The 57,671-nt window shown below is 40.8% G+C and carries 54 protein-coding genes and 1 pseudogene (1 of these 55 running past the window's edge); 34 read left to right on the forward strand and 21 right to left on the reverse strand.

Annotated features, from left to right (window positions below):
- The first annotated feature begins 430 nt into the window (after window positions 1-430).
- The 6 genes and pseudogenes from L0B17_RS05480 to nqrF all read left to right on the forward strand — a co-directional run bounded on the left by L0B17_RS05480 (window position 431) and on the right by nqrF (window position 6,297).
- Complete coding sequence (locus L0B17_RS05480; RefSeq protein ID WP_235088198.1) at window positions 431-1,807, forward strand: Na(+)-translocating NADH-quinone reductase subunit A; 1,377 nt, start codon at window positions 431-433, stop codon at window positions 1,805-1,807.
- Complete coding sequence (locus L0B17_RS05485; protein ID WP_235088200.1) at window positions 1,807-3,021, forward strand: NADH:ubiquinone reductase (Na(+)-transporting) subunit B; 1,215 nt, start codon at window positions 1,807-1,809, stop codon at window positions 3,019-3,021. The genes L0B17_RS05480 and L0B17_RS05485 overlap by 1 nt, the downstream gene beginning before the upstream one ends.
- Window positions 3,011-3,781 carry a Na(+)-translocating NADH-quinone reductase subunit C gene (locus L0B17_RS05490; RefSeq protein WP_235088202.1) on the forward strand — a complete coding sequence of 257 codons (771 nt, stop codon included), beginning with the start codon at window positions 3,011-3,013 and terminating at the stop codon, window positions 3,779-3,781. The genes L0B17_RS05485 and L0B17_RS05490 overlap by 11 nt, the downstream gene beginning before the upstream one ends.
- A complete protein-coding gene (locus L0B17_RS05495; protein WP_235088204.1) occupies window positions 3,782-4,402 on the forward strand; it encodes an NADH:ubiquinone reductase (Na(+)-transporting) subunit D in 621 nt (206 codons plus the stop codon). It abuts the gene before it with no gap.
- A 2-nt stretch (window positions 4,403-4,404) separates the two neighbouring features.
- Window positions 4,405-5,014, forward strand: a pseudogene (gene nqrE / locus L0B17_RS05500) (NADH:ubiquinone reductase (Na(+)-transporting) subunit E).
- A 65-nt stretch (window positions 5,015-5,079) separates the two neighbouring features.
- Window positions 5,080-6,297 carry an NADH:ubiquinone reductase (Na(+)-transporting) subunit F gene (nqrF, locus tag L0B17_RS05505; RefSeq protein ID WP_235088206.1) on the forward strand — a complete coding sequence of 406 codons (1,218 nt, stop codon included), beginning with the start codon at window positions 5,080-5,082 and terminating at the stop codon, window positions 6,295-6,297.
- 105 nt (window positions 6,298-6,402) lie between these two features.
- Here the strand turns inward: nqrF and L0B17_RS05510 are convergent, their stop codons facing one another.
- On the reverse strand, window positions 6,403-6,579 hold the full coding sequence (locus L0B17_RS05510; protein ID WP_235088208.1) for a helix-turn-helix domain-containing protein: 177 nt from the start codon (window positions 6,577-6,579) through the stop codon (window positions 6,403-6,405).
- 113 nt (window positions 6,580-6,692) lie between these two features.
- On the reverse strand, window positions 6,693-7,364 hold the full coding sequence (locus tag L0B17_RS05515) for a nucleoside-diphosphate sugar epimerase (RefSeq protein ID WP_235088209.1): 672 nt from the start codon (window positions 7,362-7,364) through the stop codon (window positions 6,693-6,695).
- A 151-nt stretch (window positions 7,365-7,515) separates the two neighbouring features.
- Between L0B17_RS05515 and L0B17_RS05520 the strand changes: the two genes are divergently transcribed.
- Complete coding sequence (locus tag L0B17_RS05520) at window positions 7,516-8,187, forward strand: nitroreductase family protein (RefSeq protein WP_235088211.1); 672 nt, start codon at window positions 7,516-7,518, stop codon at window positions 8,185-8,187.
- 35 nt (window positions 8,188-8,222) lie between these two features.
- Here the strand turns inward: L0B17_RS05520 and L0B17_RS05525 are convergent, their stop codons facing one another.
- Window positions 8,223-8,819, reverse strand: a complete 597-nt coding sequence (locus tag L0B17_RS05525) for an HAD family hydrolase (protein WP_235088213.1) — start codon at window positions 8,817-8,819, stop codon at window positions 8,223-8,225.
- A gap of 18 nt (window positions 8,820-8,837) precedes the next feature.
- A complete protein-coding gene (locus L0B17_RS05530; protein WP_235088215.1) occupies window positions 8,838-9,404 on the reverse strand; it encodes a CIA30 family protein in 567 nt (188 codons plus the stop codon).
- A 253-nt stretch (window positions 9,405-9,657) separates the two neighbouring features.
- Between L0B17_RS05530 and L0B17_RS05535 the strand changes: the two genes are divergently transcribed.
- On the forward strand, window positions 9,658-10,773 hold the full coding sequence (locus tag L0B17_RS05535; protein WP_235088216.1) for an endonuclease/exonuclease/phosphatase family protein: 1,116 nt from the start codon (window positions 9,658-9,660) through the stop codon (window positions 10,771-10,773).
- A gap of 77 nt (window positions 10,774-10,850) precedes the next feature.
- On the opposite strand, the gene pepN is transcribed toward L0B17_RS05535, so the two are convergent.
- The 6 genes from pepN to L0B17_RS05565 all read right to left on the reverse strand — a co-directional run bounded on the left by pepN (window position 10,851) and on the right by L0B17_RS05565 (window position 17,450).
- Entirely contained in the window at window positions 10,851-13,433 is a 2,583-nt protein-coding gene (gene pepN, locus L0B17_RS05540) for an aminopeptidase N (RefSeq protein ID WP_235088218.1), read from the reverse strand.
- 164 nt (window positions 13,434-13,597) lie between these two features.
- The gene (gene lpoB / locus L0B17_RS05545) at window positions 13,598-14,191 is read right to left on the reverse strand and encodes a penicillin-binding protein activator LpoB (RefSeq protein WP_235088220.1); all 594 of its coding nucleotides are present in this window, start codon (window positions 14,189-14,191) and stop codon (window positions 13,598-13,600) included.
- 27 nt (window positions 14,192-14,218) lie between these two features.
- Window positions 14,219-15,610 carry a COG3014 family protein gene (locus L0B17_RS05550; protein WP_235088222.1) on the reverse strand — a complete coding sequence of 464 codons (1,392 nt, stop codon included), beginning with the start codon at window positions 15,608-15,610 and terminating at the stop codon, window positions 14,219-14,221.
- A 54-nt stretch (window positions 15,611-15,664) separates the two neighbouring features.
- The gene (gene def / locus L0B17_RS05555; RefSeq protein ID WP_235088223.1) at window positions 15,665-16,177 is read right to left on the reverse strand and encodes a peptide deformylase; all 513 of its coding nucleotides are present in this window, start codon (window positions 16,175-16,177) and stop codon (window positions 15,665-15,667) included.
- 86 nt (window positions 16,178-16,263) lie between these two features.
- Window positions 16,264-16,476 carry a SlyX family protein gene (locus L0B17_RS05560; protein ID WP_235088225.1) on the reverse strand — a complete coding sequence of 71 codons (213 nt, stop codon included), beginning with the start codon at window positions 16,474-16,476 and terminating at the stop codon, window positions 16,264-16,266.
- 20 nt (window positions 16,477-16,496) lie between these two features.
- Window positions 16,497-17,450, reverse strand: a complete 954-nt coding sequence (locus L0B17_RS05565; protein ID WP_235088227.1) for a WD40 repeat domain-containing protein — start codon at window positions 17,448-17,450, stop codon at window positions 16,497-16,499.
- 154 nt (window positions 17,451-17,604) lie between these two features.
- Between L0B17_RS05565 and fkpA the strand changes: the two genes are divergently transcribed.
- Complete coding sequence (fkpA, locus tag L0B17_RS05570) at window positions 17,605-18,354, forward strand: FKBP-type peptidyl-prolyl cis-trans isomerase (RefSeq protein ID WP_235088228.1); 750 nt, start codon at window positions 17,605-17,607, stop codon at window positions 18,352-18,354.
- 102 nt (window positions 18,355-18,456) lie between these two features.
- On the opposite strand, the gene L0B17_RS05575 is transcribed toward fkpA, so the two are convergent.
- Entirely contained in the window at window positions 18,457-19,422 is a 966-nt protein-coding gene (locus L0B17_RS05575; RefSeq protein WP_235088230.1) for a zinc transporter ZntB, read from the reverse strand.
- 197 nt (window positions 19,423-19,619) lie between these two features.
- Between L0B17_RS05575 and L0B17_RS05580 the strand changes: the two genes are divergently transcribed.
- Entirely contained in the window at window positions 19,620-19,988 is a 369-nt protein-coding gene (locus L0B17_RS05580; RefSeq protein ID WP_235088232.1) for a YacL family protein, read from the forward strand.
- Window positions 19,989-20,153: 165 nt separating this feature from the next.
- Here L0B17_RS05580 and L0B17_RS05585 read toward each other — a convergent pair whose 3' ends face one another.
- Together L0B17_RS05585 and narQ are read right to left on the reverse strand one after the other, a co-directional pair.
- The gene (locus tag L0B17_RS05585) at window positions 20,154-20,783 is read right to left on the reverse strand and encodes a response regulator (RefSeq protein WP_235088233.1); all 630 of its coding nucleotides are present in this window, start codon (window positions 20,781-20,783) and stop codon (window positions 20,154-20,156) included.
- Window positions 20,776-22,488 carry a nitrate/nitrite two-component system sensor histidine kinase NarQ gene (gene narQ, locus L0B17_RS05590; RefSeq protein ID WP_235088235.1) on the reverse strand — a complete coding sequence of 571 codons (1,713 nt, stop codon included), beginning with the start codon at window positions 22,486-22,488 and terminating at the stop codon, window positions 20,776-20,778. Before narQ ends, L0B17_RS05585 begins: the two co-directional genes overlap by 8 nt.
- Before the next feature lie 290 nt (window positions 22,489-22,778).
- Between narQ and nrfA the strand changes: the two genes are divergently transcribed.
- The 5 genes from nrfA (at window position 22,779) to L0B17_RS05615 (ending at window position 27,915) form a co-directional block, all read left to right on the forward strand.
- Window positions 22,779-24,173, forward strand: a complete 1,395-nt coding sequence (nrfA, locus tag L0B17_RS05595) for an ammonia-forming nitrite reductase cytochrome c552 subunit (RefSeq protein WP_235089602.1) — start codon at window positions 22,779-22,781, stop codon at window positions 24,171-24,173.
- A gap of 328 nt (window positions 24,174-24,501) precedes the next feature.
- Window positions 24,502-24,840 carry a P-II family nitrogen regulator gene (locus tag L0B17_RS05600; protein WP_226410960.1) on the forward strand — a complete coding sequence of 113 codons (339 nt, stop codon included), beginning with the start codon at window positions 24,502-24,504 and terminating at the stop codon, window positions 24,838-24,840.
- Window positions 24,841-24,852: 12 nt separating this feature from the next.
- Window positions 24,853-26,103, forward strand: coding sequence for an ammonium transporter (locus L0B17_RS05605; protein ID WP_235088237.1), 1,251 nt, complete (start codon window positions 24,853-24,855; stop codon window positions 26,101-26,103).
- 125 nt (window positions 26,104-26,228) lie between these two features.
- Window positions 26,229-26,552: a hypothetical protein gene (locus tag L0B17_RS05610; RefSeq protein WP_235088239.1), complete on the forward strand. Its 324-nt coding sequence runs from the start codon at window positions 26,229-26,231 to the stop codon at window positions 26,550-26,552.
- A gap of 139 nt (window positions 26,553-26,691) precedes the next feature.
- Window positions 26,692-27,915, forward strand: coding sequence for a tetratricopeptide repeat protein (locus L0B17_RS05615; RefSeq protein WP_336246488.1), 1,224 nt, complete (start codon window positions 26,692-26,694; stop codon window positions 27,913-27,915).
- Window positions 27,916-28,018: 103 nt separating this feature from the next.
- Here the strand turns inward: L0B17_RS05615 and L0B17_RS05620 are convergent, their stop codons facing one another.
- Window positions 28,019-28,885, reverse strand: coding sequence for an amino acid ABC transporter (locus L0B17_RS05620; RefSeq protein WP_235088240.1), 867 nt, complete (start codon window positions 28,883-28,885; stop codon window positions 28,019-28,021).
- 338 nt (window positions 28,886-29,223) lie between these two features.
- On the opposite strand from L0B17_RS05620, the gene aroG reads away from it, so the two are divergent.
- The gene (gene aroG / locus L0B17_RS05625; protein WP_235088242.1) at window positions 29,224-30,276 is read left to right on the forward strand and encodes a 3-deoxy-7-phosphoheptulonate synthase AroG; all 1,053 of its coding nucleotides are present in this window, start codon (window positions 29,224-29,226) and stop codon (window positions 30,274-30,276) included.
- A gap of 39 nt (window positions 30,277-30,315) precedes the next feature.
- Here the strand turns inward: aroG and L0B17_RS05630 are convergent, their stop codons facing one another.
- Window positions 30,316-30,492, reverse strand: a complete 177-nt coding sequence (locus L0B17_RS05630; protein ID WP_235088244.1) for a hypothetical protein — start codon at window positions 30,490-30,492, stop codon at window positions 30,316-30,318.
- 408 nt (window positions 30,493-30,900) lie between these two features.
- Here L0B17_RS05630 and L0B17_RS05635 point away from each other — a divergent pair, with 408 nt between their 5' ends.
- Entirely contained in the window at window positions 30,901-32,685 is a 1,785-nt protein-coding gene (locus L0B17_RS05635) for an ABCB family ABC transporter ATP-binding protein/permease (protein ID WP_235088246.1), read from the forward strand.
- A 366-nt stretch (window positions 32,686-33,051) separates the two neighbouring features.
- Window positions 33,052-33,297 (forward strand): hypothetical protein, encoded by a 246-nt coding sequence (locus L0B17_RS05640; RefSeq protein ID WP_235088248.1) that lies wholly within the window; start codon window positions 33,052-33,054, stop codon window positions 33,295-33,297.
- Between the two features lie 76 nt (window positions 33,298-33,373).
- On the opposite strand, the gene L0B17_RS05645 is transcribed toward L0B17_RS05640, so the two are convergent.
- Together L0B17_RS05645 and L0B17_RS05650 are read right to left on the reverse strand one after the other, a co-directional pair.
- Window positions 33,374-33,565, reverse strand: a complete 192-nt coding sequence (locus L0B17_RS05645) for a hypothetical protein (protein WP_235088249.1) — start codon at window positions 33,563-33,565, stop codon at window positions 33,374-33,376.
- Window positions 33,566-33,746: 181 nt separating this feature from the next.
- Window positions 33,747-35,237: an FMN-binding glutamate synthase family protein gene (locus tag L0B17_RS05650; RefSeq protein ID WP_235088251.1), complete on the reverse strand. Its 1,491-nt coding sequence runs from the start codon at window positions 35,235-35,237 to the stop codon at window positions 33,747-33,749.
- A gap of 340 nt (window positions 35,238-35,577) precedes the next feature.
- On the opposite strand from L0B17_RS05650, the gene L0B17_RS05655 reads away from it, so the two are divergent.
- The 6 genes from L0B17_RS05655 (at window position 35,578) to L0B17_RS05680 (ending at window position 41,938) form a co-directional block, all read left to right on the forward strand.
- A complete protein-coding gene (locus L0B17_RS05655) occupies window positions 35,578-36,186 on the forward strand; it encodes a DUF5610 domain-containing protein (protein ID WP_235088253.1) in 609 nt (202 codons plus the stop codon).
- Window positions 36,187-36,197: 11 nt separating this feature from the next.
- Window positions 36,198-36,947 (forward strand): ferredoxin--NADP reductase, encoded by a 750-nt coding sequence (locus L0B17_RS05660; RefSeq protein ID WP_235088255.1) that lies wholly within the window; start codon window positions 36,198-36,200, stop codon window positions 36,945-36,947.
- A 175-nt stretch (window positions 36,948-37,122) separates the two neighbouring features.
- Window positions 37,123-38,130 (forward strand): extracellular solute-binding protein, encoded by a 1,008-nt coding sequence (locus L0B17_RS05665; RefSeq protein WP_235088256.1) that lies wholly within the window; start codon window positions 37,123-37,125, stop codon window positions 38,128-38,130.
- An 87-nt stretch (window positions 38,131-38,217) separates the two neighbouring features.
- Window positions 38,218-39,849 (forward strand): ABC transporter permease, encoded by a 1,632-nt coding sequence (locus tag L0B17_RS05670; RefSeq protein WP_235088258.1) that lies wholly within the window; start codon window positions 38,218-38,220, stop codon window positions 39,847-39,849.
- A gap of 1 nt (window position 39,850) precedes the next feature.
- Window positions 39,851-40,879: an ABC transporter ATP-binding protein gene (locus tag L0B17_RS05675; RefSeq protein ID WP_235088259.1), complete on the forward strand. Its 1,029-nt coding sequence runs from the start codon at window positions 39,851-39,853 to the stop codon at window positions 40,877-40,879.
- 120 nt (window positions 40,880-40,999) lie between these two features.
- Window positions 41,000-41,938, forward strand: a complete 939-nt coding sequence (locus tag L0B17_RS05680; protein WP_235088261.1) for a Dyp-type peroxidase — start codon at window positions 41,000-41,002, stop codon at window positions 41,936-41,938.
- Between the two features lie 180 nt (window positions 41,939-42,118).
- Here L0B17_RS05680 and argR read toward each other — a convergent pair whose 3' ends face one another.
- Window positions 42,119-42,589 (reverse strand): transcriptional regulator ArgR, encoded by a 471-nt coding sequence (argR, locus tag L0B17_RS05685; protein WP_235088262.1) that lies wholly within the window; start codon window positions 42,587-42,589, stop codon window positions 42,119-42,121.
- Between the two features lie 165 nt (window positions 42,590-42,754).
- Window positions 42,755-43,171 carry an META domain-containing protein gene (locus tag L0B17_RS05690; protein WP_235088264.1) on the reverse strand — a complete coding sequence of 139 codons (417 nt, stop codon included), beginning with the start codon at window positions 43,169-43,171 and terminating at the stop codon, window positions 42,755-42,757.
- Between the two features lie 98 nt (window positions 43,172-43,269).
- On the opposite strand from L0B17_RS05690, the gene L0B17_RS05695 reads away from it, so the two are divergent.
- Genes L0B17_RS05695 through L0B17_RS05705 form a run of 3 tightly spaced genes read left to right on the forward strand, consistent with a single transcriptional unit; the run spans window position 43,270 to window position 44,601 of the window.
- Window positions 43,270-43,569 (forward strand): hypothetical protein, encoded by a 300-nt coding sequence (locus L0B17_RS05695; protein ID WP_336246489.1) that lies wholly within the window; start codon window positions 43,270-43,272, stop codon window positions 43,567-43,569.
- Window positions 43,566-44,120: a GNAT family N-acetyltransferase gene (locus L0B17_RS05700; protein WP_235088266.1), complete on the forward strand. Its 555-nt coding sequence runs from the start codon at window positions 43,566-43,568 to the stop codon at window positions 44,118-44,120. Before L0B17_RS05695 ends, L0B17_RS05700 begins: the two co-directional genes overlap by 4 nt.
- 7 nt (window positions 44,121-44,127) lie before the next feature.
- Window positions 44,128-44,601 carry a hypothetical protein gene (locus tag L0B17_RS05705; protein ID WP_235088267.1) on the forward strand — a complete coding sequence of 158 codons (474 nt, stop codon included), beginning with the start codon at window positions 44,128-44,130 and terminating at the stop codon, window positions 44,599-44,601.
- Between the two features lie 114 nt (window positions 44,602-44,715).
- Here L0B17_RS05705 and metK read toward each other — a convergent pair whose 3' ends face one another.
- Entirely contained in the window at window positions 44,716-45,867 is a 1,152-nt protein-coding gene (metK, locus tag L0B17_RS05710) for a methionine adenosyltransferase (RefSeq protein ID WP_235088269.1), read from the reverse strand.
- A 510-nt stretch (window positions 45,868-46,377) separates the two neighbouring features.
- Here metK and tkt point away from each other — a divergent pair.
- The 7 genes from tkt (at window position 46,378) to L0B17_RS05745 (ending at window position 56,067) form a co-directional block, all read left to right on the forward strand.
- Window positions 46,378-48,372: a transketolase gene (gene tkt, locus L0B17_RS05715; RefSeq protein WP_235088270.1), complete on the forward strand. Its 1,995-nt coding sequence runs from the start codon at window positions 46,378-46,380 to the stop codon at window positions 48,370-48,372.
- Between the two features lie 140 nt (window positions 48,373-48,512).
- Window positions 48,513-49,532 (forward strand): erythrose-4-phosphate dehydrogenase, encoded by a 1,020-nt coding sequence (epd, locus tag L0B17_RS05720; protein ID WP_235088272.1) that lies wholly within the window; start codon window positions 48,513-48,515, stop codon window positions 49,530-49,532.
- Window positions 49,533-49,671: 139 nt separating this feature from the next.
- Window positions 49,672-50,850: a phosphoglycerate kinase gene (locus tag L0B17_RS05725; RefSeq protein WP_235088274.1), complete on the forward strand. Its 1,179-nt coding sequence runs from the start codon at window positions 49,672-49,674 to the stop codon at window positions 50,848-50,850.
- Between the two features lie 143 nt (window positions 50,851-50,993).
- Entirely contained in the window at window positions 50,994-52,058 is a 1,065-nt protein-coding gene (fba, locus tag L0B17_RS05730) for a class II fructose-bisphosphate aldolase (RefSeq protein ID WP_226410935.1), read from the forward strand.
- Window positions 52,059-52,246: 188 nt separating this feature from the next.
- Window positions 52,247-53,596, forward strand: a complete 1,350-nt coding sequence (locus tag L0B17_RS05735) for an MATE family efflux transporter (RefSeq protein ID WP_235088276.1) — start codon at window positions 52,247-52,249, stop codon at window positions 53,594-53,596.
- A 109-nt stretch (window positions 53,597-53,705) separates the two neighbouring features.
- A complete protein-coding gene (locus L0B17_RS05740) occupies window positions 53,706-54,446 on the forward strand; it encodes a DUF481 domain-containing protein (RefSeq protein WP_235088277.1) in 741 nt (246 codons plus the stop codon).
- Between the two features lie 220 nt (window positions 54,447-54,666).
- Window positions 54,667-56,067, forward strand: a complete 1,401-nt coding sequence (locus L0B17_RS05745) for a hypothetical protein (RefSeq protein WP_235088279.1) — start codon at window positions 54,667-54,669, stop codon at window positions 56,065-56,067.
- Window positions 56,068-56,084: 17 nt separating this feature from the next.
- Here L0B17_RS05745 and L0B17_RS05750 read toward each other — a convergent pair whose 3' ends face one another.
- Window positions 56,085-57,671: the 3' portion of a PAS domain-containing protein gene (locus L0B17_RS05750; RefSeq protein ID WP_235088280.1), read on the reverse strand. Its footprint extends 651 nt past the window's final position; 1,587 of the gene's 2,238 nt are visible here — the last part of the coding sequence; the start codon falls outside the window, past its right edge; the stop codon is at window positions 56,085-56,087.

Here is a 57,671-nt window from a genome sequence, read left to right on the forward strand (position 1 = left end):
TTGATATTTTTAGTTGCTCTACCACAATGATGGCAAGCCATTGGATTCTAAAGTGCCATTTGAAACATGATTTTATATACACTTATTTATATATGCAATTTTTTACATGTATTATTCATGACATATTCTATTTGAATATGTGTTTTATTTATCACAGAGGTAAGCCAACTTGCATAAAGACTTATAATGCAGCATTAACGACTTTTCAGTCTTTAAGTGCTGATGCTAGCACTAACATCAAATATTATTTTTTGTCGTAAAAATGACATTTAACGATGCTTAAAAGCCTCTGCAGTGATCTGCTTCACAATTGCTAGCGGATATCCTGTTTTAAAATTACCGAATACCTCATTAGTGTGATCTGCATTCATACATTAGCATTAGCAAAGATCTAAAATTACTCATCGAGTTTTTATTGATGGTGATGATAATGGCAGGGGTTTCAAACCAGATAACAACTATTAAACGCGGCTTGGATATACCTATTATGGGTAAGCCTATTCAGCAAGTGTTTGAGGGTGAAAAAGCCACAACAGTGGCGTTACTAGGTGAAGAATATGTTGGCTTAAAACCGACTATGTTGGTCGAGGAAGGTGATTTTGTCATCAAAGGGCAAGCGCTTTTTGAAGACAAGAAAACCCCAGGGCTAAAATTTACCGCACCTGCTAGTGGCAAGGTTAGTGCAATCCATCGTGGCGAAAAACGCGTTTTACAGGCGGTAGTGATTGAGTGTGATGAGCAGCAACACGCTAAAAGCTTTGCGCGCTATGATGACTTTAGTCAGCTAAGTCGCCAGTTTGTGGTTGATAATCTTGTCGATAGCGGCCTGTGGACGGCATTACGTACACGACCATTTTCACGCGTGCCGCAATTAGATAGCCAGCCTGCAGGTATATTTGTTACGGCAATGGACAGTAATCCACTTGCTGCTGACCCTCGCATTATTATCGCCGAGCAAACTGACGCTTTTGTTGCCGGTTTGCAAGTGCTTAGCTATTTGACCGAAGGCAAAGTGTACCTGTGCCAGGATGATAACGCGCCCTTACTGAGTGGCGATATCTGCACTAACTTGCCTAAGGTGTCTATGCATCAATTTAATGGTGTTCACCCTGCAGGGTTAGTGGGCACTCACATTCATTTTTTACTGCCAGCTAGCATTGAGCGCCCAGTGTGGCACTTGGGCTATCAAGACGTTATTGCTTACGGCAAGTTGTTTTTAAAGGGTGAGCTGTATACCGATCGCGTAGTGGCTTTTTCGGGCCCGAATGTGCTTGAGCCACGTTTGGTTCGCACCCAGTTAGGTGCTCAATTAAGCCCCATTGTGGCGGGTAAAATTAAAAATGTTCGTTCACGTGTTGTGTCTGGCAGCGTGCTTAATGGCCACACTGCTGAGGGTGTGTATGATTACTTAGGTCGTTTTCATAACCAGATTTGTGTGCTGTCTGAAGATGATAAGCATCAATTACTGCCCTGGGTGCGTAACGATCAAAACAAATTTAGCCTCACAGGCATCATGATGTCTGGTTTCAGTCGCACCAAAAAGTTATTCGATTTTACCACCCATGCTGGTGGTTCAGCTCGGGCGATGATGGCGTTTGGTCAACTTGCCCGTGTCATGCCTTTAGATATTCTCCCCACCTTACTTATTCGTGATTTAGTGGTACGTGATACCGATGAAGCGCAACTGCTTGGAGCGTTGGAATTGGATGAAGAAGATCTCGCGTTATGTACCTTTGTTTGTCCTGGAAAGTATGACTTTGGTAAAGAACTACGTGCTTGCCTAGATATTATCGAGAGGGAAGGTTAATGAGTAAGCCTATTAAAAAATCGTCGACCCAAGACAAGTATTATGAGCACGGCGATTCGATGCGAAAATACTTGCGATCGTTATGGATTGCCCATGGTCGTAGCACCAAAGGGCAGGTTCATGTTCGTGATGCCATTGATGTGAAACGAACTATGCATATCGTCGGCATGTGTTTATTACCCGCGTTATTTTTTGGAATGTATAACATCGGCCTACAAGCGCAACTGGCTATTATTGCAGGCGCTAGCGCACCAGATACTTGGCATTTAGCTATTTTCAATATGCTATTTTCAGGCTTAACTGCTGAGTCTGGCATATTCAGTTTATTTGCCTATGGCGCGAGTTTTTATGTGCCTTTCTATCTTACCGCGTTAATCGTAAACCTATTTTGGGAAGTGATATTTTCCAGAATGCGCGGCCAAGAACTGCATGAAGGCTTCTTTGTTACCGCGTTACTGTTTTCGCTTATTCTGCCGGTTTCGACCCCGTTGTGGATTATGGCGATAGGTATCAGTTTTGGGGTGATTGTTGCTAAAGAGATGTTTGGTGGCATGGGATATAACTTCTTAAACCTGGCGTTAGCTGGTTATGCGTTCATCTATTTTTCCTACCCAACAGAAGTGGCAGCGATAAGTCAGTTTGTGGCGGTTGATGGATATTCTGGTGCAACAACCTTGGGGTTGGCAGCGGCTAACAAACTTAGTTTTGCTGATGTGAGTTGGATTGGCGCATTAAGTGATCCGCTATGGTGGGATGCCTTCTTTGGTTTTACCGTGGGCTCAATTGGTGAAACCAGTGCTTTAGCTATTTTAATTGGTGGCGGTATTTTGTTGATGACTCGCGTTGCCGATTGGCGTGTGGTGGCTGGGGTGATGTTGGGTATGATTGCCACCGCAATTATATTTAATCTTTTTGGCCCAGCTAAAAATGCGATGGCTACTATGCCGTGGACATGGCACTTAGTTACCGGTGGTTTTGCCATGGGGATGATGTTTATGGCGACCGACCCAGTAACAGCATCTTATACTCGCAATGCAAAATACGCTTATGGCTTCTTAATTGGCTTTATGACGGTGTTGATCCGAGTGCTAAATGTGAAGTTGCCTGAAGGCATTATGTTAGCCATTTTATTTGCCAACTTATGGGCACCGTTATTCGATTACCTGGTGGCGAGAGCCAACATCAAACGGAGACTAAAACGCCATGGCCTTTAAAAAAGATTCGGTGATGGGAACCATGGTTTTCATCATCAGCTTGAGTTTAGTGTGCTCTTTTATGATTACCGGTACGGCCGAAATTTTAAAAGAAAGAAAGCTAGTTAAAAAACGCGATGAAGTGCAACAGTTCGTATTAAAAGCGGCTGGTATTGCTAATAGTTCAGTCGATTTTAGAGAGTTATTTGCAACGCGCGTGCAGCCTAAATTAGTCGACTTAGAAACCGGTGAGTACATAGCGCAGGAGAATATTCTGGACTTTGATGGCCGTATGGCGGCGATTAACCCTGAAACCTCACGCAAGCCGAAAAAAGATACTGCCAAAATCAAAAGTCGTGCGGATCAAGTGCGTATTTTTGAGGTATTTGATGCTGAGGGTAAGTTAACCAGTATTGTAATGCCTATTTACGGTAAAGGTTTATGGTCAATGATGTATGGCTATTTAGCGGTCGAGCCTGATCTTAATACCATTAAGAACATTGTGTTTTATGAACACGGTGAAACCCCTGGTATTGCTGATTTTGTCACTGATCCTGCCTGGACATCTCTATGGCAAGGTAAGCAACTATTCGATGCCAAAGGTAAGATAGCCATTAAGGTCATTAAAGGCGGTGCTAAAGCCGGTGATGTACATGGTGTTGATGGTGTATCTGGCGCCACGCGTACCGGTGTAGGTATTCAAAAAGCAGTTGAGTTTTGGTTTGGTGTTGAAGGATATCAAACATTCTTACACCGTTTTGCTAAAGCGGAGGAGAAGTAAATGAGTCGGTCAACGTCTACAAAAGACATTCTCACTTCACCCATTTTTGCCAATAACCCTGTCGCCATGCAGGTGCTTGGGGTGTGTTCCGCGCTGGCGGTCAGTAACTCAATGCAAACCGCATTAGTGATGACCTTAGCGGTGACATTTGTATTGGTTTTTTCCAATGTGATTATTTCAACCATTCGTAACTTTATTCCCAATAGTGTGCGAATTATTGCCCAAATGACGGTTATAGCGTCATTGGTGATCATCGTTGATATGGTGCTGCAGGATGTTGCCTATGAACTGTCGAAACAGTTATCGGTATTTGTCAGCTTAATCATCACCAACTGTATCATTATGGGACGTGCAGAAGCATTTGCGATGAAGTATCCACCGCATCTTGCATTTGTTGATGCCGTAGGCAATGCCATGGGTTATGGCGTTATTTTGCTTGGGGTCGCGTTTGTACGTGAACTGTTAGGGCGTGGCTCATTGTTTGGTCATGAAGTATTGACCACAGTAGCCAATGATGGTTGGTATTTACCTAATGAGATGTTCACTTTACCACCGAGTGCATTTTTCTTAATTGGCGTGATGATTTGGGCAATTAACCTTGTTCAGCGTAAGCGAGGATAATCATGGAACATTATATTAATTTATTTATCCAAGCGGCCTTTATTGACAATATGGCGCTGTCATTCTTTTTAGGTATGTGTACGTTTTTAGCGGTATCCAAAAAGGTCTCCACCTCTTTTGGCTTAGGTATTGCCGTCATAGTGGTGATGATGTTGGCTGTGCCGATTAATCAACTGATTTATGTCAATGTACTCGCGCCTGGCGCATTAGCTTGGGCGGGTATGGCTGATTTAGATATCAGTTATTTGCAACTGATTACCTTTATTGGCGTGATAGCGGCATTGGTGCAAATTTTGGAAATGTTCTTAGAAAGATATATTCCAACCTTGTACCAAAGTTTAGGCATTTTCCTACCTTTGCTAACAGTAAACTGTGCCATTTTTGCCAGTGGTTATTTTTATGGCTAATCGCGACTATAACCTTGCTGAATCAACCGTGTTTGCTGCGGGCAGTGCGGTAGGTTGGGCTGTGGCTATTGTGTTATTAGCTGGACTGCGCGAGCGGATGAAGTTCAACGCTATTCCTGAAGGTCTGCAAGGTATTGGCATTACCTTTATCACCACAGGTTTGATGGCGTTAGGTTTTATGTCTTTCGCTGGCATTACGCTGTAAAGCATTAGGAAGCAAAGTATGAATTCCTTACAGCAGAATGACAGATTAATCAGAAGGTGCATTTAATGGAAATGGCAATTGGTATTGGCATGTTTACTCTAGTCGTAAGCGTGTTAGTGATGGTGATTTTAGTCGCCAAAAGTAAACTGGTTAACACGGGGGCAGTGACCATCAGCATTAATGATGATGCGTCGAAAACGGTGATCACGCCGGCAGGTGATAAATTACTGGGCGCATTAGCGGGTAATCAGATTTTTATTCCTTCAGCCTGTGGCGGTGGTGGTACTTGTGGTCAATGTCGAGTGACAGTGAAGTCAGGCGGCGGTGATATTCTGGCGACAGAGCTTGATCATATTTCAAAAAAAGAAGCCAAAGAAGGCTGTCGTTTAGCATGTCAGGTTGCTGTGCGCGGCGATATGGACCTTGAGGTCGATGAAGAGATTTTTGGGGTTAAAAAATGGCAATGTGAGGTTATTTCTAATCATAACCAAGCGACCTTTATTAAAGAGTTACTGCTTAAAATACCTGATGGTGAAGAAGTACTGTTTAAAGCGGGCGGATATATTCAAATTGAAGCACCGGCCCATGAAGTTCGCTATGCCGATTTTGATATTCCTGCTGAATACCGTGATGACTGGGAAAAATACGACTTATTTAAGCTAGTGTCTAAGGTAGATGAAGATGTATTACGCGCTTATTCAATGGCGAATTATCCCGATGAAAAAGGCCGCATTATGCTCAATGTGCGTATTGCCACGCCACCGTCTGAAGGCTTGCCTCCGGGTAAAATGTCATCGTATATTTTTAATTTAAAAGCCGGTGACAAGGTCACCATCTCTGGCCCATTTGGTGAGTTTTTTGTAAAAGAGACCGATGCTGAAATGGTATTTGTCGGTGGTGGGGCTGGTATGGCGCCAATGCGTTCACATATTTTTAATCAACTAAAACGGGTTAAAACCAATCGTAAAATGACTTTTTGGTACGGTGCTCGCTCTAAACGTGAGATTTTCTACCAGGAAGATTTTGATATGTTGGCGGCTGAGAATGACAACTTTGAATGGCATGTGGCGTTATCTGATCCACTACCTGCCGATAATTGGACCGGTTACACTGGCTTTATTCATAATGTGTTATTTGAGCATTATCTTAAAAACCATAAGGCACCAGAAGACTGTGAGTTCTATATGTGTGGCCCGCCAATAATGAACTCGTCAGTGATTGGCATGCTTGAAAGTTTAGGGGTTGAAGCTGAAAATATTCTACTGGATGACTTTGGTGATTAAGCGCGGTTAAGTGACTTTACATAACAAAAAGGGAAAGCATCGCTTTCCCTTTTTTTGTGACAACTAATGGGTATTAGCCTGGAACCAAATTCGAAATAGTAAAAATTAGCCTAATCGTTTTGAGAAGTCTAAGTAACGCATCACTTCACCCTCTGGAAAGGCCAGTTCGTCGCCATTTTGGTGACTTGATAACAAATTCTCTCTGGCATAGCGCTTAATCGTGGCAGGGCTTTTATCTAAAATTTTACAGACTTCTTCAAGGGTGAGTAATTTATCGCTCATGGCTATCTCCAAAGTTATTGGCTGGTCATTTTTGTTTTTGTATTGTTTACTTGGGTAACAGTATAGACAATATTGAGTATGTGATGAGCTTTCACTGGTTATTATGCACAAACTTAATACTGATTATGCATCGCAAGATTACTAATAACGCTAACCGATTTAGATGCCTGTTGTGCTGAATCGACCATTACCTTTGCAACTTGTAGTCCATTGATAGGTTTATATTTTTTAAGTGAGCCGATAAACAAAAAACCGGTTAAGCAGAACAACCACTGGCCAATTTGTTCTAATGTACGACTGTCTGCTCGTTCGCCAATGAGTAAACTAGGCTGAAAAATTTGTACATGGGGCAAATGGAGTAGGCGTAACTCCTGCTCCATTTCACCTTTGACACGGTTATAAAACACGCTGGATTGTGGATTTGCATCTAAGGCGCTAATCACTTGTAGTACTAGCGTTGGATGTGATTGACGCTTAAGCAGTTTAGCAAAAGCTAACACGCCCAATTTATCCACTTCGATAAACGCTTGCTGACTTCCTGCTTGTTTGATGGTGGTGCCTAAACAACAAAAACCATGATCGATAGGTTCAGGTAAATTCATTTCATGTAGCTCGTCCAACTCGCATGCTAAATAATGCAGTTTTTCTTTACCGAAATGATGCTCATTAATACGTGGTTGCGAGCGTCCTAAAACATATATTTTTTGATATTTATCGCTATCTAATAACAACTCCAGTAAAGATTTTCCGACTAATCCGGTCGCACCTATTATGGCTGCTATCATTATATTACATCCTTATAAAAATCATTACAGCACTGTATCCAGCTAATGGATGAGTTGCAATACATGGATTGCTGTAGCAATGACAATTTTCTTTTTAGAATGCTGATGTGGCATAGTCATATGCTTAATAACCATGACGCAAGGAACGACAATGTCAGACGAGCATTTGCCACTGAGTGATTTCATCGAATATCCGCAAGATGAAATGTTTGCTCGAGCAGAGAAGAATTATCAAGAGGTTAAACGCAGGCATTCAATTCGAAAATTTTCAAATCGTGCTGTGCCACAAGCCATTATTGAACAATGTATTCTTGCCGCAGGCACCGCGCCTAATGGGGCTAATCATCAGCCTTGGCATTTTGTCGCCATTCAAAGCTCTGCCATAAAAGCGCAGATTCGTCAGCAGGCTGAGGCGTTAGAGCAAGCTTTTTATGCTGGGCGTGCAGGTGATGAATGGTTAGATGCATTAAAACCTTTAGGCACTAATGCCAGTAAACCTTATTTGGAACATGCACCTTGGCTGATTGCGGTTTTTAGCCAAAAGCGTAAAGAACAAGAGGGTGAGCAAAAAACAAATTATTATGTGCATGAGTCTGTGGGGATTGCGACAGGTTTTTTAATTCAGGCGTTACATCATGCTGGGCTTGGTACATTAACTCACACGCCTAAACCGATGAGTTTTTTATCTAAGATTTGCGGTCGTGATAATGACAATGAACGACCTTATATGTTGATTATTGCTGGTTATCCTGCAGAAGATGCGACTGTACCGACCCATGCTTTAGCTAAAAAATCGTTAGCTGAGATATGTGACTTTATTTAAGCAAAATTAAAAATAATGATAAGTTAAAGCGCCAGTTAAGGTGTTTTCTTTAAGCTATATTGCTTAATAATGGTTAATAACTCATCGAGACTTTTTACAATAATATCGGATAAATGTTGATAATGTGCGTCAATGCCATGGTTGATAAAGCAGGCAATCATACCGGCATTATTGGCAGCTTGAATATCATATAAATAATCACCGACATACATAATGTGCTTGGGCGCTATTTGCCATTGTGTCGCAATGGCGATAAGTGCATCGGGTGCAGGTTTAGCGGGATAACATTCGCGAGTTAGTACGGTGTCAATATTGATCTTGTTTTGGGCGAGCTTTAGTTCACTCGCCGCCTTGCTATTGCGGGTGACAATGGCACAGGGAATTTGTTGTTTTTCGATAAAACTCAGCAGCACCGTCATGCCTGCTAACGCCTTAGCGGTTAGGGCATCTTGGTTTTCATGTTCAATAATTATTTGGTTAGCTTTATCTTGCAGATCTTTACTGTCCAGTGACGCCACATGTTTCAATACATCGATATCATCAGGGCAGCCAATTTGCTGTCGAATAAGGCTGAAGTCTAGACTGGATTCTACCAGAGTACCGTCGAGATCAAAGATAATGCCTTGGATCATTTGCTGCATGCTCCTAATTTACTGAAATGAAAGTGAGTGTAAAGCGATATCAAAATGGCCCTGTTGTTTATCGGCAATCAAAATGCCAACCCTTTCAACCTTTGCCAAATTTAATGCCGGACCATTGTGAACTGTTCGTCCTCTAAATCCAATTTTAAAGTCATCGACGTGAAAAACATGCTCGCTTATTTGATCTTTCTGGCTGGTGAATTCGGCAATATAAGCTTCACCATATTGTAAATCAGCCGTTTTAACGCGCAGTTGATAACGTTTGCCATCACCTTTAACGATTAACTGACAGCGACTTGCTTGTTTAGGTTCGGTTAATAGGACAAATTCGACCGAGGCAAAACCGCCATTATTGTCTAACGACACTGAGCCTGAAAAATTAACTGACTGTGCTGATTGAGTGACATGGCTGGATGATAATCCCCCCATTACAGTGTCATTATTAATGTTAATCGACTTAACATGACGGGCATCGGCAAATTGTAATTCCACCTTAGGTTCCTCTTGAGGTAAGTTACTCGCAAAAGCTGCAATAGTTCCGAATGTGAAGATCAATATAGATAACGATTTAAACATTTGATATTCCCTCTTATAAAAAAACGGCTTATCTGGGTTAAAGATAAGCCGCAGAGGGTTTTCGCAGATTAAATGGGTCTAACTAATTATATTACGATGACGTTATCTAAAGGGATCACGCCAAATGTAACTGAGCGTTAATGAGGTTAACGTGCACTCTAGAAAATAATAGCAAATTCAGCTTAGCTTTATGGAGACAAGGCCTAAATACGTTATGATAGCTATTATCGTGTTTTAAGAGCTTGCTATTATTTTGTTAACATCACACTCAATTCAGCCACTTCAATATCGTGTAGCATCGATAAATCTGTTTAATTTTATTGCGCCGCCTAATGCCTACTATGATTTTGAAAATATTTATACCACTGAACAATGGCGTCAAAAGTGTGCTTGGATCAGCGACTTTATTCAACAAAACCAACCTGATATTATTGGTTTTCAAGAGGTTTTCAGCCCTGATGATTTAAAAGTCTTATGTCAGCAATTAGGTTATGACTATTTTGCCGTATTAGATGAGCCTGAAGTGCAAAGTGACTATGTTTACCGTCATCCTGTAGTGGCGTTAGCATCACGTTACCCTATTACTGAAATGGCCAATGTTGAGGCAGATCAAGCAGCCTGTCAGGCTTTGGGTTTGTCACAGTTTAATTTTAGCCGCTTGCCACTGCGCGCCACGGTCGAGTTGCCGCAGTTCGGCCCCTGTGATTGTTATGTGATCCATTTAAAATCTAAACGTAGTGGTTTCGATAAAGATGACCTAGCCGACAGTGGTGCTTTAGGCGCGGCGGACTTTATATCAAGACAAGTATTAGGACGTTGGGCGTCGAGCATTCAGCGCGGCAATGAAGCGACGTTTCTGTGTCATCAGATGTTGCTTCGCAAGCATCAAAAAAACATGCCTTTTGTATTGATGGGGGATTTTAACGATAAATTGCACAGTGATTTACTTGCCGCTTTTCATCAAAACTTACGCGTGTATCGTAATGATATTGAAGATAAAAAACTAGCCGGTTTGAGCGAGCAACAATTGTTTGCTGAGCTTAATCAATTTCGAATCTACGACAGTTACGAATTATTTAAAGCGACAACAAAATCAAATGCTAGCTTAGCGTTAGATGAATTTGAATCCGTAAAAGATACTGATATTGAGCTGCCGATATCACGCCCTGCAACCCACTATTACGGCAGTGAAGGTTCGGTTTTAGATTATATTCTGGTCTCGAGTGAGTTTGATCCTAAACAGTTGAAAAATTTAGCACACATAGAGGCATACCAAACATTTGATCGTCATTTAGTGCGACCAGATTATGAACGTGACAGTGACAGTACTGACCATGCGCCAGTCATGATGACCTTTAGCTTACGTTAGCCGGTTAGTGCACCATAAAAATGGCCAGCAAATTGCTGGCCATTTTTATGGTAAGTTTTGGTGTTAACAAAGTTGATTTACTGAGGTTTCACCAATTGTTTAATGTTAATACAGCGATACTCATTTTGACGAGTCTCTAATAAGGCGCGACGGGTCAGTTTGGATAAGCCTGTTTCAGTATTAAGCACATGTTCAATCATAGTGATATTGTCAATTGAGCAGGCATGTGGAATTAATGCTTGAGTGTAACTGCGCATAAATACTGGCCCTTTTTTATCTAGCTCAATTAAATTTGCCAAGCGCTGTTCTGCAGTGGCAGCACTGAGTAAGTTTTGCTCGGCAGGATAAAGGTTAAACATGGCTACCCGCAGTTTAGAAAACGGCATGGCTTGGCTATGTTCAATAGTATTTAACCATTGACGTTTGAGATGTGCTTGTGGACGAATGACCTCTGCTGCAAGGGCGGCTTTTTCACCAGAATCCGATGTGTCCTTGATTTTTTCGCGTTGGAGTAATGCATAGGCATTACCGAAATCAAAGCGATTCAGTTGCCTAATGATATCCCAACGTAAATCTTGATCTAGCACTAAACCTTTTACTTTAGTGCTGCCAGTTAGCAGTTGTTGTAAGTGCTTTAACGGATCTGACTGGGTTGATAGGTTAACGTATGCTGAGAACCACAGGCGTTGGAAATCACTGTTTTTATGATGCTCCATTGTCATGCGTAAACTCATCTGGCTTAGCGCACGGCTGACCTTGTCAGTATATTGTTTATGCGTCGGAGCCATTAAATCGAGCATTTCTTTGGCGCGATTTAAGTTAGCAATTACTTGGCCTAAAATCGTATAATCTTGCTCAAGTGGCGCATTAATTAATGCCACATTAATAAAATCATTTAATGGTGCTTGGCCATCTAAAACACTGTCCCACATGCTTTGCCATAACATTGAGCGTAATAATGGGTCGTGCACTTTATTAAGAGATTGCTTAGCGGTATTCATTGAACGTTGGTCTAAATCAACTTTGACAAAACCCCAGTCATCTAAGTTCGGATAGACTAAATCAGGGCAATATTCTCCGACCAATTCGCTGACATCAGTACGTGCACCTTTGTAAGTCACCACCGCGGTTTGATGTTTTTCGACGCCATAACGGCGTTGATAAAATAAACCCACTTTAACTTTTTGCTCACGTAATGTTGGAAACTCATCGCTTACTGCACGTTGAACCAGTTGGAAGTCGCTGATCATGCCGTTGGCACAGGTGTATTCAGCTTTGATACTGTTCACTCCTGCTTTATATAACCATTCTTGGGTCCACTGGCTTAGGTCACGGTTACTGGCTTTTGCTAGGCTACCGATAAAATCATCTAACTGGGCATTTTGATAACTGAATTTGCTAAGGTACTGTTTAACACCTTGACGGAAGGTTTCTTCACCGAGTAGATGACGTAACTGGTTTAACGTTGATGCGCCTTTTTGGTAAGTGATCGCATCGATATTATCAAAGGCATTTTGGGTTGTGGCTACAGGCACTTCAATAGGATGGGTGGTTACCAGTGAATCTAGCTCGTAAGCTCGTTGCTTGCCTGATGCATAAAAGGTGCGCCATGCATGGGTGAACTCTGTCGCTTCAGCTGTAGCAAGAATGCCCATAAAGGCAGCAAAACTTTCATTTAACCATAGTCCGTTCCACCATTTCATGGTGACCAAATCACCAAACCATTGGTGTGCCATTTCATGCATGATCACGCCCGCTAAGCGCTCTTTTTGTGACGCGGTCATTTTTGCATTAAACAAAAATCTATCTTCTGAAAAGGTGATCGCGGCGGCATTTTCCATTGCACCATATAAAAAATCAGGCACTAGGACTTGATCGTACTTTTTAAATGGGTAAGGGATGCCGAAATAACGGTCAAAAAAGTATAACCCTTGCTTGGTATAGGTAAACCAGTCTTGTGGAGTGACTTGTTCGGTGACCGACTGACGAGAGAATAACCGCATTGGATACGGTCCACTGTTGTCTTGCCACATATGATATGGACCAGCATGCAGTGAAAAGTTATATGGGCTTAACTTAGGTGATGCAGGAAATACCCATACATTTTCATTGCCTTGTGCTGTAATACTGCTTTCGCGCATTGCACTAATGACTTGCCAATCTTTAGGTGCATGAACGTTAAGCTGAAAACTGGCTTTTAAATCGGGCTGGTCAAACACGGCGAACATCTGCTGCGCTGCAGCGGGTTCAAAATGCGAGTATAAATATACTTTGCCATCTACTGGGTCAACAAACCGGTGCAAGCCTTCACCATTGGTGCTGTGCTCGCGAGTAAATTCAATGGCAATGGTATTTGGTCCAGATTGCAACAACGATGGGCTTAAGGTGATATAACTGCCATTGTACTCAGGATAGATTTTCACACCATTGACTATCATAGAGATGATATTAGCTTGGTTTAAATCTAAGGTTAGGTTTTTAGCTGTGCCATTTAAGTCGAAATTGACGATAGATGTGGCGCGAAATTGACTTTGCCCATTTAGAAAAAAGGTCAGTTTGTAATCCACATTACTGACCACTCGAGCGCGTTCACTGGCTTGATACTGACTAATAAAAGGCGTGTTGTCTCGCAGACTGGCCGTGGTTGACGATGTATTCATGCAGCCGGTTATTACAGTGGCTGATAAACAAAGACCGAGTAGTTTTACTATAAAGGCGTGTCGCAATTTCACTTAATGGTTTTCCTAAGGTTGCACAGCAAAAGTTGTGGCAGATATAAGAAAGCCGACACAGATGTCGGCTTTCACAATATATTGATTACATTTTACATGCCTAAGAAAGACTTAGACTTAGTTTTACGAATTTCTTTTTCATCAGACCATTCAATTAAACCTGTTTCCAAGTCCATTAAACGCATGGTCATTTTATAGTATACATCTTTGGTGCTGCCATCTTGCTTGACTATGCTAGATAAGTTGCCATAAAGCATAAATTGCGCACCAATTTGACGACCAAATTTAATGGCTGTTGTTGGGTCAACCATACCAGCATTGTTTTGATAATCGAGCTGTTTACGCACTACATCGACTTTGGTCATGTCGATAAAGCGAAACTTACCAGAGCGCAGTAACTTGTTACTAATGGTGTCGGTGACTGACTCGGTATCGATATGTTCAGAGGTTTTATTCTTAATTTTATCGACAAAAATAATAGGACGATTATTTTGAGTCATCATCATCACTGGCGGGAAGGTCATCATGCTATCAACCATTTTAGCGGCAATGGCTTGTAAATCGGTAGAGCCGAAGTTTTCGTTAACGGTTTCGACTTCTGTTGCGTCGCCATATTCCACTTTGGATTGACAAGCGGCTAGCCCCAACACTGCGGCAAGAACAAATATTAGTTTCATTGGTTTCATAATCAATTCCATAAGTTGGTGGTGCAATTACAGGATTATCGAATAAAAACGGGTACGATTACCAGTATCTATAACCCAAATTAATGTAGTTTTATCTGATTTAACGTCAATTTTAGCTTTTTGTGTATTGCCTAGGCTGATTTCATACTCGCCTGAGTCAACATACTGTCGAGCAATTAGTGCCTGACTGGGCAAGGTTAACCAGCTTCTGCGATCAGCTTGTTCAGTGATGACATTAAAAATCTGCATCGCAATCGCGCCTGCATCAATTTGGTCGTTACGGCGTTTACTTTCACTGCGCACGCTTTGTGCCATTTCAGCTTTAGCATAAACCCTCAATGCCTGCCTAACCAGAGCCGCGGGTAAGTCTTCTTTTAACGCATTAATCGCCAGCGCGTCAATATTGGCTATGCTTTCTGCTTGCAGGACACTGCCCAGACCTTGAATAGAGACTGGCGCCGTATTGCTCATCGAAGGTCGATAAGTGGCCAGTGATAAGGTTTGCCAGTTACCGTCAATGATAAAGGGCACGGTTAAACTTTGTTTTTCAGGTACAAAACCACGCTCAACTAACACTACAACCTGGCCTTGTTTTGGACTGGCTAATACAGCCTCACCCCAGCGGCGTGAAAAATCATCATATTGTGGCATCGACAGCTGCTTAGCTAGTCTAACTAAATCCTGCTGTAGGTATTTATTATTAGGCGATATTTGAGCGGCTTTACGGTAATCAATATAGGCGTCGTTGGGTTCACCCAATAATTCGTAAAGTAAGCCTGTAGTGTAGTAACTATAGGCATTTAAAAATGAACTGGTTACTGTACCGGCAGATTGGCCTAACTTGTTTACTTCAGCATCGATAGTGCCGTTTGCCATGGCCTGGACTGACTTTTGTGATTTTTGGTAGCGAGCTTGCTCACTACTTTGCAATTCGTTACTGCGCCTTAATTCTACCATTGCGCCCTGTGCATCACCCGAAAACAGGTAGTTTAAAGCTTGATACTGATGCAGCATAATCCGTTCATAGCCTGGTCCGCGATAAGGAATAGCATTGTCGTTTAGTAATAAGCTACTGGCCTTTGAACCTATATCCGATACGCTGATTTTTGCTTGCTCATCAAAGGCTTTATAAGCTTCCATCGCTTGCTGATAATAGCGTTGACTTTGTTCGAAATTGCCATTGATTTGCGCTAAACGCCCAGATTCTTGAGCATATAATAAGCCATCATTAGAGGTGATTTCATTAGCAATATCGTCAAGATTGAGTACTGGGGTGGGACTGTTAATTTGTTGTTTATAGGGGATAATTTGTGACGGATAATTAACGAATATGCTGTTGAACGCACAGCCTGATAAGGTTAAACACATCAACACACTGATGATGGTTGAACTTGGTATCAAGAAAGCATTCAGTTTCATTCATTATCCTTGTTGTTAATTACCTAATTGAAAAATGTTAAACGCAACCCAGGTTTAAGCATGCAGCTCTTGCTGAGTTTGTTCATCCATTACACTTCGCTCAAGCAAGGTGATGCCCTGAAGATGGTCAAATTCATGCTGAAAAATACGCGCAATAAACCCAGTGAGGTTTTGAGTAACCAAATTACCATTTAGCTGTTGATATTGCACTTTAATATCCGCATGACGCCAAATGTTAATTCGCTGTCCTGGTATCGATAAACAACCCTCATCGGCAGATTCCATTAACTCAGAGGCAGCTAATATTGTCGGGTTTATCACCACAATGGGCGTCATAGCTGGCGCGGTGGGATAGCGTTCATTAGGTTTTGAGGCCATAATGAACATTGCTGCAGTGCTAAAAACTTGTGGTGCTGCAATGCCTACTCCGTTTGCGGCTGTCATGGTCGCTTGCATATTGGCGGCGAGTAACTGAATAGACTCATCAAACGAGGTCACTTTTTCAGCCTTTAGAGCTAAAATATTATCCCCCGTTACAGCTATTGGCAACAAAACAGCAGCAGACATAGACATCCTGTACAGATAATATTGATTAATGTGAGCCAGTCATTAGCCAGTATATGGCGGTGTGAGCAACTCACCTCATGACGCATTTAGTAATGTGGCGGCGGTGTTTCATCTGCGTGGCTAGCCATATTGCTTGGTTCAATGGCATGTAATTTATTAACCATCATCATAATTTGGTGTTGCTGACGCGAGACAATATCATTGAGCTTAATCACTTCTTGATTCAACTCTTCCAAGGTAATTTCTTGAAACGCCATCTTAGTTTCTAAATCATCAATTTTGGTTAACAATTGTTCCATTTAAACCTCGTCAAAAACATTTATAAATCCCAGGTTTCTAATAAACCTTGGCTGCTAACACTCATCACAGTTTGAGCACTGGGCTGGGCGACAGAGTATACTACAGCGCCTCTGCTTTGGCTGTTTTTAGTCACCTTAACTTGCCATCTTTGAAGACGTTCGCCTGAGTCAACTTGCCATAAAAATATTTCTTTAGAGGGTGTGCCAGTTAACAGCTGGCTATTATTACTAACAAATCGTGCGCTAGATACATTCATTTGGCGACGATCAATTAACAGCGGGGTGACTTGTTTGCCAGAGCTTGATTGCCAAATCGCCGCATTGCCAGTGATATCACCCGCAAAGCTTAAGATGCCATCACCACTTAATAGTACTTTGGTTATTCTGGAATCCAATTGCCATTGCTGTAATGGCTGACCTGTTTGTGCTTGCCATAAACGAACTTGTCCGTCGTTACCACCACTTAACGCCATTAAGCCATCATCAGAAATAGATACGCTATTCACCTTTTCTTGGTGGCCTAAAAACTGAATTAATCCTTGGTTATCTGGTTGTAGCGACATGACAGAGCCATCAGCCAAACCAATTAACGCATGGCCGTTGTTGGCAATAGCGACACTTTGTGCATAAGCAGGCAGTGTCCACCAGCCGACAGAGCGACCGGTGTCGATACTCCAAATAGCCACAGAGTCACTGGACAAGGTAGCGGCGTAGGCATTGTTGCTGGAAATTGCAGTATCAAAGACATTACTGCTATTGCTAGCTCCATGTATCCACTGATACTTGATAACCTTGTCAGTGAGTGACCAAAACTGTACTCCATCGTTAGCCGTACTGACTAACGCATATTGACCATCTTGGGATAATGTCGCGCTGTAACTTGCATCAGAGGTTAATACCATAGTGTGATCGGCTTTAGGCTGGCAGGCAACCAATAAAAGTGAGCAAAAAATCAGCAGTAAAACGCGTAACATGAACTTGCTCCTTAAAAAGTTGTCCATAAGGACTCAACCCAATGGTATATCAGAAATAGTTAGTATAAAGTGGCTTACTAACATTAGCCTAATTGTCTCATTACAGACAGTTATGTGCTTATTGTAACCACTTAAGGATGCTGAGGAAGCTTTAATGAAATCAATTTATAAATTATCGTTAGTTGCATTAGCCGTTGTTGGTCTAACTGCATGTAACCAAGAAGAAGCTGTAGCGAAGAAAGTTGAGCTTACAACTGAAGCTCAAAAAGAAGCTTACAGTGTCGGTGCATCGATCGGTAAGTACATGTCTGGCCATATCAAAGAACAAGAAGAGCTAGGCTTTGCCGTTGATCGTACTTTGATCATCCAAGGTTTTAGCGATGGCTTAGTCGATACTACCGACTTGACCGAAGAAGAAATGCAAACTGTTTTACAAGGTCTAGACCAAAAATTAAATGACAAACGTTTAGAGCAAGCTGAAACCTTAGCGGCTAAAGCGATTGAAGAAGGCCAGAAGTTTCTAAGTGACAACAAAGCTAAAGCAGGCGTTGTAACAACTGAATCAGGCTTACAGTATGAAGTATTAACCGCAGGTGAAGGCGATAAGCCAGCTGCAGAAGATACAGTTGAAGTACATTATCGTGGCACATTAACTGACGGTACTGAGTTTGATAGCTCATATACACGTGGCGAACCAGCAAAATTCCCGCTTAACCGCGTAATTCCTGGTTGGACCGAAGGCGTTCAGTTAATGTCTGTTGGTGCAAAATACAAGTTCGTTATTCCAGCTGAACTTGCCTATGGCGACCGTGATACAGGTACTATTCCAGCTAACTCTACATTAGTGTTTGAAGTTGAATTGATTTCAATTGAAAAAGCACCTGTTGAGCCTGCTGCGAAATAATATATAAGCTCAATCGTTAAGCATTGACTTCAAAAATGGGCGCTAATTAGCGCCCATTTTTATGTGTTTCTATCTGCTGTGGAGCATTAGCAATATCTAGGATTAAATCCATTTTAAACGATAAAACAAGTACATTTGCATCGCTATTAACGCGAGTAATCCGCCGCAGAATGCGGCAAATGCCCAATTTGTGTCAGCCCCAGGTATGCCTGCGATATTCACCCCGAGTAAACCGGTTAAAAAACCCAATGGTAAAAAGATCGCTGAAATAAGTGATAAGAAATATAGTCGTTGATTAAGCTGCTCAGCTTGTCGAGATTGAAGCTCTTCCTGAGTAACACTGGCGCGATCGCGTATCGCATCTAAGTCTTCTATCACTCTGATGAGGTTATCTTGGGTTTCCCGTAAACGAATTTTATCATTTTGATCAAGTAGCAGACTGCTTTCATGTAAGATTTTACCTAATGCTTCACGTTGCGGTGCAAGGTATCTTCTTAACACTACGGTTTGACGGCGTAACTCAGCAATATCCATACGTAAAGATTTGTTGGTGTCAGTCACAACCCGTTCTTCTAATTCATCCATCAATTCTTCTAGTTTGTTGATGTACTCTACTTGGCGCTGCGTAAGGTGATCAACAATTGCTAAAATAAACCCAGCACTGTCAATAGGGCCTTTGACAAGTTTAATGCTGTCGGCTATTTCTGTAATTGATTGTAACTGGCGTTCACAAGTAGAAATGATCCTGTGTTCTTCACTATAAATACGTATTGCAACCATGTCCTCAGGATCTGAATTTGGATTAAGGTTCACGCCACGTAATGTCAGTAGAATACCGTTAGTAGAATGCACAACCCTAGGGCGTGTATCTGAAGCTAGCAAAATATCGCGTTCAGTTTTTTCTAGCTTTTGATTATTTAACCATTGTCGAGCATCTGTTGACTTATATTTTAAATGAACCCAAAGCAAACCATCTTCGGGCTTCCAAGTGGTTAACTGCTCTTCTGATAGTGTCTGGCCAGCATTTGGGCCCGTTAGCAGTAAGCAATAAATAAATCCTTTGTGCATAGGGTATTTCCTTAACGAATTGTATTTGAAAATCAATTCTGATGAATTAGGGTTACTTTACGATATATACTGGCAGCGCCCAATAGTTATCGTACTGTCATATACAGCAAAATATCATTTATGGTTTAAAATAGGTTATGGCAGATTGAATCACTGCCAAGAACTTTTAAAAGCCCGAGAATAATTAAGAGTATAAAATGGAATTCGAATTTCGACGTAATCGTCTAGATGACACTGTATTTGCCAATTTCAGCATGGATCATGAAGTGTTTGGCCGTTGGTTTGCTGAAGAATTAGGTGCAGATGTAACACGCGCTCAGCAAGTGCTAACTTATATTGGCCAATTAATTGCTGGGGCGAAAACCGAATGGCGGGATATCGGTAATGATTTAACCCTAGATGCCGACATTGAGCAGGTACGTATTTTTGTTAACGCGATTGATTTTGATGAAGAACATAATCTTGAAGACGGCATGGCTTTGTATGATGCAGAATCGGAAGGATATTGTGGCTTAGAAGATTTTGAAAAAGCACTTAAAAGCTGGTTAGTGTTTATTCAAGAATAATCATTAATTAATCAATATTAGTTATGATGCTGGCTGATTGATTAAGGACAAAAGCTGGTATTTTTATGGTTAACTTTTTAGAGGATAACGAGATCCTTATTTTTAGCGATCCCGTTTACAGACCATAAGTCATAAGAGTTAGATTAATTAAACGTGTCTTTATGCTTATTGATTTAAGTATCTAACAGCCATCTCCGTGCGTGATTTCGCATTGGCTTTGCGGAGCAAGTTTTTTACATGGACTTTGACGGTGCCTTCACTAATGTGTAAGTCTTCTGCAATCACTCGGTTACTTTTTCCTTCTGCCAATTCCTGTAAGATTTGCAGTTCTCGCGGTGTGAGACTTGCTATCCATCCATTTTCATCATCGGCCGTTTTCAATTCGAACATATAGGCTTCAACTTCTTCGCTGATAACGCGATGACCTGACATGGCCTTTTTAAGCTGTTCTAACAGTAATTCTGGCTCAGTGTCTTTTAATAAATATCCATCAGAACCGGCGCGCAGTAGACGAATAACATCTTGTTTTGCATCTGACACTGTCAGAATAACAATACGAGCGGTGACGCCTTCTTGGCGCATTGCATTTAAGGTGTCTAAACCCGACATGCCTTTCATGTTTAAGTCTAATAATATGATGTCAGGTTCATGAGTACTGACTGCGGTTAATGCATCTAAACCCGTACCGACCTCACCGAAAAGAGTAAAGTCTCCATCAGAGGTAATAAGTTGACAAATACCACGACGAAGTAAGGGGTGATCGTCGACAACGAGTACTGAATATGGTTTACCCATTTAAAGGCTCCTGCTGTGATGGAAAACAAAGTGTGACTGTGGTGCCGCCTGCAGCATTGGAGCTAAAAGACAGCTGGCCATTTAATTTGCTGGCACGCTCATGCATGATGCCAATACCAAAGTGTTGAGCACGCTCTTTTAAATGTGATACACCCATGCCGTCATCTGAAATAGTAATGTTAATTATTCCTGATGATGTGAGTTGACAATCTATCACGATATGTTCGGCATTGGCGTGTTTAATTGCATTTAACGTGGCCTCACGGGTTAAATGCAAAATGTGAATATGTTGTTTTGCTTCAAGTAAATGCGCCGACAATGTGTATTGTAAACTCAGCTGAATATCTGTTTGGGGCCTTAATTGATCAAGCATGACTTCTAAGGCGTGATTCAAGTTGGGCTCTTTAATGGTTAAGCGGAAAGTGGATAATAATTCCCGTAGCTGGGCATAAGCAAAACTAACACCATCGTTAATTTCAGTTATCTGAAGTTCTACTTCTTGATTACGGCAATTGTCCGGTAATTTTTTACGTAACAAGCTGACCTGAATTTTTAAAAAGGATAATAATTGCCCTAAAGAATCATGCAGTTCACGGGCAATCACTGCTCTCTCCTCCATTAACGCGAGCTGTTGTCTTTGCTCTGTCGCATTATGAATGGTAATTGAACGTGCTAGCATCACCGCAAAATTGATAAACAAGGGATTATTGAGTTTATGTGTGGAGATGACTTCTAAATAACCCTGGCGAGTTTGCTCTAATTGCAGCGGAAAACACACGCTGTTTTGAGCTATAGTAGGCCAACCTTTGCTGGCTTCAATAACATCTTGCGATTGGCCTTCATGTTCGATCACCAATCTTAAAAAATCTAATTTTTCAAAACGTTGAAGTTGATCTAAAGCTGATTTTAACGCTTTATAGTCAAGCTTGTCTGAATGCAGCATGATCAAATTATCATATAAGAAATAGAGTTCATTATTAGCACGTGTTAACGCTAAGGTTTTATCGGAAACCTGTTGCTCAAGATCTTGATATAAATTTGATAATTCAGAGGCGGTTTTTTTCAGGGCATTGCTTAATGCGGTTAGCTCTATGTAATCCGTTTTAGGCATATCAACATCGAAATTACCCTGCGAAATAGTCATTGCACTATCTATTAATAATTGCAGTGGTTTTACAACACGCTTGCGGGTAAATGTCACAGCAATGGCGGCAACGATTAACATGAGTGTTAATCCAATGACTTGGCTGAGGACCAATAACCTCAGTTTATCGGCGGAAAAATGCTCTATCTCTAATACGAGAATATCGACGGTATCAACAAAATCGGTTAATGCTTCGCTATAAAGATTGATATCGCCTGTTTCTGCATAGGTTCTCATTAACTGCCATTTATCTATGACTAATAAGTACTGCTTTGATAAGGTTTTTGGGCTGTACCAAGCGAGGGAACTTTGCAGCACATCTGAGTTGAGGGTGTTTTCAAACTCTTTAATTTTCGCACTAACCTGATCATTGTTTGTGTTGGCCGATAGCAGTAGTCGGTAACTTTGCATACGTAATGAGCCAGAGGCGTTAATTGCACGGGCATCACCAATACTGAATGATAAATTAATAATTGAGTACACAGCTAAACTTGAAGAAAGCAAAATTAGGATTAACATTACCCCGAGTATTGTAGAAGTTAAGCTACCGCGTGTTAACATTTTTGGTCCATTTTATTGTTTTTTTTACCTGTATTATTGTGGCATGTTTACCAGCTTTAAACAGCCCTAAAGTATAGGCGAACAGTGAGTTCTACATTAGCTGGCGCTTTAATACATTAACAAAATTGAAGAAATGTGAGATACAACACGTTCACATATTGATCTGGCGCATACTTTTATTCCTATACCTCAAAAGGGGTATTCTTAGTTGGGGCTTAAATAGCTAATTTTGACCTTGGAGATATCGTGGTTATAAATTAATTATAAAGTAACACGGAGTGAAGATGATGATGAACGTAAAATCTACTGTATTAAGTGCAGTGATTGCGACCAGCTTTTTGGCTGCAGGTGCCATGGCAAGTGATAAGACTGAGCCTCGCAATGAAGTATATAAAGATAAGTATTCGGCTCAGTATGAATCTTGGCATGATACCAGTGAAAGTGAAGAAATTGTTGATATGCTGGAAGAGGTACCTAGCTTAGTGGTTTTATGGGCGGGTTACGGCTTTGCAAAAGATTATAATGCACCACGTGGTCACCATTATGCCGTTACCGATGTGACTAATACATTACGTACCGGTGCGCCTAAGAATGCTGAAGATGGCCCAATGCCTATGGCATGTTGGAGCTGTAAAAGTCCTGATGTTCCTCGTGTAATTGAAGAACAGGGCGAGGATGGCTATTTTGCAGGAAAATGGGCTAAAGGTGGAGCTGAAATTGTTAATACAATTGGTTGTGGTGACTGTCATGAAAAAGGTTCCCCTAAATTACGCATCTCTCGGCCATATGTCGATCGTGCATTAGGTGCTATTGGTACACCTTTTGATAAAGCATCTCGTAAAGACAAGCAATCAATGGTTTGTGCGCAGTGCCATGTTGAATATTACTTCGAGAAAACAGCTGATAAATCAGGTTTTGTGAAGTTCCCGTGGGATATGGGAACCACAGTTGAGCAAATGGAAGTTTACTATGACAACATGGCGTTCTCTGATTGGACTCATGCGTTATCTAAAACCCCAATGCTTAAAGCGCAGCACCCAGGTTATGAAACATGGAAAGCAGGTATACACGGTAAAAACAACGTTACCTGTACTGACTGTCATATGCCTAAAGTGGCTAAAGCAAACGGTAAAGGTAAATTTACCGATCATAAAGTGGGTAACCCATTTGATCGTTTTGACGAAACCTGCGCTACTTGTCATAGCCAAAGCAAAGAGTTTATGGTTGATTTAACCAATGAGCGTAAGCAAAAAGTTGGCGAGCTTAAAGCCAGTGCTGAAGCGCAATTAGTCAAAGCTCACTTCGAAGCAAAAGCGGCTTGGGATGCGGGGGCAACTGAGGCAGAAATGAAGCCTATCCTTACTGATATCCGTCATTCACAGTGGCGTTGGGATTTTGCAACTGCATCACATGGCGTTGCAGCTCACGCAGCAGATGAAGCATTACGTATTTTAGGCACCGCGGTTGATAAAGCGGCTAATGCACGTATTAAGCTTGCTCATCTATTAGCGGCTAAAGGTGTTAAGCAACCTATTGTTTACCCTGACACCTCGACTAAAGCAAAAGCGCAAGCTGCATTAGGCATGGACATGAAAACAATGAATGCAGAAAAAGAAGCATTTAAGAAAAATCTAGTGCCTAAATGGCAACAAGAAGCCAAAAAGCGCGAAGCAACTTATAAGTAAGTTGTTAAGCCGACTCAATCGGTTATGTGAATAGCAGTATTAAGTAACCAAACGCTTTTTTAAAGCCCTCGAAAGAGGGCTTTTTTTATACCATTTATCACGTCGCAGGCTCTAAGACACTTCTGAACTCACCATGGTATTGCTGCACCAATATCAAGCGGCATAGTTTTATTGCGCACTAATATGGTGCTTACTCGTGCTATTTTTATCGAGAAATTAAATCTATTTTCTTTTAAAACATAGGTTTAAAAAACTGGCCTGATGATTGAATCTGTTAAACCAACAAATATATAACAAATTCATATTTTATTAATTTTTGGAGGTCGGGATGAAACTCGTCAGCGCAATCATCAAACCATTTAAATTGGATGATGTCCGTGAAGCTATCGCTGGAATGGGCATTGAGGGTATGACAGTCACTGAGGTGAAAGGTTTTGGTCGTCAAAAAGGTCACACTGAGCTTTATCGCGGTGCTGAATATCAAGTGGATTTTTTACCTAAAGTAAAATTAGAGATCGCCACTAAAGAAGAAAACTTAGATATGTTAATTGAAGCTATTACCACTGCGGCGCATACCGGCAAGATTGGTGACGGTAAAATCTTTGTAACTAATTTAGAACAAGCCGTGCGTATTCGTACCGGTGAAGTTGATAACGAAGCATTATAAGGGGTAATGATAATGGAAGAATTAGCAAAATTAGGACTAACGGTTAGCGAGTTACGCTTTGCATTAGATACCTTCTATTTTTTGATCTCTGGTGCACTAGTGATGTGGATGGCTGCGGGGTTTGCCATGTTAGAAGCTGGTTTAGTACGTTCAAAAAATACCACTGAAATTCTAACTAAAAACGTATGCTTGTATGCAATTGCGTGCGTAACTTACTTGCTTGTTGGCTACAACATCATGTATGTCGACAATGCTGAAGGCGGTATTATCCCTTCATTTGGCGCATTAATTGGCTCACAAGCTGCTGATGCTGATCACGCCCTAGAATCTGACTTTTTCTTCCAAGTGGTGTTTGTTGCTACCGCAATGTCGATTGTATCGGGAGCAGTCGCAGAACGCATGAGATTATGGGCTTTCTTGGCATTTTCAGTGTTTATGACGACGATTATTTATCCGATAGAGGGCTATTGGACTTGGGGTGGTGGATTTTTATCAGAAGCGGGTTTTGTTGATTTTGCGGGCAGTGGCATAGTGCACATGGCTGGGGCGGCAGCGGCTATTTCGGGAGTATTGTTACTCGGTGCTCGTAAAGGTAAATATGGTGCTAACGGCCAGGTTAATCCGATCCCTGGCTCTAACTTACCTATGGCGACCTTAGGCATGTTCATTCTGTGGATGGGCTGGTTTGGCTTTAACGGTGGCTCACAATTATTAGTGTCTGATGCTGAAAATGCGTCAGCCGTGGCTAAGGTTTTTGTCAACACTAATTCTGCCGCCGCATTCGGTGCTATAGCAGCCTTGATTGTGTGTAAAGTGGTTTGGGGTAAAGCAGACTTAACCATGATATTAAACGGTGCTTTAGCAGGCCTTGTAGCGATTACGGCCGACCCATTATCACCTTCGCTAGTGATGGCAGGCGTGATTGGTTTAGTCGCTGGTGGTATTGTTATCTTCTCTATCATTGGTTTTGATCGCATCAAAATTGACGATCCCGTTGGTGCTATTTCGGTGCACGGAGTGGCAGGTTTCTTAGGCCTTATGTTAGTACCATTATCGAATGCTGATGCTAATTTTGGTTCGCAATTATTCGGCGCTGTGGTTATCTTTGGTTGGGTATTTTCTGCTTCACTTGTTGTTTGGTATGCGCTAAAAATTACTATGGGCATTCGTGTCACTGAAGAAGAAGAGTATGTCGGTATGGATGCATCTGACTGTGGTATTGATGCTTATCCTGAGTTTGTTAGTGTAAAAACGGGCAGCTAATTGTGTAAAGTATCGCAATATTTAAACAGAGTCCTTTAGGGCTCTGTTTTTTTATGTGCTAAATTTATGGCTTACTACATAATTTGATATAGCTACATAATTTGAGGCTGCTTATGAATACTTTGATGAAATTTGTTGTGGTCATTGCGATTAACTTACTAATGAGTTTTTCAATTTGTGCAGGGCAAGTTGTGGTGCGTAAGTCATCAGACTCATTTGATGCATTTGCGGTTCGCGATCAAGTCATCAAAGAGTATGAATGGCAAGAAGCGCTAAGAATGCAGCAACAGATTGAAATTTTACAATCATTGCCAGTAGGATGTGTCCCGCTCGCATTACCTTTCCGCTACTTTAGTTGTGCTGGTTTAGCCTATCGCCCTTATGAGTATCAAAATAAACAGTTATTTATTCAAATTGATCCGCCTAAGCATCCCGCGCAGCCTAAATAGGCTTAATACTGTGGATAAATGTGGCAAGATATTTCATTAATCTGGTTGGCGATTAGGGTTTATTCATCGCTTTTTTGGCTGAAAAGGGTTTATTTGACTAAGCTTATCTTATTCGTATCTCGATTAAGAGGGTGAGGTTATGTGGGTAATTACCTTTCAACAATACGGGGTTTGTAATAAAGGCTTTAATCAATTAACGCAAGCCATGCTGCCTTTATTAATAATGCTTACGCTGTTTTTATCACTGCTTGGCTGTCAGTCTAGATCTGCTGTCGTACAGTCTATGGATGTTGAATCACTATTCCATGATGAGTTATTTATCGCAACTGAGATCATCTCACCTGAGCAGATTTATAGCTTACCATCGTCTTATATCGCTCAAATCAAGCAAGCTTACTCAAGAGACAATACCACTCAACATCGAAAAATGCCCATTCACTCTTGGCTAGCCCAATATATTGGCGCACAAAATGGTGGCTTTGAATACCGAGATCATTACACTCGCCCCGCCAGTGAAACGGCCATTAGTCGGCAAGGTAACTGTATGTCGCTGGTGGTATTATCTGCCGCATTAGCGGATATTTTTAGTATACCTGTAGAATTTCAAGACATTGATGTTGAGCCCGTTTGGGATAAACGAGGCGGATTTTATCTGGTGAATGGCCATGTCAATTTATTCTTGGTCGCTGCAACGGATGCTAATACTGTTTCTTTTCGTGACAACAAAATATTAATCGATTTTCTACCCGAAAGGGCAGTGCGCGGTTTTAGTCAAAAGCGGGTCAATAAGCAAACCTTGACCGCAATGTATTACAACAATATTGCCGCCGAAGCATTGGTGGAGCAGCAGTATGACTTAGCTTATGCCTTGATTAAACAAGCAATTCGAATGGACCCGAGCTTCATAGCCAGTATTAATACACTTGCAGTGATATATCGACATAAGGGGGACGATGAAAAGGCTGAACAAGCCTATCGAACAGCGTTATTGCTTGATAAAGAAGATGTGACAACTTTATTTAATTTAGCCTTAATTCTGGGTGAGCAAGACAGGCTAGATGAGTGGGCGGCAGTACATAAAATACTAGAATTACATAGAATCAATAACCCATTTTATTATTATGATATGGCGCAGCAAGCCTACTTCGAACAGCATTACCAAGAAGCACTAGTCTGGTATAAAAGGGCACTTGAAAAAGCGGATTATCGACATGAATTCTATTTCGGTTTATCAAGGACTTACTGGGCAACGGGGGAGCGCCGTTTAGCGCAGAAAAATATGCAAAAAGCATTAGCATTAACGGGGGATGTTGATGATAAGCGCCGATATCAAATTAAGCTGCAGGCAATGAAAAATTGGTGATTCTAGTGGCTTAGTGCACAATAAATTAGCTTAAGCTCAGCAGAGTCAATTCTGTTTAGCCGGCCCCTTCGCTACAAAAACAACTTTGAAAGATCAACAGGCCTTAGTGTTGGTTATATTGAGTGTTATATTTACCTTGCTCTGCATCAAGTAATATTTGCTGATACAGATTACTTTGTTTTAGTTGAGATATAGCTTCATCAACTAAAATGGCGGTTTGTTGATCATGGCAAGCAATATAGCGCGGCGATTGATTGAATAAGATCATTTGGGTGACTTCAAAGGGATCTTTAATTCTGTGTTGAAGTTTATGGCGGTAGTGATCAAAAATACGCTGCTCCAAAATAATCATTTGTGTATGTTCACTAAATAGCATTAGCACCTGACTTTTTTGGCTCGCAATTTCAGTATAATCTTGATGCTGTGTCGATGCAGCGATAAATTCATCGCCTAAATATTGACTGGCGTTTTGAAAAGCAATTAAAGAATACTTTTTAAGATCGTTGACCGTATCGATTTTGAGTTTGTTTTTGGTTAAATAAAATAGGCTATTTTGATATTCAATTAAACTTTGAGTCAGAAATAGGCCATCGTCAGTAGAAGGGGCGTTAATAATGCAATCCACTTCTTTGGTTTTTACCAATCTTAATGCTCGTAAATTAGTCGCATAAGTGATGCTGCCTAATTCTAGGTGATTCATCTGTAACGCGCTGATGAGCAAATTATACTGTAAACCGCCTTTCTTCTCGATAAAGAAGTAAGGTTCTATGCTGTTACTGGTAGTAAAAGTGATTGGTTTATTGATTGATGCAGGGTCAGTCAGGCCAATGCCAGTAAAGTCTTCACCAGTATAGGTTAGTTCTGTCGATGAAAAAACGGGGGGAATTAGCATAAAGCTACATAAACACATAAAAGACCAGTAATGACTCAGTTTAGTATGTTGTTTAATTGTTTGACTTTGTAATCTCAAATTATTTCACCTTTAAAACTGCAACATTACCAATAGAGCTTATTGGATAACCATTATTCAGATGTGACTAAAGTATAACAAGCTCGGAATAATCTTGCTGAAGATATTTTGATGGTGTGATTTTATGATTAAGAAAAGTATTTATAAATTAATTAAGTAGAAATATATTCTTCATAAAAAACAACTATATAAAAACAATATATTTAAATATGAATAGTTTATTGATTTGTGAGTGGATAATGAGTAAATTTTAATGTCATGTTCTGTAAATGCCATTCATTTGAAGCTAATCATTGCAAAACGATTGAAATTTAGCCAGTAAGCCGGAGTTGTATTATATGTATTATCAAAACGATGATGTGCGCATCAATGAAGTAAAAGAGTTACTTCCCCCTATAGCCATTTTAGAGCGATTTCCGGCGTCTGAAAATGCATCTGAAACGGTATTTACTGCGCGCAATAGCATTCATAATATTTTGGCTAGAAAAGATGACCGTTTATTAGTTGTGATAGGGCCTTGTTCTATTCATGACACTAAAGCTGCACTTGAATATGGCCAACGCTTAGCTGTTATGCGCGAAAAATATGCCGATGAGCTTGAAGTGGTTATGCGAGTGTATTTTGAAAAACCACGTACAACCGTGGGGTGGAAAGGACTTATTAATGATCCCTTTATGGATAACAGCTTTAAATTAAATGATGGACTGCGTACAGCACGTAAACTGCTTGTTGATTTAAATGATCTTGGTATTCCCACCGCTGGCGAGTATTTAGATATGATTACCCCACAATATGTGGCCGATATGATGTGTTGGGGGGCTATTGGTGCTCGTACGACAGAATCTCAAGTTCACCGTGAGCTTGCATCGGGATTATCATGCCCAGTAGGATTTAAAAATGGTACCGATGGCACGATAAAAGTGGCCATTGATGCGATAGGGGCAGCGAATGCGCCACATCATTTCTTATCTGTGACCAAGTTTGGTCATTCGGCTATTGTTTCTACCAAAGGAAATCCTGACTGTCATATCATTTTACGTGGAGGCAAAAAGCCTAATTATAGCGCAGAAGATGTCAGTAAAATTCAATCACAACTTATTTCGTCTCAATTAGCTGACAATATCATGATTGACTTTAGCCATGCCAATAGTGAGAAGGATTATAAACGTCAGATGCTAGTCGCTGAAGATGTTGCAGGTCAGATCGCTGCCGGTAATCATGGTATTTTTGGGGTGATGGTTGAAAGCCATTTAGTTGAAGGACGTCAAGATATCCTTGATGGTAAAGCAGCATGTTATGGACAAAGTGTCACCGACGGATGTATAGGTTGGCAAGATACCGAATCGCTTCTGGCCATCCTGAGTGACAGTGTAATTAAACGCAGAGGTTAGACTGACTTAAGGTTTAATAAATATGGCGCATTACGCGCCTTATTTATTAAGGCTTTGGGTCAAATACTCATTAGCTTTGGCGAGTGTTCCAAATGCGAGAATGAGATTGTTACGCCCTTTGTCTTGTAATTCAGGGTTATCCGACTCAATCATCATCCAAACCCATGTTTGAATTAACTGTAGTGGAGGGTATTTTATATTCGTACTGTCTAACATAAAGCTTCCTACCAATCATATTCAATTAACAATTACGCCATTTACTCATTAGCTTATTACGCTAATTTTTTGGGGTAACCTAGTACGGTTAAAGAGTAACAAATTCTGATCTTAGACATAACTCTTATTAGAGTAAAAAAAGGATAAAAGGCAATTTATTTTCAATTAATTAGTATTTTTGATGTGCTTTGATTTAATTTAGTAGGTTAAAAGTATTGTTTTAATCGATTTAATTGGGGAATTTAGGGCTGATAAGTATTTTTATGCCTGTTTTCATTATGTAGCGGGTGCCATAGCGCTAATTTTGCACTTGTTAACATCATTGGTGCGAGTGCAGTGTTATCATGCCTACAGAGGAAATTGTCTTTTATTTCAATATTGTTCGCCATTGATTAACTGGAGCTATTTATGCGGCCATCCGCTTATTTTGAAGGACCTGTAGGTAGGCTTAACTGGACTGTCTTAGGTATGCTTTGGCCTTATTTATTAGAGTTTAAAGGACGTATCTTTTTAGCTATGACTTGCTTAGTCGTGGCGAAGTTGGCCAGCGTGGGTTTACCCTTCATTTTAAAAGAGTTAGTCGATACTTTAGACAGTAACACCGCCGTGGTCAATGCAGTGGTAGTAGCCCCAATTGCACTAGTACTTGCATATGGTGGGATCCGATTCCTTAATGTGGTGATAGGCGAGATACGTGACACGCTTTTTGGTCGAGTCACTGAAAGAGCCATGCGACGATTAGGTTTGGCCGTATTTGAGCATTTGCATCGACTAGATTTAGATTTTCATTTAGATCGTCGAACAGGCGGCTTATCTAGAGATATTGAACGCGGTACCAGCGGTGTAAGCTTTTTGATGCGTTTTATGGTGTTTAATATTGTACCGACCCTGCTTGAAATCACTTTAGTCATTGGTATTTTTTTCTATCAATATGGCATTAGCTTTGCGTTGATTACACTTGTTGCTGTTGTTGCTTATATTGGGTATTCGGTTATGGCGACCGAGTGGCGTACTGAGTTTGTACGCGAGGCCGCTCGAGCAGACTCTTTGTCTAACACGCGTGCTATTGATAGTTTACTTAACTATGAAACAGTTAAGTATTTTAATAATGAAACACATGAAGCAGCACGTTATGACTCTGCCCTTGCGGATTGGGAAGTGGCAAAGCGAAAAAACCGTTTGTCATTATTTGCTCTTAATGCCGGGCAGGCATCTATTATCGCGATTGCGATGACGGCAATGATGTGGCTTGCGGCGTATGAGGTCACTGAAAAAACCATGACAATTGGTGATTTTGTGCTGATTAATGCCTTTATGATGCAGTTATTTATCCCACTTAACTTTTTAGGCTTTGTTTATAGAGAGATCCGAGGTGCGCTGGCTAATATTGAACGTATGTTTGATATTTTGGATAAGCAACCAACAGTGGTTGATAGGGAACATGCCGATGATCAACCTCCTGAGCTTGGGACGATTAAGTTTGAGAATGTCAGTTTTCAATATGATGAAAGGCAAATATTAAACAACGTTAGCTTTGAAATTCCTTTAGGCAAGAAAGTTGCTGTGGTTGGAGACAGTGGTGCTGGAAAATCAACGCTTATTAAATTACTGTTCCGTTTTTACGATGTTAATAAGGGCCGCATTACCATCAATGACGTTGATATTCGCGATTTAACTCAACAGGCGCTGAGACGAGCGATTGCGATTGTTCCACAAGATACGGTGTTATTTAATGACTCCTTATTTGAAAATATTCGCTACGGTAGACCCGATGCAACCCAAATTGAAATTGAGAATGCAGCTGAATTAGCTCATTTGAGTGAATTTATTAATGTACTCCCTAAACAATGGCAAACCAAAGTAGGTGAGCGTGGTTTAAAATTATCTGGAGGAGAGAAGCAACGGGTTTCTATCGCACGTGCAGTGTTAAAATCGACACCTTTTTTAGTATTCGATGAAGCGACATCATCTTTAGATAGTCGATCTGAAAAAGCCATTTTAAATGCTCTGCGTGATGCTGCTAAGGGTCATACAAGTTTAGTTGTAGCGCATCGTTTATCGACAATTATCGATGCTGATATGATTGTCGTATTAAGTAAAGGACAAGTCGTTGAAACAGGGACTCACGCGGAGTTGATCAATAACAAAGGTCTATATGCACACCTATGGACGATTCAGAATGAGCAAACTTAAAAGATAATTAAGTTAAAATGTTAACCGGTTGCAAGCAAAAAGGCATAGCTAACCTGTCATTTGTGTTGAAAAAAAGGCGCATTAACACGTCAATAACGAGCCTATTGCACGTACTCTTGTGTAAACAAATAACGCAGCTAGCAAGACAAATAGCTGCTTGATAAAGGTTTATTATCCCGAGCAGAGGTTAGCTAGTGTTTATGAATAGTGTTTGAGTATAATTAACCCCGTTATTCAAATGTACAGTGGGGGACTTTATTAGTAAAGTGACTCAATAGCTTTGAATAGTTGGACGACATATCTTAAGTGCTAGTTTTAAGTACCAATCACATATTTTTAAATGCTAATCACATATGGAGATGGCTGATGCAGAATATTCTTTTAATCGCAGCCCTAGAAGGAACTCAACATCAGGTGAGTACAGATTGGTTTGCTATTGTTGCTATGTTGAAAGCACGAGAATTGTCAGAGGATGAAATTAACCGTGTTTATAATGAGTTATGTGCAGGGTTAAGAGTCACTACCCGTGGAGTAACATTAGCAAAACAATCCGCTAATGAGCTAAACAAAAAAATTATTAAACACTCTGAAAATAAGGGTTTACTAATATAGGTTTGTAGTAAGGGGGATTTAATTTATAGTTTTAGTTGGAAAAACCATACTGAACTATTAAGTGTTATTGAGGGTGTTATTTTTTTTTCCAACCAATACAAACCAGTTTTATTAAGGTATTTGGCTCCGTCATAGGCACAAGTCTGGTGATTTTACCTTGTTCAAAACACACCATCTCACCTTCTATTTCTGTCAGGCGATCGCAATTTTTACAGCTGTTGCTGGCTATTTTTCCATTGGCGGCTGCTTGAGTGTTCTTTAAGTTCAAGATTATACCCTTTAAAGTATTTTATATCGGTTATAACCGCTAACTTGTATTTGCTACCTTGTCGCGATTATAGGTGACACATATTACACTTTAACTTTGTAATGTGATCCACGTATCACCTTATAGTTTAACTGATAATCAAAAAGCTTGAAAGTAATACTTTAGGGGTATATTGAGAAATCTAACTAATCAAGTGCTTGTAATGCTTATCTAGAGAAACAGATACCCCACTTGCAATAACAATGTGTGCATGTTTTCGCGTTAATTGTCTTGCATCATTAACACCGCAAGAGTGAGCTATCATTGTTAAATCATAGTGTAGGTAATGATTGTAGCTGGCTACACGAGTTGATTTATCTTTAGGATCTAGCCCTTGTTGTAATCGTTTATCATGGGTAGTGATACCTGTAGGACAAGTATCTTTATTGCATTGCAGTGATTGAATGCAACCCAAAGCAAACATATTGCCTCTGGCTGATGCGATAAAGTCAGCTCCCGTAGCGAGTGCCCATGCAACATAGGATGGCATCACTAATTTTCCGGTAGCAATAATTTTTATTCGTTGACGTAACCCTTTTTGAATAAGTAAGTCGACGAGTCTTGGCAGGCTTTCTCTTAGTGGTAAACCAACATTGTCCATAAGTGCCTGAGGGGCGGCTCCTGTTCCACCATCAGCACTGTCTAAGGTGAAAAAGTCTGGCGCATGCTCAAGTCCTCTCTGTGCAATTTCATCACACATGTCTTCAATCCAACTGATGTCGCCTATAACCGCCTTTATACCTGTGGGCTTACCAGTGGCATTTCTGACTTGAGCAACCATATCTAAAATATCTGCTACACAGTTAATTTCAGGGTGACCATTAGGGCTGATAGAGTCCTCACCAACTGGTATTCCCCTTATATTAGCGATTTCTTCAGTGACTTTTATACCAGGAAGTATGCCGCCTTTACCTGGTTTTGCACCTTGGCTGAGTTTAATTTCAAACATTTTTACCTGTGGATGAGCCGCGATTTGTTTCAGCTTGTCATCATCAAGGTGACCTTGAGCATTACGCACGCCATATTTTGCGGTGCCAATTTGAAATACTAGATCACAATTACCTTTTAGGTGATGTGGACTTAATCCACCTTCCCCCGTATTTAACCAGCAGCCAGCTTTTGCCGCGCCATGGGATAATGCGGTTATTGCAGGTCTTGATAATGCTCCAAAACTCATGGCTGAAATATGACAAATTTTATCAGTGGTATAAGGTGATGGACATTGCTCACCGACAGTCACTGTGACAGGTTCAACATGGACGTGATCACTGATTGGAAATGCCGAGTTGAGAAACAGAATACTGCCTTGTTTGTCTAAGGGCTGGGTTGAACCAAAAGCAATGGTACGCTCTACATTTTTGGCCGCTCGATATACCCAGCTGCGTTCAGCGCGATTAAAAGGTAACTCTTCACGGTCGTTAGCAAAAAAGTATTGCCTAAAAAACTCACCTTGTTTCTCAAATAAATACCGAAATCGACCTATAACAGGGTAGTTGTGTCTAATAGCTTGCTTGGTCTGTAATCTATCAGCGATGTACATATACACGACACTAATGATAGCGGCCCAAAATAGTATTAGAAACAGTCCTGTGAACAGATCTATCCCCCATAAAATCCACGGTTGAAGTTGCATGTATTACCCTTAAATGTAGTAAGTTAAATTGATCTCGAAAGATCGCAAACTCAATATAGTTGAATAATATCTTTTATCATTCAAATTTTTATTGAGTATCAAAAATAAGATCAATGTACGTGTAATAGCGAGTTTATAACAGATAAATGCCACTAAATTAATTGTTTAGAACTTAGTTTAGAGACTAATTCAATATTTATTGGGTGCAATAAGCGATTAAAGTAGTCAGAGCATCTAAAGTTAGGGTTGAGTTTAAATGATGTTATTTACAAATATCACTTTAGGTTAATTTTTACTCGTCGATAAAGAGATACCGATTTGAAAAAATGGAGCAGACTTCATGGAAATTAAACCAAATAAAAATATGGCGCAATTCACATCAGTGTCAAACAATGTCGAAAAAGACAAGCAGATTGCGGAAAAGAGTAGCAGCCAAGATGTGCGGTCAACGGACAAACAAGCCAGTATGTCTGTTAGCCAAATAACTAAACGATTGATGAATGGGCAAATTCTGGCGGCACAGGAAAAAGTGACGCTATCGTCGGGAGATCAATCACTGGCGTTGTTATATCGCAGTGCAATAGATGCTATTGATGCTGAGCTTGATTTAGTGCTGGGCGAAAATAAGCCATCAAAATCTATGGAGGTTGAGGTTGATTACTCACCTACAGCTACCGCTGATCGAATAGTGCAATTTGCCACAGGTTTTTTTGGGTTGTATCAACAACAAAACCCCGATGCTGATTTTGAAGGCCAGCTTAATAGCTTTATGGATAAAATATCTAAGGCGATAGATGACGGTTTTGGGCAAGCTAAGTCAATATTGTCTGGTTTGAAAGTACTTCAGGGGGATATTGCTGCAGGCGTTGACAGTACCTATGAACATATTCAAAGTGGATTAGCTAAGTTTAAGTTAGGCATGTTACCTTCTACTGAAGACTCGAAATAATAAGGTATGTTATGTGGGTAACTGGTGAAGTAATTGAGCGAATTGATTGGAATGACAAGCTTTTTTCTTTAAAAATTAAAGCACCTATTGAACCTTATATCGCTGGGCAATTTATTAAACTAAGCCAAATTCGTGATGATAAACGTATTGCTCGGGCGTACTCTGTGGTTAACCCACCTGGTAGCGATTATATTGAAATATTAGCGGTTGCTGTGGAAAATGGGCAATTATCACCCGACCTTCAATCGCTTTCTGCGGGTGATACTATTGAAGTAACACCCAAGGCAACAGGGTTTATGACCTTAGATGAAATTCCACACGGGGCATTACAAGGTAATCATTTGTGGTTGATATCTACCGGTACAGCCGTTGGGCCCTTTATTTCAATGTTGCTTACTGACGAGCCTTGGCAACGGTTTGAGAAAGTGGTGTTGGTCTATGGTGTACGTTTGGCTGAAGACTTAGCTTACTTGTCGGCTATTAAGCAGCTGCAAGCAAAATATCCACAGCAATTTCATTTTATTCCTATTGTGACTCGCGAACCGTTTGAAGGTGCATTGACATGTCGTATTCCCGATGCAATTAATAGCGGCTTATTACAACAGAAGGTGTCATTAGCGATTAATGCTGAAGATTCTCAAGTGATGATTTGTGGTAACCCAGGCATGATTGCTGATGCACAAACTGCGTTATTAACATTAGGATTAACTAAAAATCTTAGACGTGCCCCAGGGCAAATCACAGTAGAGAAATATTGGTAATAAGTCACAGCGTTATTGGTATGTAATGTTTAGCGTGATCTAAATCAACATCAATACAAATTCTGTAAAAGGCACTTGCTCCTTTTGTGCTGATCATTTACCCTTGTCGCGATTGATAATTATTATCATTGTTAATTGCTTTTGGTCGTTTCAACCAACGAAGGGAAATACACAAATGAGAATGGTAAAAGGTACTGCGGTTTTAGGTTTAGCCAGTTTAGCCTGTTCAGCCATGGCGGATGAAGCGTTAACTGTGTATTCATATCGACAAGCATTTTTAGTTGAGCCTATCTTAGAGCAGTTTACTCAAAATACGGGTATTAAGGTTAATGTTGTATTTGCTAAAGATGGTATTGCAGAACGTATTGAACGTGAAGGCCGTTTATCTCCTGTTGATGTGGTATTAACATCTGATTTTTCTCGTTTAATGGAACTCGTTGAAAAAGACCTCGTCTCTGCTGTGAACAATGAGGTGATTAATAACAATATTCCTGAAGTTTATCGTTCACCTAACAATGATTGGTATGCGCTGACTATGCGAGTGCGTAATGTATATTCTTCCAAAGAACGCACAGGCAAGATTGATATCGATTATGAAGACCTAGCTAAGCCTGAATACAAAGGTAAAATTTGTACTCGCAGTGGTAAGCATCCTTACAATGTGGCGTTAGTGGCCTCAATGATTGCGCATCATGGTGAGGCGGAAACCAAAACCTGGTTAACAGGTGTAAAAGCTAACTTAGCGCGTAAACCTCAAGGTAATGATCGTGATCAAGTATTAGCGGTTAAAGAAGGGATGTGCGATGTCGCCCTCGGTAATAGCTATTATTACGGCAACATGTTGATCGACGAAAACCAAAAAAGTTGGGCTGAAGCCGTTTATATTAACTTTCCTAACCAGGCTAATCGTGGCGCTCACATTAACGTCTCAGGTATGGCGTTAGCTAAATTTTCTCCAAGTAAAGGTAATGCAATCAAATTAATGGAGTTTTTAACCTCTAATGTTGCTCAGCAAGCCTATGCGGACGTTAACATGGAATATCCGGTTAAAGCTGATGTGAAGCCATCAAAACTTGTGGCATCATGGGGCGAATTTAAAGCAGATTCACTTCCTATTTATAAATTGGCTGAAAATCATCAAGCGGCAGTGAAGCTACTTGATGAAGTAAAATTTGACCTTTAATATCAATATTGATATTACGCCAGTTCTGCATTGTCATTCAATACGGTGTCGAGGATTGTACCGTATTGATTTAACTGGATAGTTTTTATGATTTTAGGTTTATCCAGAAGCTGGTCGCTTACTGGTTACTTAATAGCGGCGGTGATTACACTGCCGCTTATTGCATTAATAGTGCAAGCCACATTTCCCGATGAAGCCGTTTTTAAGCATCTGTTTGATACAGTACTACCAACCTATATTGCTAACAGCTTATTACTTATGTTACTGGTGGGTATTGGGTCGTTAGTTATTGCTGTACCTGCAGCTTGGTTTGTTGCTCGTTGCGAGTTTCCAGGACGCCGATATTTTCAATGGTTATTGCTGTTACCTCTGGCTATGCCTGCTTATATCGTTGCCTATGTTTATACTGATATGCTGGATTATGCTGGTCCTGTACAGCGTGTCTTAAGAGGTTTTTTCCATTGGAGTTCTCCGCACGATTACTACTTTCCTGCTATTCGTAGTCTAGGCGGTGCAGCGATTATGTTATCGTTAGTGCTGTTCCCGTATATTTATTTATTGGCTCGTACCGCTTTTATGGAGCAGTCTTCTAGTCTATTGCATGCATCGCGAATTATGGGTTCGAGTCCTTGGCGCAGTTTTTTGCGTGTCGCTTTACCTATGTCGCGTCCAGCGTTAGCAGTAGGTGTTGCACTGGTTGCAATGGAAACCGCTGCCGACTATGCCACTGTAAGCTATTTTGCTGTACCAACATTAACCACGGCAGTGTATGACACTTGGCTGGGGTATGGCAGTTTAACTGCGGCGGCCAAATTGTCTGCAATTATGCTATTAGTGATCTTTACCGTGGTTGGCGTCGAGCGATTTGCTCGGCGTAAGCAAGAGTTATTTCAAAAGCAATCAGCGCTTAACGATAGTGATCGATATCGACTTAAAGGGCTTAAATCTTTTGCTGCTTGGGCATACTGTAGTACATTATTATTGTTTGCATTTTTATTACCCTTCGCGATTTTGACTACTTATGCCATCGATTATTTTGACCAAAGTTGGGACGATCGTTTTTGGCAATATAGCTGGAATAGCTTATATATTGCCGTGCTCGTCAGCGTAGTTTGCTTATTATTAGCCTTATTATTGATGTTTGTACGTCGGGTTAGCCCTAGAGAATATGATTATTTGCCATCACGTTTAAGTTGCACGGGTTACGCTTTACCTGGCACAGTATTAGCCATCGGTGTGCTAGTGCCATTGACCTATTTAGATTTTGCGATTAACGATGTCTATGACTGGCTAGGGGCTAAGGGCCCTGGTTTGTTATTTACAGGCAGTGCTTTTGCGATTGTATTTGCGCTCACAGTGCGTTTTTTAGCGATAGCTGTTGGCAGTATTGAGAGTAGTTATAAACGCATATCGCCATCATTAGATATGGCAAGTATTACTATGGGGCAAAAGCCTAAACAGCTATTAATGCGTGTTCATTTACCTCTATTGCGCAAAGGATTATTGGCCGGTGCACTATTGGTGTTCATTGAAAGTATGAAAGAGCTTCCCGCGGCATTATTATTAAGGCCCATTGGCTTTGAAAATCTGGCAACCTATGTATTCCAGTTTGTGTCTGATGAAAAACTCGAACATGGGGCGTTGGCCGCCATTGTAATTGTATTTGTTGGACTTATCCCGTTGATTTACCTTAATCGTTCATTGGAGCATACTCGCTAATATGTCGACTCTTACCATCGAAAATGTCTTCAGTGATTATCAAGGTCAAGTGATTTTAAACGGGCTTAATTTAACCCTGCAGCAAGGTGAAATAGTCGCTTTACTTGGCCCTAGCGGTTGCGGTAAAACCACCTTGCTTCGTGCTATTGCAGGCTTACAGCCTATCAGTCAAGGCACTATTCAAATCAATGGCACCACCCTAACAGGCGATGATATATTTATTCCTAGTGAGCTGCGTGGGGTAGGGATGATTTTTCAAGATTATGCCTTGTTTCCGCATCTCAATGTAGCCGATAACATTCTGTTTGGGGTAAAAGGCCTTAATAAGGCCGCGCGCCAAGCCAGGTTAAATGAAATGCTCGAGCTAGTTAAGTTAGCTGGCTTGGGACAACGCTACCCCCATGAGTTGTCTGGTGGACAACAACAGCGTGTATCTATTGCACGTGCGCTAGCCTACGAGCCTCAGTTACTCTTGCTTGATGAGCCTTTTTCTAATATTGATGCGCAAGTACGTAACGAAATGATGCTTGAAATAAGAACTATTTTGAAACAACGTAATGTTAGTGCCGTATTTGTCACGCACAGTAAAGATGAAGCATTTGTATTTGCTGATAAATTAGCTTTATTTAAGCAAGGCGCTATTATTCAACATGGTTTGGCTGAAGACCTATACGCGCACCCTACAGATCGCTACGTTGCTGAGTTTTTAGGGGCGGGTAATTATTTACCAATAACGGTAACCAATAGCCAGCAAGTATCATCACCAATTGGTTTGTTGCAAAGTAGTGCCGCTATAAACTATCCTGTTGATTATCAAGGGCACCTATTACTTAGACCGCAACAAGTTGAACTGGTTGCTGATGATAATGGTGTGGCCACAATCGTGGATAGGCGGTTTTTAGGCACTGTTTGTCATTATTGGGTCAAAGTAGAAGAGCATTGTTTGGAAGTAAAAAGCCAAGTATTACAGTTGGCCCCTGGGCAGAAAGTTAATTTATTTGCGCCAACGCATCCCTTGGTTATTTTTTGATTTGTGTTATCGAAAAATTATTTTATGATGATTATAAGATTTTCAATCGATTGAATGCTGAATTCACTCATTCAGTTTAAGTCTTCTTTTCCGATAACAATCTAGGTGGTTTGTTTCAATATGGATAATCAGGTTATGCCGCGCGAGCAATTAGGGATATGTGCTGAAGGTAATTTACATAGTATTTATTTGATGTTTAATGCCAATGATGGTGTTGAAGACAAACTGCGTCCTTCGATTGCTAATGTAGCGCAATATATCTATGAACTAACAGATCAATATGCTGATAGTGCCTTCAATGGTTTTGTTGGCATTGGGGCTAATTTTTGGGATACCTATTATCCACAAGCTCGTCCAGCACTATTAAAACCCTTTCCGGCAATGAATGAAGGTAACCGTGATGCGCCAGCTATCGAGTATGATTTATTTATTCATATTCGCTGTGACCGTTTCGATATTTTGCATCTGGTGGCTAATGAAATTAACCAGATGTTTGAAGACTTGGTTGAGCTGGTAGACGAAGAACGCGGTTTCCGTTTTATGGATAGCCGTGATTTAACAGGCTTTGTTGATGGAACTGAAAACCCCAAAGGCCGTCATCGTCAACAGGTGGCTTTGGTGGCAGAGGAAGATCCTGAATTTAAATCAGGTAGTTATATTCATGTGCAGAAATTTGCTCACAACTTAAGCAAATGGCATCGTTTACCTGTCAAGAAGCAAGAAGATATTTTTGGCCGAACTAAACAAGATGATATTGAATATGAATCGGCAGATAAACCGTTAACCAGCCATACCAAGCGTGTAAATTTAAAAGATGTTGATGGTAATACCATGGAGATTTTACGTCAAAGTATGCCATACGGATCAGTTAAAGAGCAGGGGCTTATGTTTATCTCTAGCTGTAAAACACCTGATAACTTTGAGCAAATGCTGCGTAGCATGGTTTATGGTGATGGGCATGGCAACCATGACCATTTAATGCAGTTTACTAAAGCACTAACAGGGTCATCTTTTTTTGCACCTTCGCTGGATTTTTTAACTCAGTGGGAAGAAGAGTAATATCTTTGGCAGTTGAGTCGTTTTTGTCATGAATAATGGCTATTCACTGTCGCTGCTAACAAAAATACCCAATAAAAAAGCAATACGAAGGTATTGCTTTTTTATTGGGTATTTAAAAGTACACTGCTGACATTCGGGTGTTCGGCAATATTAAATAACTGCTTTGGTCTAACAGAGTCGTTACTCAGTGAAGTTAAATAACGACTTAACCGTTTCAAGCGTATCATCAATCGTTTTGATGCTTGAAGGGCTAATAAAGATAGTATCATCACCGGCAATAGTGCCTAAAATACCTTCAGGTTTACCTATTGAATCTAATAAACGTGCAATTAACTGAGCCGCGCCAGGACTGGTTCGTACCACTATCATGGCTTGGTTATGGTCTACATCAAGTACCAAGTTCTTCACCGGGCTGCCTGCTGTAGGCACACCTAATTCAGCGGGTAAGCAATAAACCATTTCTTGTTTGGCATTACGGGTTCTTACGGCCCCAAATTTACTTAGCATCCGTGATACTTTTGATTGGTTAATGTTGCCGAATCCTTCAGCTTGAAGCGCATTAACGATTTCACTTTGGCTGCCAAAGCGCTCTTCTTTTAAGATTGCTTTAAATGTTCTGACCAGGTCATCCTGATTTCTATTGGTTGGCATATTGTATTTTCTTCTTATAGTTGTTATTCAAAAAAACGCTTCATTTTGAATATAAATGAATTTTAAGTCAAGAAAAACCCGTTTTTTGTGAATATAAATTCAAACTTAAAAGCCGTGTGAAGTGTAGTAAATTGTTTACTTAACCTCAAACTGGGGACGTTTAGGTTATTTGTTTAATTTACTTAGCACCATGATGGTTGCACCACTTTTATTGATTAAACGTAACTTATCTTGATTAAACTGCGCGGTATGAACTAAAGGTAGTGCTAGCATGACTCTTTGCTCTTGTACCATGAGTGCTTCGATACAGGCTTTACGGGTTGAGCCGGCAGGTGACAGAGTCAGCAAGTCATTTTTAAGAGAATATTGACCCATAAACGGATTACAACTGGTGTTGCCTGTTAACTGACCATTTGCTGAAAAAACTAATTTAGCAGGACTGTAATCGATAGTAGGTTCTGACTGTACGGATTCAATATGCCATTGGCCAACAAGTGTTGTGGTGTTATCGATATCAGAATAACTTTGGCATGCGCTTAATGAGAAAATAACTGCTGCGACGCCTAAAAAATGCTTTATCATGTCTGTAATATTTACCTATATTGCTTCAATTGAGGCTATTCTACTTGATACTGTGTCAAAGTGATAACTCGTCATCGCCCTATTAGTGAGAAATCGATATGATTAAATGGTTAAAAGGGCTTCATTACTTAGGGTCATTACTGTTATTTGTGGGCAGCTATTTGCTGGTTTTTACTGAATCTAGCCAGCGTGCTCAGGGTATGTTGATGGTGGCCAGCTTTATTGGTTTAGGCTTGGCAATGATGACACCTTATCCGGTTGCATTAGTCATCGAATGGGCTAAAAAACAAGATACAGCAGCTTTATCTAACCTGAGGTCAGTAGAAAAGGCTGAAGCCGAAGTGCCTGAACCTGAACGTTCTCAATTAGAATCTGACAAATCGCAGGCAAAAGAGTGATCCTATACCGCAAAGCCAATCTCGCGGATGTCTCACAGTTAGTTGAGCTAGAACGCACCCATGTTAATGCTGAGTTAGGTCAGTTTGACCCTAGTTTGCAAGGGCAGGCTTTAACTGTTGCGCAAGTGACTTTATTAGTTAATCAACATTGGATTATGTTGGCGCTAGAGGGGCTGCAGATTGTTGGTTACGTTATTGCGGCTAAATGGGATTTCTTTGGTAAACAAGCACTGTACCAAAAAATAATTCAAAAGCTGCCACAATTAGAGATGGAACGAGATGGTTTTAAATTAACCCTTACTCAAGCCAATAGTTGTCAATATGGGCCAATTTGGATTGCTGAACAATATCGTGGCCGTGGTATTTTTGCTCATCTAGTGAATAATATTGCTGACACGGTTAGCAGCAAATATCGATATTTAGTTGCCTATATAGCCGAAGATAATAGCCGCTCATTTAGTGCCCATACTCAATATGCTGATATGCACGTTGTCGATTTTTTTAGTTTTCAACAGCGCGATTTTTACTTGTTAGTTAGAGTTATTTATTGAGATAAAAATGCTAAATATACCGTCAAAATTTGATGATTTGTTTGCGGCTTATCTTGGGCTGCGCCTGAGTGCGTTTGATAACGCTAAATTAGTGGTGGCTGTATTAGCCGCGCACCAATATCAATTTCAAGCCGCTGAGATAAAGTTAATCAACAAAGACGAGGTTCAATCAACACCACGTTATGCCATTAAGTGGCTAGGGCTAACTGATAATCAAGTCGACGTAGTTGATGTTAACACTGACATTTTAGACGACAGTAAAAGTGATATTTTTGACATAAATGGTATTGAAAGTTATTGCCGTGAAACACGTTATTGCTGGATAGATTGTGGCAAGATAAATCAATATGAAGTGGGATTGAGCTTAATTGATCCACAAGGCTGCAATATACAAGTAATTAACACAATCACTGTACCGGTAATGACCATGCAGCAAGTCGGTTTTATGTGCGTAGAAAGCGCTCATTTTGATCACTGTTGATTGCACTTATATTAACGTCGCAGTTAGCGGTCGGTTAATTTTAATTACCTCATATTATAAGCAATAAAAAACCGCCTGAATGGCGGTTTTTTAATTTAAACTAACCAGGATTAACTATAATCCAGCATCAGCTCGTAATATCTCAGCTTTATCAGTAGCTTCCCACGGGAACTCACTGCGACCAAAGTGACCGTAAGCCGCAGTCTTCTGATAAATAGGACGGGCTAAGTCTAACATTGCCGTCAAGCCATATGGGCGTAACTCGAAATGTTGACGAACCAACTTAATTAACACTTCTTCAGTTACTTTACCTGTGCCAAATGTTTCAATGCTAATTGAAGTAGGCTCAGCTACGCCAATAGCATAAGATACTTGAATTTCACAGCGATCAGCTAAGCCTGCAGCAACGATGTTTTTAGCCACATAGCGCGCAGCATAAGCCGCACTACGATCAACTTTTGAAGGATCTTTACCCGAAAAAGCGCCGCCGCCATGACGCGCCATGCCACCGTAGGTATCGACAATAATCTTACGGCCTGTTAAGCCACAGTCACCTACAGGGCCACCAATAACAAAACGGCCAGTAGGGTTAATAAAGTATTTAGTGTCTTTAGTTAACCAGTGCGAAGGCAATACTGGCTTAATGATGGTTTCCATCACAGCTTCAATTAAATCAGCTTGTTTAACTTCTTCTTTATGTTGGGTTGATAAGACAACTGCATCAATACCCACAATTTTGCCATCGTTATAAGCAAAGGTAATTTGGCTTTTAGCATCAGGACGTAACCAAGGTAAAGTCCCGTCTTTACGCACTTCTGATTGACGTTTAACTAATTTGTGCGCGTAAGTAATAGGTGCAGGCATTAATACGTCAGTTTCGTTGCTCGCATAACCAAACATTAACCCTTGGTCACCCGCGCCTTGCTCCGCTGGATCACTTCGGTCAACACCTTGATTAATATCAGGTGATTGTTTACCAATTGCATTCAAAACTGCACAAGAATCAGCATCAAAACCCATATCAGAATGAGTGTAGCCAATGTCGCGTACGGTTTTACGGGCAATTTCTTCGATATCAACCCAAGCAGAGGTGGTCACTTCGCCACCCACTAATACCATGCCTGTCTTAACATAGGTTTCACACGCAACACGAGCTTTTGGGTCTTGCTCAAGTATTGCGTCTAATACCGCATCAGAAATTTGATCGGCGATTTTATCTGGATGACCTTCTGAAACTGATTCAGAAGTGAACAAGTGCTTTGCCATAGTCGGAAATCTCATCGTTTGCTGGGAGAAAAATTCTATAGAATATACGTCTAGACGTCTATTCTAGTCGAAATTGATTTTGATAACACCCCTCAGTACGATCAAAAGCTAATATTTGTGCAATACTGACAAAAATCATTTATTAAGAATGGTTGTTGTTTTATATCGAATTTAATTAAGTTAATGATTATTTATACTTTTTACTTTTATAGCTGATGTCATTATTTTTGTTTTGTACAGTTATATGAACAATCTAAATCATGGAAAAATAATTATTGATGTCAGCATAATGAAAAATTTATCCCTAAAAGTAAAACCAATTGAATATTATTAACTTTAAATGTTAGCGCTAATATCCTAGGTTGCCGTCTCTATTAATTTAGTCATAAATACGCAAGTTGGTTTTATCTCAAGGTAAGATGAAATTAAAATTTGCGTCGCGCCGCCTAGTAGGGGAAAATATGTCTCCACAATTGCCCGCTAGACCTCATTTAACAAGCAGGAGAGAGCATGTCATCTCGTAAAGAACTCGCAAACGCAATTCGTGCGCTAAGTATGGATGCCGTTCAAAAAGCCAATTCTGGACACCCAGGCGCACCAATGGGTATGGCAGATATTGCTGAAGTATTATGGAATGATTTCCTAAAGCATAATCCAACTAACCCTAACTGGGCTGACCGTGACCGCTTTATTTTATCTAATGGCCATGGCTCAATGCTTATTTACTCTCTATTACATCTTTCGGGTTATGAGCTTTCAATTGAAGAGCTTAAAAATTTCCGTCAGTTGCACTCTAAAACGCCGGGTCACCCAGAATATGGTTATACCCCAGGTGTTGAAACCACCACGGGGCCACTTGGTGCTGGTATCAGTAATGCTGTTGGTATGGCGATTGCTGAAAAAACCTTAGCGGCGCAGTTTAACCGTGACGGCCACGATATCGTTGATCACTTCACTTACTGTTTCTTAGGTGATGGCTGTTTGATGGAAGGTATTTCACATGAAGCCTGTTCATTAGCCGGTACATTAGGTTTAGGTAAGTTAATTACCTTCTGGGATGACAACGGTATTTCTATCGATGGTCACGTTGAAGGTTGGTTTACTGATGATACGCCTAAGCGTTTTGAAGCATACGGTTGGCATGTTATTGCTGATGTTGACGGTCATAACCCTGATGCAATCCGCGCTGCAATTGAACAAGCTAAATCTGTAACTGATAAGCCAACGATGATTTGTTGTAAAACCATTATTGGTTTTGGTTCACCGAACAAATCTGGTAGCCATGATTGTCACGGCGCACCATTAGGTGATGCTGAAATTGCAGCCGCTCGCGAGTTCTTAAACTGGCCACATGCTCCTTTTGACATTCCATCAGATGTTTATGCTGGTTGGGATGCTAAACATAAAGGTGTGGCGAATGAGTCGTTATGGAATGACAAATTTGCGGCATACAAAGCGGCTCACCCAGCATTAGCGGCTGAGTTTGAACGTCGTGTATTAAACGGTGATTTACCTGCAGACTTTGAAGCTAAAGCGCAAGCATTTATTCAAGAATGCCAAGATAAAGCTGAAGGTATTGCGAGTCGTAAAGCATCACAAAACTCGATTGGTTTCTTTGGTGCTATGTTGCCTGAGTTACTTGGCGGCAGTGCAGACTTAGCGGGTTCAAACCTTACGCTATGGTCTGGTTCTAAAGGTATTCAAGACGATGCTGCCGGTAACTACATCTATTACGGTGTACGTGAGTTTGGTATGAGCGGCATTATGAATGGCGCGTCATTACACGGCGGCTTTATCAATTACGGCGCGACTTTCATGATGTTTATGGAATATGCACGTAATGCGGTACGTATGTCAGCGTTAATGGGGATTCAAAACATTTTTGTTTATACCCATGACTCAATCGGCCAAGGTGAAGATGGTCCAACTCACCAACCTGTAGAGCAATTAGCTAACTTACGTATGACACCTAATATGACAGTATGGCGTCCGTGTGATGCTGCTGAAACAGCGGTGTCTTGGAAAGCTGCAATCGAAACGCGCAAATCGCCAACGTCTTTAATCTTTAGCCGTCAAGGTCTTAAAGCTCAAGCGCGTAACGCTGAACAATTGGCTAATGTTGCTAAAGGCGGTTATGTGCTGGTTGATTGTGAAGGTACTGCCGACGTTATCTTAATTGCTACCGGTTCAGAAGTGCAGTTAGCGGTTGATTCTGCTGCGGCATTAACTGCAGATGGTATTAAAGTACGCGTAGTTTCTATGCCGTCGACCAATGTGTTTGACAAGCAAGATGCAGCTTACAAAGAGTCTGTATTACCTCGATCTGTGACTAAACGCGTTGCGATTGAAGCGGCTCACGTTGATTTCTGGCACAAGTATGTTGGTTTTGATGGCGATGTTGTCGGCATGACAACCTTCGGCGAATCAGCACCTGGTGGCGACTTACTGAAGCACTTTGGTTTTACTGTTGATAATGTGGTTAGCAAAGTTAAAGCACTGGCTTAATAACATGATCCACGGTTGACTCAAATTAGCGCTTATATGTTAAGTGCTTAATTGTGTATAATATGGCGGCCGACACTTTATGTGTCGGCCGTTTTTTATTTTTTTGCCTTAATAATCTCTCTCTTTATGCTGGGAATGGAATGATTCGAGTTGCAATAAATGGTTATGGTCGTATTGGTCGCTCCATTCTGAGGGCGTTATATGAATCAGGGAAGCGTGACCAAATTCAAATAGTGGCGATTAATGAACTCGCAAAACCCGACGCTATTCGTCATCTCACCCAATACGATACAACCCATGGCCGTTTTCAATATCAGGTCAGTTTAAAAGATAATCATCTTATTATTGGTGATGATGCGATTCTATTGCTTAATCAGTCTGACCCAAGTCAACTACCTTGGGCTGAGCTCGATATTGATATTGTTTATGAAGCCACGGGTAGCTTAAATGATCGTCAAGAGTGTGAAGTGCATATTCAAGCAGGCGCAAAACAAGTACTTATTTCTCATCCTTCTTCTCCCGATGTTGATGGCACTATAGTTTATGGGGTGAATCATGACTTATTACGGCCTGAGCATACCGTCGTGTCAAACGCATCCTGTACCACCAACTGTATTGTGCCGGTTATCGATGTACTAGATAAACATTTTACGGTTAAAAGTGGCGCAATTACCACGATTCACTCGGCGATGAATGACCAACAAGTGATTGATGCATATCATGATGATTTGCGTCGTACCCGCGCAGCCAGTCAGTCAATTATTCCAGTAGATACCAAGTTAGCTCGAGGCATTGAGCGTATATTGCCCCACATGAAAGACATGTTTGAGGCCATATCGGTACGCGTACCGACAATTAACGTTACCGCAATTGACCTGTCCGTTACCCTTGAGAAAAAAGTCGATATCGCCCAAATTAATCAGGTGTTAGCGCTGGCTTCAAATGGCAGTTTTAATGGTATTTTAGGTTATACAGAAGAGCCACTAGTGTCATGTGATTTTAACCATGACCCGCGTTCTAGTATTGTTGATGGCACCCAAACCCGTGTCAGCGCCGGGCATTTGGTAAAATTACTTTTATGGTGTGACAACGAGTGGGGTTTTGCTAACCGCATGCTCGACACCAGCTTGGCGATGATTCAAGCTAAGCAATCCAAATAATAACCTTGATGATTTATGCTAAAAATAACTAAATAACTAAATCAACAAGGTTTGAATGATTTTTTAACCGTGGGTGATATATCGGCGGTGAACAACAGATTTGTTTTTTAATTTTTACATTTATAAGGAAAGGCTAATTATGGCTATTATCAATATGGTGGATTTAGATCTACAAAATAAGCGCGTGCTTATTCGTGAAGATTTAAACGTACCTGTTAAAGACGGTGTTGTAACCAGTGATGCACGCCTACGTGCAGCATTACCGACAATCAAGCTAGCACTTGAAAAAGGCGCCGCTGTGATGGTGATGTCTCACCTTGGTCGTCCGACTGAAGGCGAGTTTAACCCTGAGTTTTCCTTGCAACCTGTTGTCGATTATTTAGTTAACGCATTGAATTGCCCTGTTAGTTTAGCCAATGACTATCTTAACGGTGTTGATGCAAAAGCGGGCGAAGTGGTGGTGTTTGAAAACGTGCGTTTCAATGTTGGCGAAGGCAAAAACGATCAAGCATTAGCGAAGAAAATGGCGGCATTATGTGATGTGTATGTGATGGATGCCTTTGGCACCGCACATCGCGCCCAAGCATCAACACATGGTGTTGGTTTGTTTGCTCCTATCGCTTGTGCAGGCCCATTGTTGGCCCAAGAATTAGATGCTTTAGCTAAGGCAATGGATAACCCAGCGCGTCCGTTAGTGGCCATTGTGGGAGGCTCTAAAGTCTCTACTAAGTTAACCGTGCTAGAAAGCTTATCCGGTATTGTTGATCAACTGGTAGTGGGTGGCGGTATTGCCAATACCTTTATTGCAGCTGCCGGTTACAATGTCGGTAAATCATTGTATGAAGCCGATTTACTTGATGAAGCTAAACGTTTAGTGGCAAATGCAAAAAGTCGTGGCGCAGACATACCTGTTCCTACAGATGTTGTTGTTGCCAGCCAGTTTAGCCCAACGGCTGAAGCGACCCTAAAGTCTGTGAGCGATGTGAGTGATACCGATATGATTTTTGATATCGGCCCAGACAGTGCAGAAGCATTGGCAAAAATTATTGAACAAGCTGGAACCATTGTCTGGAATGGTCCTGTTGGTGTATTTGAGTTTGACCAATTTGGTCAAGGCACTGAGCGCATTGCTCAAGCCATCGCAAATTCAAAAGCTTTCTCAATTGCTGGCGGCGGTGACACCTTAGCGGCAGTGGATAAGTACAATATTGCAGATAAAGTTTCTTACATTTCGACCGGCGGCGGTGCTTTTTTAGAATTCTTAGAAGGCAAAAAGCTTCCTGCAGTAGAAATGCTTGAACAACGCGGCGCAAAATAAGCGTTAAGCGATAAAAATAATAATTATAAAAAAAACCGTTCCTTAAGTTAGCAGACCTTACAATTGTTAGCTTAAGGAATATAAAAATCCATCCAAAAAATAGCGACCTAGGTGAGTAATCACCCTATAATTGGAGAACAAAAATGGCTCTTATCTCTCTACGACAAATGCTAGATCATGCTGCTGAACATGGTTATGGCGTACCTGCTTTTAACGTAAACAACCTTGAGCAAATGCGTGCAATTATGCAAGCGGCTGAAGCAACAGACAGCCCTGTTATTGTGCAAGCCTCTGCGGGTGCACGTAAATATGCACGTCCACAGTTTTTAAAGTATCTAATGGCTGCAGCGCTTGAACAATATCCAGATATTCCAGTGTGTATTCACCAAGATCACGGTACAGATCCTGATATTTGTCAGCGTTCAATACAGTTAGGCATGTCATCAGTGATGATGGACGGTTCATTAATGGCCGATGGCAAAACACCCGCTTCATATGAATATAACGTCGATGTGACTCGCCGCACTGTTGCTTTCGCGCACGCATGTGGTGTGTCTGTGGAAGGCGAAATTGGTTGTTTAGGCAGTTTAGAAACCGGCGAAGCTGGCGAAGAAGATGGTATTGGCGCTGCAGGTATTCTGACAATGGACCAAATGCTAACTACTCCAGAAGAAGCGGCCCGTTTTGTTGCTGATACTCACGTTGATGCACTGGCTATTGCTATTGGTACTAGTCATGGTGCTTACAAGTTTAGCCGTAAGCCTACTGGTGATGTGTTACGAATAGATCGTATTAAAGAAATCCATGCTCGTATTCCTAATACTCACCTAGTGATGCATGGTTCATCTTCAGTACCGCAAGAGTGGTTAAAAATTATCAATCAGTATGGCGGACAAATCCCTGAAACCTACGGTGTGCCACTAGAAGAGATTGTTGAAGGTATCAAGCACGGCGTGCGAAAAGTGAATATCGATACTGATTTACGTTTAGCGTCAACGGGTGCTGTACGTAAGTTTTTAGCTGAAAATCCAGCAGAATTTGATCCTCGTAAATTCTTGAAGGCTTCAATGGAAGCTATGGCTGACATTTGTACTACACGCTATGAAGCATTTGGATGTGCTGGTATGGCATCTAAAATTAAGCCTAAGTCTTTACAGGCTATGTATAAAGCTTATCAGTCTGGTGAGTTAGACCCAAAAATAGTCTAATTAATCGCCGCGTTAAAGCCCGCCAGACTTAGGTTTCGGCGGGTTTTTTTGTTTAATAGAACTTATTGTTATCTTGGTGAGCTGGATATTATCGCCAAACTGAAACTGTAATCTGCTAACAGTACACTTAAATACCGATCTATTTTCTTGATTCATCCTTAATCACAAATATTAGCGAAACCGCAATTATGCCAACAACGACAGACAAACCCTTATCTCTATTTAGCTTAACCTGGCCATTATTTATTGATTTTGCGCTGCATTTTTTAACAGCAGCACTAAACACATTTATGATAAGCCATGTGTCTTATCAAGGCGTAGCCGCTTTGTCTGTGGGTAATATGGTATTTGAATTAGCCATTACCTTATTTAGTTTTGTCAGTATTGGTGCCAGCGTGGTGATAACCCAATATCTTGGTGCTAAAAACAAAACGGCTGCTCGTGATGTTGTTTACTCGGCAATCGGTTTTAATTTAGGTGTGGGAGTGGTTGCCGCGCTGGGCGTTATCGCAGGTGCCAGCTCTATTCTTTACTTAATGAATTTACCCGAGCATTTACTTGCAGACGGTAAGTTATATTTACAAATTGTTGGCTTATGTTTAATTCCTGAAGCTATGGCAATGTGTATTGCAGGAGCAATGCGTGCTCATGGTCATACCTTGCAAGCAATGTGGGTAACATTAGCGATGAATATTATTACATTTATCGGTAATTTGCTTTTACTCTATGGCTGGTTTGGCTTGCCAGAAATGGGTGTGGCAGGCGTGGCAATTAGCACTGTGACAGGGCGCATTATTGGCGTGTGTATTATGTTGGTTCTTTTTGTGCGTTATACCGGAATTCGCCTACATATCCCCTCGATTATGCAACCGAAATGGACAATGCTTAAAAAAGTGTTTCACATTGGTTTACCCGCAGCGGGAGAGAGTCTGTCATGGATGTTGCAATTTTTAGTGGTGACCTCATTTGTCGGCTTGATGGGCGATAAAGCATTAGCCGCACAGTCGTTATATTTTCAAATCTGTATGTTTATTTTGTTATTTGGTTTATCCATAGGTATTGGTAATGAAATCATTATAGGTCACTTAGTGGGGGCTAAAGCGATTAAAGCTGTCGAAAAACAAATGTATCGTGCATTGAAGTTAGGTTTAATTGTAACCACTTCAGTGGCTGCGTTCGCCACTATTTGGGGCCAAGATCTGGTGGCCTTGTTTACCGATGAAATAGATGTGCTGCAACTGGTGGCCCCGTTATTTATTCTTACCTTGTTTATGGAGCCAGGACGCACATTTAATTTAGTGGTGATTAATGCATTACGTGCCAGTGGTGATGCCAAATTTCCGTTTTTTGTGGGTGTTTTTTCTATGTGGTGTATTGCGGTTCCAGGGGCATATTGGCTTGGTATCCATTTAGAATATGGTTTGGTTGGTATATGGGTGGCTTTGGCAGTGGATGAATGGGTGCGAGGGTTAGCCATGTTATGGCGTTGGCGCAGCGGACGTTGGCAATCAAAAAGTCTAGTACTAGACCATGATTAGCCACAGTTAAAGAGACTATACCATTCAGTCTGTTTTTCAATTGTGGTGTCAAAGTGTTAATATGCGTCCGATTTTGAGCGGATTAACGTAAAGAAAAGGATCTAATGATATGAGAAAATTGCTTTTAGCTGCTGCAATAACATTAGCAATACCATTAACAGCTCAAGCTGGTGCTGATTTTGTTGAAGGCGATGACACATTTGGTGGGGAAGCTGAATTAGGTGCAACCTTAACTACAGGTAACACTGATACATCCTCTTTTAAGGCTCGTTTAGATTTGAAGCATGAGCTAGGTGATTGGGAAAACCAATACCTGTTTGAGGGACTTTATAAAGAAGATACCGGCGATGTCACTGCAAAACGTTACTTTGTTGGTATTCAAGGTGATTATCAAATTAACGATCGCAGCTATATTTTTGCTAATAGCAACTATGAGGTCGATCCTTTTACCGGTTATGATTTTACCTCAACAACCTCTTCAGGTTATGGTCATCGTATTATTGATACCGCAGACACATCTTTAAAAGCTGAACTTGGTCCTGGTTATATTTATCAACGTTTGGATGAAGAGACTGCTTTAGTTGAAGGCTATGACTCAACAGACAGTGTTGTGGCTCACGCCGTGTTAAATTATCAAACTAAGATCAGTGACTCATCAAAGTTTCAACAACGTTTTGTTGCCGACTGGGGTGAAAAGTTAGATGCACGCTCTGAAACATCATTAACTGCCAATATTGTCGGCGCATTGGCAATGAAATTTGCCGTTATTGTGCGTTATAATAGCGAGCCGCTAGAAGGTAAAGAAAGCACTGATACAGAAACTAATATGACCTTGTTATATGCGTTTTAATTTTTCTGTTTGAGTGTTTTTACATCAATATAGCTGGCAATAGTCAGCTATATTTTTATATCCTAGTTTTAATATTGTATTTAACATAGTAGCCGCTTAAATTTCAGCGTGTTGCATTTTAACATTGATTGTAACTGATTAAATTAAATTAAGATTATAAGAGATTTTTACTAATCTATAGTAAGATTATTGATATCGAATATTCGAATTGAGTGGATCAGTGGCAAAGGTAAAAGTTAAACAAGAAGAAGCGCTTTCGGTTAAATTTAGCCATCAAATGGGCACGGGCGCTCAACGAACTTTTGACTTGTACTTTTTCTTGCCTAATGAAATGTCGATCGGCAGTAATACCTTAAATGAGGAAGAATACTATTACAGTGGTATTGTTGGCCGGCGTTCATATTACTCCAAAGGACTGCATTTACCCTTAGTTCAATCGCGTTTTGCCAGTTTGAATAAACGTACTTTGGAAGAGTTTCGTTTATATCTAAATTTATTTGCTTATCAATTTGCTGTCGCGATTGAAACCGATGCTAAAGAGCTACGCCAAAAGTCTGAGGCAAATGATTTCTACCCCGTCTTAAATGATTTGTGCGAACTTGTCGCGCAGTTATTAAAAAAATTCCGCCGCAATGAACCCAGTGAAGAAAAGTGGAAGTCATATTTTGAGCATGCCGACAATTATTTGTCTTGGTTTTGTGAACAGCAATTGCTTAAAACCCTAGCATCTCGACCACGTAGTGCTGAGTATAGTGACATTACCGAGAAAGTTATTTTACTGTGTCGCAATGAAAATCAATATCGTGAAGTAGAAAAGCGTTATAACTCGACTCAAACCAAGCAAGATGCCAACCGTATCTCTAATAAAATGTTACTGCTCCGTCGGCTTATCCAGCAAGGAGTCGTTTTAAAAGAAGAGTTGAAGCCATTAGGCATAGGTTTGAAGAAGTTTGTCACAGGATTAGCTACAGGGTTAGTCATGCTTATTGTGTCGGCACTTATTTTTAAGGCTCAAGGCTTCTTTGATGGGCTGACTATGACCTTATTACTGACCTTGGCGGTGATCTATGGTTTTCGTGAGATATTTAAAGAAGATATTCGCAATGCCATGTGGCGTCTTATTCAGCGCGGGCGACCGCGTTGGAGTCGAATATTACGCGATACCACTACGCAAGCGATTGTCGCTAAGCAGTTAGTGTGGCTGGATTTCATTCGCCCGCAAGACATTCCGAAACATGTCGCAGAGATTATGAAACAACGCCATAGCCAAAATAAGGTAGACACCACAGCATTGCATTATCGTATAGCGACTAAAGTCACCAATAAACCTTTTGAAGCAGGATATTCGCAAATTCAAGAGCAAGTGAATTTCAGTTTAATTCCCTTTGCCAGATATCTTGAACGTGGCAAAGCAAAAATCTACCATGAGTCAGAAGGGAAGGTGAGTCATGAATCTGTAGAGCGCCGCTATCAGCTTAATTTAGTTGCAGTGCTTAAAGATGGTAAAGAAGCCCCCGAGTACGCTCGCTTTAAAGTGACCATGAACCGTTCAAGTATTATTGAAATAACCGAAAGCAAATTACCAGGCAATGTTAACCCATTTAGTATTGAGCAAGATTAATGAGCTTAATCTAGAGGTTATCTGCTTTCATTATCAAACGTTCGGGTAAAAGCCTGGCAAATATTTTGGTCACCTGATTGCTTAGCACGCTTTAATGCCACATCAGCATTGATGAGGTATTGTTCAAGGCTTTGCGATGCTAAATAGCCTGCTATACCAATATTGATACCTTCATCTAAATTTTTCATCGCGAGCTTTTTCAGCATTTCAATGGCAAACAAATGGGTTTGGGTTGCATCAGTGTGAGGTAGAAGTAGTATTAACTTACCCAGTTGCCAATGTGCCAATTGATAGTTTGTTGGCAGGTCTATCAATATTTGAACTTCAATATCTTGTTGGCGTTTTTCAAGCTGGCTTATATCACCCATATTACTAAAAATACCTTCTGGGTTAATATCCATCACAAGCAAACTTGAACTCGCTTTAATATTTTCGCTGGTGTTGTTGAAGTTGTTTTCTAAATCAACTAGGCGCATCACCATACTGCTTTTTGAGGCTATCATACTTTGGTTGATTAATGGGCCAGCGGCATTGGTTTCTACCGTAAAGATAAGGTATTCAATGTCCCCTTCAAGAGACATATGGCCTATAACGGTAATTTTTAAGCTTTTAGTAAAACGGCTTTGTTCAAATGGCGTAACATGACCTTGCCACTCACCAAGTAGGGTCACCTGAGTGAGGATGTTACTCCAAATGTCACTAATGTCGGTGCCCAATAGTGTCTTAATATCTACCTGGTGATCACCGTGCAACTGCATCAAATTATCAAAGCTATGATTGCAGTTAATCACCTTACCTTGAGCGTTAGTTAACGTGGTTGCTATCGCATTTTCACTGAGTAATTGATTAAGGAAAGCTTGTTGACGACTAGCAACTAATTCGCTGATGTCGTTAAATATGACAATCCAGTAATGTTCTTTTTGTGATAATGCTTTACGGTGAATGTGAATGTTAACCTGATGGTCATCATCTTCTAAACTGACGCAGCCTGACCAATACTGGTCAGTGAGTAAAATCGTTTTTAGGGTTTCAAATTGGTCATCAGAAAGATTGATCACTCGCTGTAAACTGCGATCTGTTAAGGTATTTAATTGATAGTTTAATGAGTTGGCGGCACTGTTGTTAATGCCCAGTATTCGACCATTATCATTGACAATAGCGTAACTCAACTCGGTATTAAATAAGGCGTTAGACAAGTGGATGCTATTATTTCGGGCTTTATTTTCCATTAAGTAGCGCTGACGGAAAACAATTAACCCTATACCCAGTAACCCGATCACAATACTGGCAATGATCAGTACAATTTTCCAGGGTTCAAAACGTGCAGCGATATCCTGGTGACGAATGTAGGATAAAAAGAAATACTCTTTTTTTGATTCACTTTGGCCGGTAAGCTCTACCTTCAAATAAACAAATGTTGAGTCTTTACTGTGAAACTGACCAAAATTATTCATCGCCATAGCTTGCCACAGCTCAGGGTTAGTTTGTTTTAAACTGGCCCCTAAGGTATCTGGCATATTATTTAATGGGCTAGGCTGATTCGCCCCAGCATATAAAAAACTCTGGCTGTCTAGTAATAATAATGGTGAGTTCGGATTAAAAAA

Source organism: Shewanella sp. OMA3-2 (genome assembly GCF_021513195.1).
Classification (GTDB): Bacteria; Pseudomonadota; Gammaproteobacteria; order Enterobacterales; family Shewanellaceae; genus Shewanella.

What these genes read in the sequence shown, in the direction of transcription:
- L0B17_RS05660 (WP_235088255.1), top strand. Translation starts at nt 36,198, where the DNA reads ATGTGGGTAACTGGTGAAGTAATTGAGCGAATTGATTGGAATGACAAG.
- L0B17_RS05615 (WP_336246488.1), top strand. Translation starts at nt 26,692, where the DNA reads ATGTGGGTAATTACCTTTCAACAATACGGGGTTTGTAATAAAGGCTTT.
- L0B17_RS05640 (WP_235088248.1), top strand. Translation starts at nt 33,052, where the DNA reads ATGCAGAATATTCTTTTAATCGCAGCCCTAGAAGGAACTCAACATCAG.
- L0B17_RS05670 (WP_235088258.1), top strand. Translation starts at nt 38,218, where the DNA reads ATGATTTTAGGTTTATCCAGAAGCTGGTCGCTTACTGGTTACTTAATA.
- L0B17_RS05490 (WP_235088202.1), top strand. Translation starts at nt 3,011, where the DNA reads ATGGCCTTTAAAAAAGATTCGGTGATGGGAACCATGGTTTTCATCATC.
- L0B17_RS05580 (WP_235088232.1), top strand. Translation starts at nt 19,620, where the DNA reads ATGGAATTCGAATTTCGACGTAATCGTCTAGATGACACTGTATTTGCC.
- L0B17_RS05550 (WP_235088222.1), bottom strand. Translation starts at nt 15,610, where the DNA reads ATGAAACTGAATGCTTTCTTGATACCAAGTTCAACCATCATCAGTGTG.
- argR (WP_235088262.1), bottom strand. Translation starts at nt 42,589, where the DNA reads ATGCCAACCAATAGAAATCAGGATGACCTGGTCAGAACATTTAAAGCA.
- L0B17_RS05630 (WP_235088244.1), bottom strand. Translation starts at nt 30,492, where the DNA reads ATGTTAGACAGTACGAATATAAAATACCCTCCACTACAGTTAATTCAA.
- aroG (WP_235088242.1), top strand. Translation starts at nt 29,224, where the DNA reads ATGTATTATCAAAACGATGATGTGCGCATCAATGAAGTAAAAGAGTTA.
- L0B17_RS05510 (WP_235088208.1), bottom strand. Translation starts at nt 6,579, where the DNA reads ATGAGCGATAAATTACTCACCCTTGAAGAAGTCTGTAAAATTTTAGAT.
- L0B17_RS05675 (WP_235088259.1), top strand. Translation starts at nt 39,851, where the DNA reads ATGTCGACTCTTACCATCGAAAATGTCTTCAGTGATTATCAAGGTCAA.
- L0B17_RS05585 (WP_235088233.1), bottom strand. Translation starts at nt 20,783, where the DNA reads ATGGGTAAACCATATTCAGTACTCGTTGTCGACGATCACCCCTTACTT.
- tkt (WP_235088270.1), top strand. Translation starts at nt 46,378, where the DNA reads ATGTCATCTCGTAAAGAACTCGCAAACGCAATTCGTGCGCTAAGTATG.
- L0B17_RS05650 (WP_235088251.1), bottom strand. Translation starts at nt 35,237, where the DNA reads ATGCAACTTCAACCGTGGATTTTATGGGGGATAGATCTGTTCACAGGA.
- L0B17_RS05560 (WP_235088225.1), bottom strand. Translation starts at nt 16,476, where the DNA reads ATGGAACAATTGTTAACCAAAATTGATGATTTAGAAACTAAGATGGCG.
- L0B17_RS05600 (WP_226410960.1), top strand. Translation starts at nt 24,502, where the DNA reads ATGAAACTCGTCAGCGCAATCATCAAACCATTTAAATTGGATGATGTC.
- fkpA (WP_235088228.1), top strand. Translation starts at nt 17,605, where the DNA reads ATGAAATCAATTTATAAATTATCGTTAGTTGCATTAGCCGTTGTTGGT.
- metK (WP_235088269.1), bottom strand. Translation starts at nt 45,867, where the DNA reads ATGGCAAAGCACTTGTTCACTTCTGAATCAGTTTCAGAAGGTCATCCA.
- L0B17_RS05520 (WP_235088211.1), top strand. Translation starts at nt 7,516, where the DNA reads ATGTCAGACGAGCATTTGCCACTGAGTGATTTCATCGAATATCCGCAA.
- def (WP_235088223.1), bottom strand. Translation starts at nt 16,177, where the DNA reads ATGTCTGCTGCTGTTTTGTTGCCAATAGCTGTAACGGGGGATAATATT.
- L0B17_RS05680 (WP_235088261.1), top strand. Translation starts at nt 41,000, where the DNA reads ATGGATAATCAGGTTATGCCGCGCGAGCAATTAGGGATATGTGCTGAA.
- nrfA (WP_235089602.1), top strand. Translation starts at nt 22,779, where the DNA reads ATGAACGTAAAATCTACTGTATTAAGTGCAGTGATTGCGACCAGCTTT.
- L0B17_RS05655 (WP_235088253.1), top strand. Translation starts at nt 35,578, where the DNA reads ATGGAAATTAAACCAAATAAAAATATGGCGCAATTCACATCAGTGTCA.
- L0B17_RS05525 (WP_235088213.1), bottom strand. Translation starts at nt 8,819, where the DNA reads ATGATCCAAGGCATTATCTTTGATCTCGACGGTACTCTGGTAGAATCC.
- L0B17_RS05495 (WP_235088204.1), top strand. Translation starts at nt 3,782, where the DNA reads ATGAGTCGGTCAACGTCTACAAAAGACATTCTCACTTCACCCATTTTT.
- L0B17_RS05690 (WP_235088264.1), bottom strand. Translation starts at nt 43,171, where the DNA reads ATGATAAAGCATTTTTTAGGCGTCGCAGCAGTTATTTTCTCATTAAGC.
- L0B17_RS05515 (WP_235088209.1), bottom strand. Translation starts at nt 7,364, where the DNA reads ATGATAGCAGCCATAATAGGTGCGACCGGATTAGTCGGAAAATCTTTA.
- L0B17_RS05480 (WP_235088198.1), top strand. Translation starts at nt 431, where the DNA reads ATGGCAGGGGTTTCAAACCAGATAACAACTATTAAACGCGGCTTGGAT.
- L0B17_RS05565 (WP_235088227.1), bottom strand. Translation starts at nt 17,450, where the DNA reads ATGTTACGCGTTTTACTGCTGATTTTTTGCTCACTTTTATTGGTTGCC.
- L0B17_RS05725 (WP_235088274.1), top strand. Translation starts at nt 49,672, where the DNA reads ATGGCTATTATCAATATGGTGGATTTAGATCTACAAAATAAGCGCGTG.
- L0B17_RS05665 (WP_235088256.1), top strand. Translation starts at nt 37,123, where the DNA reads ATGAGAATGGTAAAAGGTACTGCGGTTTTAGGTTTAGCCAGTTTAGCC.
- pepN (WP_235088218.1), bottom strand. Translation starts at nt 13,433, where the DNA reads ATGAATACATCGTCAACCACGGCCAGTCTGCGAGACAACACGCCTTTT.
- L0B17_RS05530 (WP_235088215.1), bottom strand. Translation starts at nt 9,404, where the DNA reads ATGTTTAAATCGTTATCTATATTGATCTTCACATTCGGAACTATTGCA.
- L0B17_RS05485 (WP_235088200.1), top strand. Translation starts at nt 1,807, where the DNA reads ATGAGTAAGCCTATTAAAAAATCGTCGACCCAAGACAAGTATTATGAG.
- L0B17_RS05695 (WP_336246489.1), top strand. Translation starts at nt 43,270, where the DNA reads ATGATTAAATGGTTAAAAGGGCTTCATTACTTAGGGTCATTACTGTTA.
- L0B17_RS05635 (WP_235088246.1), top strand. Translation starts at nt 30,901, where the DNA reads ATGCGGCCATCCGCTTATTTTGAAGGACCTGTAGGTAGGCTTAACTGG.
- nqrF (WP_235088206.1), top strand. Translation starts at nt 5,080, where the DNA reads ATGGAAATGGCAATTGGTATTGGCATGTTTACTCTAGTCGTAAGCGTG.
- fba (WP_226410935.1), top strand. Translation starts at nt 50,994, where the DNA reads ATGGCTCTTATCTCTCTACGACAAATGCTAGATCATGCTGCTGAACAT.
- L0B17_RS05610 (WP_235088239.1), top strand. Translation starts at nt 26,229, where the DNA reads ATGAAATTTGTTGTGGTCATTGCGATTAACTTACTAATGAGTTTTTCA.
- L0B17_RS05575 (WP_235088230.1), bottom strand. Translation starts at nt 19,422, where the DNA reads ATGCACAAAGGATTTATTTATTGCTTACTGCTAACGGGCCCAAATGCT.
- L0B17_RS05740 (WP_235088277.1), top strand. Translation starts at nt 53,706, where the DNA reads ATGAGAAAATTGCTTTTAGCTGCTGCAATAACATTAGCAATACCATTA.
- L0B17_RS05605 (WP_235088237.1), top strand. Translation starts at nt 24,853, where the DNA reads ATGGAAGAATTAGCAAAATTAGGACTAACGGTTAGCGAGTTACGCTTT.
- L0B17_RS05705 (WP_235088267.1), top strand. Translation starts at nt 44,128, where the DNA reads ATGCTAAATATACCGTCAAAATTTGATGATTTGTTTGCGGCTTATCTT.
- L0B17_RS05735 (WP_235088276.1), top strand. Translation starts at nt 52,247, where the DNA reads ATGCCAACAACGACAGACAAACCCTTATCTCTATTTAGCTTAACCTGG.
- epd (WP_235088272.1), top strand. Translation starts at nt 48,513, where the DNA reads ATGATTCGAGTTGCAATAAATGGTTATGGTCGTATTGGTCGCTCCATT.
- narQ (WP_235088235.1), bottom strand. Translation starts at nt 22,488, where the DNA reads ATGTTAACACGCGGTAGCTTAACTTCTACAATACTCGGGGTAATGTTA.
- lpoB (WP_235088220.1), bottom strand. Translation starts at nt 14,191, where the DNA reads ATGAAACCAATGAAACTAATATTTGTTCTTGCCGCAGTGTTGGGGCTA.